General features: G+C 60.9%; 44 protein-coding genes, 1 other RNA gene and 1 pseudogene (2 of these 46 cut by a window edge). 28 read left to right on the top strand and 18 right to left on the bottom strand.

Annotated features, from left to right (window positions below):
• On the bottom strand, positions 1-577 hold the 5' portion of the coding sequence (locus I8E17_RS17805) for an ATP-binding protein (protein WP_113366725.1). It extends 776 nt beyond the left edge of the window; the window shows 577 of its 1353 coding nt (coding positions 1-577); it begins with the start codon at positions 575-577; its stop codon lies off the left edge, out of view.
• A gap of 3 nt (positions 578-580) precedes the next feature.
• Complete coding sequence (locus I8E17_RS17800; protein ID WP_069615320.1) at positions 581-1300, bottom strand: response regulator; 720 nt, start codon at positions 1298-1300, stop codon at positions 581-583.
• Positions 1301-1660: 360 nt separating this feature from the next.
• Between I8E17_RS17800 and I8E17_RS17795 the strand changes: the two genes are divergently transcribed.
• The 5 genes from I8E17_RS17795 (at position 1661) to I8E17_RS17775 (ending at position 7645) form a co-directional block, all read left to right on the top strand.
• Positions 1661-2461: a pseudouridine synthase gene (locus I8E17_RS17795; RefSeq protein WP_113366724.1), complete on the top strand. Its 801-nt coding sequence runs from the start codon at positions 1661-1663 to the stop codon at positions 2459-2461.
• 12 nt (positions 2462-2473) lie between these two features.
• Positions 2474-3157 (top strand): phosphoribosyltransferase, encoded by a 684-nt coding sequence (locus tag I8E17_RS17790; protein WP_113366723.1) that lies wholly within the window; start codon positions 2474-2476, stop codon positions 3155-3157.
• Positions 3158-3300: 143 nt separating this feature from the next.
• Positions 3301-4245 carry a phosphoribosylaminoimidazolesuccinocarboxamide synthase gene (locus tag I8E17_RS17785; protein WP_069615329.1) on the top strand — a complete coding sequence of 315 codons (945 nt, stop codon included), beginning with the start codon at positions 3301-3303 and terminating at the stop codon, positions 4243-4245.
• A gap of 349 nt (positions 4246-4594) precedes the next feature.
• Positions 4595-6064 carry an efflux transporter outer membrane subunit gene (locus I8E17_RS17780; protein WP_112724628.1) on the top strand — a complete coding sequence of 490 codons (1470 nt, stop codon included), beginning with the start codon at positions 4595-4597 and terminating at the stop codon, positions 6062-6064.
• Positions 6065-6772: 708 nt separating this feature from the next.
• Positions 6773-7645 (top strand): SH3 domain-containing protein, encoded by an 873-nt coding sequence (locus I8E17_RS17775; protein ID WP_113366722.1) that lies wholly within the window; start codon positions 6773-6775, stop codon positions 7643-7645.
• Between the two features lie 228 nt (positions 7646-7873).
• On the opposite strand, the gene I8E17_RS17770 is transcribed toward I8E17_RS17775, so the two are convergent.
• The 3 genes from I8E17_RS17770 to I8E17_RS17765 form a co-directional block, all read right to left on the bottom strand.
• Positions 7874-8116 (bottom strand): DUF982 domain-containing protein, encoded by a 243-nt coding sequence (locus tag I8E17_RS17770; RefSeq protein ID WP_095433530.1) that lies wholly within the window; start codon positions 8114-8116, stop codon positions 7874-7876.
• Positions 8117-8348: 232 nt separating this feature from the next.
• A complete protein-coding gene (locus I8E17_RS35285) occupies positions 8349-8471 on the bottom strand; it encodes a hypothetical protein (protein WP_257714005.1) in 123 nt (40 codons plus the stop codon).
• 86 nt (positions 8472-8557) lie between these two features.
• Positions 8558-8746 (bottom strand): hypothetical protein, encoded by a 189-nt coding sequence (locus I8E17_RS17765; RefSeq protein WP_069615327.1) that lies wholly within the window; start codon positions 8744-8746, stop codon positions 8558-8560.
• A gap of 338 nt (positions 8747-9084) precedes the next feature.
• On the opposite strand from I8E17_RS17765, the gene I8E17_RS17760 reads away from it, so the two are divergent.
• The 3 genes from I8E17_RS17760 to dnaJ all read left to right on the top strand — a co-directional run bounded on the left by I8E17_RS17760 (position 9085) and on the right by dnaJ (position 15051).
• Positions 9085-11502 (top strand): transglycosylase domain-containing protein, encoded by a 2418-nt coding sequence (locus I8E17_RS17760; RefSeq protein ID WP_113366721.1) that lies wholly within the window; start codon positions 9085-9087, stop codon positions 11500-11502.
• A gap of 397 nt (positions 11503-11899) precedes the next feature.
• Positions 11900-13819 carry a molecular chaperone DnaK gene (dnaK, locus tag I8E17_RS17755; RefSeq protein WP_113366720.1) on the top strand — a complete coding sequence of 640 codons (1920 nt, stop codon included), beginning with the start codon at positions 11900-11902 and terminating at the stop codon, positions 13817-13819.
• A gap of 86 nt (positions 13820-13905) precedes the next feature.
• Positions 13906-15051 (top strand): molecular chaperone DnaJ, encoded by a 1146-nt coding sequence (gene dnaJ, locus I8E17_RS17750; RefSeq protein WP_069615446.1) that lies wholly within the window; start codon positions 13906-13908, stop codon positions 15049-15051.
• 138 nt (positions 15052-15189) lie between these two features.
• Here dnaJ and I8E17_RS17745 read toward each other — a convergent pair whose 3' ends face one another.
• The gene (locus I8E17_RS17745) at positions 15190-15993 is read right to left on the bottom strand and encodes an APH(3'') family aminoglycoside O-phosphotransferase (protein WP_113366719.1); all 804 of its coding nucleotides are present in this window, start codon (positions 15991-15993) and stop codon (positions 15190-15192) included.
• 355 nt (positions 15994-16348) lie between these two features.
• Here I8E17_RS17745 and recF point away from each other — a divergent pair, with 355 nt between their 5' ends.
• Genes recF through I8E17_RS17730 form a run of 3 tightly spaced genes read left to right on the top strand, consistent with a single transcriptional unit; the run spans position 16349 to position 18759 of the window.
• A complete protein-coding gene (gene recF, locus I8E17_RS17740; RefSeq protein ID WP_113366718.1) occupies positions 16349-17476 on the top strand; it encodes a DNA replication/repair protein RecF in 1128 nt (375 codons plus the stop codon).
• Positions 17477-17512: 36 nt separating this feature from the next.
• Complete coding sequence (locus I8E17_RS17735) at positions 17513-18283, top strand: molybdopterin-synthase adenylyltransferase MoeB (protein ID WP_113366717.1); 771 nt, start codon at positions 17513-17515, stop codon at positions 18281-18283.
• 5 nt (positions 18284-18288) lie between these two features.
• Positions 18289-18759 (top strand): GNAT family N-acetyltransferase, encoded by a 471-nt coding sequence (locus I8E17_RS17730; protein ID WP_219511481.1) that lies wholly within the window; start codon positions 18289-18291, stop codon positions 18757-18759.
• Positions 18760-18786: 27 nt separating this feature from the next.
• Here the strand turns inward: I8E17_RS17730 and murA are convergent, their stop codons facing one another.
• Together murA and I8E17_RS17720 are read right to left on the bottom strand one after the other, a co-directional pair.
• Positions 18787-20100 carry a UDP-N-acetylglucosamine 1-carboxyvinyltransferase gene (gene murA, locus I8E17_RS17725; RefSeq protein ID WP_113366715.1) on the bottom strand — a complete coding sequence of 438 codons (1314 nt, stop codon included), beginning with the start codon at positions 20098-20100 and terminating at the stop codon, positions 18787-18789.
• Between the two features lie 142 nt (positions 20101-20242).
• Positions 20243-21244, bottom strand: coding sequence for a D-glycerate dehydrogenase (locus I8E17_RS17720; RefSeq protein ID WP_069613617.1), 1002 nt, complete (start codon positions 21242-21244; stop codon positions 20243-20245).
• A 192-nt stretch (positions 21245-21436) separates the two neighbouring features.
• Between I8E17_RS17720 and I8E17_RS17715 the strand changes: the two genes are divergently transcribed.
• The 3 genes and pseudogenes from I8E17_RS17715 to I8E17_RS17705 form a co-directional block, all read left to right on the top strand.
• On the top strand, positions 21437-21976 hold the full coding sequence (locus tag I8E17_RS17715; RefSeq protein ID WP_113330920.1) for an SH3 domain-containing protein: 540 nt from the start codon (positions 21437-21439) through the stop codon (positions 21974-21976).
• A 94-nt stretch (positions 21977-22070) separates the two neighbouring features.
• On the top strand, positions 22071-22673 hold the full coding sequence (locus I8E17_RS17710) for a cadmium resistance transporter (protein WP_229002128.1): 603 nt from the start codon (positions 22071-22073) through the stop codon (positions 22671-22673).
• Positions 22674-22987: 314 nt separating this feature from the next.
• Positions 22988-23893, top strand: a pseudogene (locus I8E17_RS17705) (IS110 family transposase); the annotation flags it as partial.
• A gap of 105 nt (positions 23894-23998) precedes the next feature.
• Here the strand turns inward: I8E17_RS17705 and I8E17_RS17700 are convergent.
• Positions 23999-24991 (bottom strand): adenosine kinase, encoded by a 993-nt coding sequence (locus I8E17_RS17700; protein ID WP_113366714.1) that lies wholly within the window; start codon positions 24989-24991, stop codon positions 23999-24001.
• Between the two features lie 397 nt (positions 24992-25388).
• Here I8E17_RS17700 and I8E17_RS17695 point away from each other — a divergent pair, with 397 nt between their 5' ends.
• Both I8E17_RS17695 and I8E17_RS17690 read left to right on the top strand, forming a co-directional pair.
• Entirely contained in the window at positions 25389-26333 is a 945-nt protein-coding gene (locus I8E17_RS17695) for an AEC family transporter (protein WP_069613614.1), read from the top strand.
• A gap of 121 nt (positions 26334-26454) precedes the next feature.
• On the top strand, positions 26455-27612 hold the full coding sequence (locus I8E17_RS17690; RefSeq protein ID WP_113366713.1) for a patatin-like phospholipase family protein: 1158 nt from the start codon (positions 26455-26457) through the stop codon (positions 27610-27612).
• Positions 27613-27674: 62 nt separating this feature from the next.
• On the opposite strand, the gene I8E17_RS17685 is transcribed toward I8E17_RS17690, so the two are convergent.
• Positions 27675-28253 carry a cytochrome c family protein gene (locus I8E17_RS17685; protein WP_069613612.1) on the bottom strand — a complete coding sequence of 193 codons (579 nt, stop codon included), beginning with the start codon at positions 28251-28253 and terminating at the stop codon, positions 27675-27677.
• A 151-nt stretch (positions 28254-28404) separates the two neighbouring features.
• Between I8E17_RS17685 and I8E17_RS17680 the strand changes: the two genes are divergently transcribed.
• Both I8E17_RS17680 and I8E17_RS17675 read left to right on the top strand, forming a co-directional pair.
• A complete protein-coding gene (locus tag I8E17_RS17680; protein WP_113366712.1) occupies positions 28405-29160 on the top strand; it encodes a 3-deoxy-manno-octulosonate cytidylyltransferase in 756 nt (251 codons plus the stop codon).
• Between the two features lie 24 nt (positions 29161-29184).
• Positions 29185-30039, top strand: coding sequence for a prephenate dehydratase (locus I8E17_RS17675; protein ID WP_069613610.1), 855 nt, complete (start codon positions 29185-29187; stop codon positions 30037-30039).
• 10 nt (positions 30040-30049) lie between these two features.
• On the opposite strand, the gene I8E17_RS17670 is transcribed toward I8E17_RS17675, so the two are convergent.
• The 6 genes from I8E17_RS17670 to I8E17_RS17645 form a co-directional block, all read right to left on the bottom strand.
• Positions 30050-30445, bottom strand: a complete 396-nt coding sequence (locus I8E17_RS17670; RefSeq protein WP_113366711.1) for a VOC family protein — start codon at positions 30443-30445, stop codon at positions 30050-30052.
• Between the two features lie 306 nt (positions 30446-30751).
• A complete protein-coding gene (locus I8E17_RS17665; RefSeq protein ID WP_069613607.1) occupies positions 30752-31120 on the bottom strand; it encodes a VOC family protein in 369 nt (122 codons plus the stop codon).
• A 320-nt stretch (positions 31121-31440) separates the two neighbouring features.
• Entirely contained in the window at positions 31441-31668 is a 228-nt protein-coding gene (locus I8E17_RS17660) for a hypothetical protein (RefSeq protein ID WP_229002043.1), read from the bottom strand.
• 185 nt (positions 31669-31853) lie between these two features.
• The gene (locus tag I8E17_RS17655; RefSeq protein ID WP_069613605.1) at positions 31854-32540 is read right to left on the bottom strand and encodes a YafY family protein; all 687 of its coding nucleotides are present in this window, start codon (positions 32538-32540) and stop codon (positions 31854-31856) included.
• Between the two features lie 12 nt (positions 32541-32552).
• The gene (nudC, locus tag I8E17_RS17650) at positions 32553-33512 is read right to left on the bottom strand and encodes an NAD(+) diphosphatase (RefSeq protein WP_113366710.1); all 960 of its coding nucleotides are present in this window, start codon (positions 33510-33512) and stop codon (positions 32553-32555) included.
• Positions 33509-33919, bottom strand: a complete 411-nt coding sequence (locus tag I8E17_RS17645; protein ID WP_083258209.1) for an HIT family protein — start codon at positions 33917-33919, stop codon at positions 33509-33511. The genes nudC and I8E17_RS17645 overlap by 4 nt, the downstream gene beginning before the upstream one ends.
• Before the next feature lie 91 nt (positions 33920-34010).
• Between I8E17_RS17645 and ffs the strand changes: the two genes are divergently transcribed.
• The 3 genes from ffs (at position 34011) to I8E17_RS17630 (ending at position 36477) form a co-directional block, all read left to right on the top strand.
• Positions 34011-34107, top strand: an RNA gene (gene ffs, locus I8E17_RS17640) — signal recognition particle sRNA small type.
• Positions 34108-34172: 65 nt separating this feature from the next.
• Positions 34173-36047, top strand: a complete 1875-nt coding sequence (locus I8E17_RS17635; protein WP_113366709.1) for a DNA polymerase III subunit gamma/tau — start codon at positions 34173-34175, stop codon at positions 36045-36047.
• A 106-nt stretch (positions 36048-36153) separates the two neighbouring features.
• Entirely contained in the window at positions 36154-36477 is a 324-nt protein-coding gene (locus I8E17_RS17630) for a YbaB/EbfC family nucleoid-associated protein (protein ID WP_037155519.1), read from the top strand.
• Between the two features lie 16 nt (positions 36478-36493).
• Here I8E17_RS17630 and I8E17_RS17625 read toward each other — a convergent pair whose 3' ends face one another.
• Positions 36494-36970, bottom strand: a complete 477-nt coding sequence (locus tag I8E17_RS17625) for an Lrp/AsnC family transcriptional regulator (RefSeq protein WP_113366708.1) — start codon at positions 36968-36970, stop codon at positions 36494-36496.
• 113 nt (positions 36971-37083) lie between these two features.
• On the opposite strand from I8E17_RS17625, the gene I8E17_RS17620 reads away from it, so the two are divergent.
• Both I8E17_RS17620 and I8E17_RS17615 read left to right on the top strand, forming a co-directional pair.
• Positions 37084-37620, top strand: coding sequence for an alpha/beta hydrolase (locus I8E17_RS17620; protein WP_113366707.1), 537 nt, complete (start codon positions 37084-37086; stop codon positions 37618-37620).
• A gap of 95 nt (positions 37621-37715) precedes the next feature.
• The gene (locus I8E17_RS17615) at positions 37716-38327 is read left to right on the top strand and encodes a LysE family translocator (RefSeq protein WP_113366706.1); all 612 of its coding nucleotides are present in this window, start codon (positions 37716-37718) and stop codon (positions 38325-38327) included.
• A gap of 2 nt (positions 38328-38329) precedes the next feature.
• On the opposite strand, the gene I8E17_RS17610 is transcribed toward I8E17_RS17615, so the two are convergent.
• On the bottom strand, positions 38330-38953 hold the full coding sequence (locus I8E17_RS17610; protein WP_113366705.1) for an MOSC domain-containing protein: 624 nt from the start codon (positions 38951-38953) through the stop codon (positions 38330-38332).
• Between the two features lie 57 nt (positions 38954-39010).
• Between I8E17_RS17610 and recR the strand changes: the two genes are divergently transcribed.
• The 5 genes from recR to I8E17_RS17585 form a co-directional block, all read left to right on the top strand.
• Positions 39011-39616, top strand: a complete 606-nt coding sequence (recR, locus tag I8E17_RS17605; protein WP_069613597.1) for a recombination mediator RecR — start codon at positions 39011-39013, stop codon at positions 39614-39616.
• A gap of 226 nt (positions 39617-39842) precedes the next feature.
• A complete protein-coding gene (locus I8E17_RS17600; protein WP_113366728.1) occupies positions 39843-41084 on the top strand; it encodes a lytic murein transglycosylase in 1242 nt (413 codons plus the stop codon).
• Positions 41085-41242: 158 nt separating this feature from the next.
• Positions 41243-41842, top strand: a complete 600-nt coding sequence (gene rimP / locus I8E17_RS17595) for a ribosome maturation factor RimP (RefSeq protein ID WP_113366704.1) — start codon at positions 41243-41245, stop codon at positions 41840-41842.
• Positions 41843-41911: 69 nt separating this feature from the next.
• Positions 41912-43522 carry a transcription termination factor NusA gene (gene nusA / locus I8E17_RS17590; RefSeq protein WP_069613595.1) on the top strand — a complete coding sequence of 537 codons (1611 nt, stop codon included), beginning with the start codon at positions 41912-41914 and terminating at the stop codon, positions 43520-43522.
• Positions 43519-44150: the 5' portion of an RNA-binding protein gene (locus tag I8E17_RS17585; protein WP_069613594.1), read on the top strand. It continues 61 nt past the right edge of the window; only the first 632 of its 693 coding nucleotides appear in the window; its start codon is at positions 43519-43521; its stop codon lies off the right edge, out of view. The genes nusA and I8E17_RS17585 overlap by 4 nt, the downstream gene beginning before the upstream one ends.

Genomic DNA, 44150 nt, shown 5'->3' with positions numbered 1-44150 from the left:
GGCGCGTCAGGGGCCGGGTTTCGCGCGCCACCGCGGCAATGGCGATGACTGCGACCAGCATCCCGAGAATGCCCGAGATAAGGCCGATGGGAATTCCGCGCAATCGCACGGTCGGGGTCTCGGGAAGATTGAAGACCGCAATCTTGCCGCCGGCGACGCCGATCGACACTTCCATGATCCGATCCGGCGCACCGACCGAGAACCAGCCCTGCGGTCTTTCCGACAGCGAGCGCATGTTGAAGTAGCGGTTGCCGAAGGCGATGTTGGCGAATTCACGCGCCAGCTTGCCGGTGAGGGTCAGATCCGAAGTCTCGCTCTTCTCACCGGCTGCCGGCGCATCGGCGAGCCGTATCGCCAAACCATTGGCATGCAGCGCACGCACGGCGATCGGCTGCGCCTCAAGCGGAACGGCATCGAGAAGACGGACCGCCGTCTTGACCTGCATGGCCGGCGACAGCTCCGGATTGAACGGCGTATCCGGCTTGAGCTGCGCGGCAACGAAAGCCGCAAGCTGGATGATGAACAATGCCACGGCGACGATCATGATGATGCGGGCGACGAGACCGAGTTTCAGCATGGCTCATACATCTTTCACGTCCATTGTGAGGAGATAGCCGGCGTTGCGCACGGTGGTGATGATATGGGCGCCATCGGGCAGGCAATGGCCGAGCTTGGTGCGCAAGCGGGAGACCGTGACATCGATGGTGCGATCGAAAGGATCGGCACCGCGGCCGCGCGTCCAGTCGAGCAATTGCTCACGCGACAGCACACGGCGCGGCCTTTCTAGGAAGCAAACAAGCAGATCGAATTCGGCCGTCGTCAAATGCACGACGCGCTCACCCTCCATCTCGATCACCCGGCCATCAAGGTCTACCGTCAACCCCGCAAAGCTCTTTCTCCTCGATGGACGGCTGATATCTTCCGGCCGCTCCGGGCCGGAACGGCGAAGGATGGCGCGGATGCGCGCCAGGAGCTCGCGCGGATTGAAGGGCTTGCCGAGATAATCGTCGGCCCCCATTTCGAGCCCGAGGATACGGTCTATATCTTCCGTTTTCGCCGTCAGCATGAGGATCGGCACCTTACTGCGGGCGCGGATACGACGGCATGCCGACAGGCCGTCTTCGCCGGGCAGCATCAGATCGAGGATAATCAGATCAGGAAAGCCCTTGGACAAAAGGCGATCCATGGCAGCGGCGCTGTCGGCCGCCTGCACGGAGAAACCCTCACGGCTCAGGAACTCTTCCAGGAGCGCCCTAATCTCGCGGTCGTCCTCGACCAGAAGCAGCGATGCGGAAACCATGGCTCTTCCATGCGGGGCGAGAGGCGGTCTTGGCAACAGGGAAACGGCCGGCGTTACAAACTGTAACAAATTTCCCTTCTTTTGAAAAATCCCAGCAAAAGAAGCAGTGCAGTTTCTCTGCAACCGCGATCCCTCCGGAGCGAATGGCGGCAGCCATGTTGCCGTCTACCCGACCCCATCGCCCGCTCCGGTCCGCGACAGGGCTTGCATCCATGAAATGCGAGCCCTGTCTGCCTTTCAGACCGGCCTTTCGATCGTGCCTCGACAATGCGATTTGCGTCCGGTTCGTTGCCATGCGAAAGGTTGTGCTACACCGGCTGCCATGCCGGGCCACGGCAACAAGCACATGAGGCAAGACGGGTGAGCCAACGGCAATCACCGCAGAGATCCGGCAGGGCGGCGAAAGGCAGGCCGGAGCCAGAGGGCAAGCGCGTGACCTTGCCGCGGGCGCTTTCCAAGCTTGGCTATTGCTCCCGCACCCAGGCAGAGGCGCTGATCGCGGCCGGCCGCGTGAGCGTGGACGGGCGCAAAGTGTCAGATCCCGCCATCTGGGTCGATCTCGAACATTCGAAATTCGCGGTCGACGGCACGGAAATCGCTGCGGAGAAAAAGCTCTATTTCATGCTGAACAAGCCGCGCGGGCTGGTGACCACCCGCGACGACCCCGAGGGACGTCCGACGGTCTATGATTGCCTGAAGGAGATCGATGCCCGCCACCTGGCTCCGGTCGGGCGACTGGACAAGGCGAGCGAGGGGTTGCTGCTCTTTACCAATGATACGGTGCTGGCGCAGGCCCTGCTCGATCCGGTCAGCCATGTCGGCAAGACCTATCATGTGCAGGTCGACCGGATCATGGATCACGAGCAGCTTTCGCGCATGGAACGCGGCATCATCGACGATGGCGAACTGCTGACCGCCAGTTCCGCCCGCCTCCTGCGCAGCGGCGATCGCAATGGCTGGATCGAGGTGGAGCTGAAGGAGGGCCGCAACCGTCAGATACGGCGCATGCTCGAGGCGCTCGGCATCGAATGCCTGCGGCTGGTGCGCGTCGCCTTCGGCGATATCGCGCTCGGCGATCTGCCGAAGGGGGCCGCGCGAGCCCTGACCGAAGCAGAGATCCTCGCGTTGCACCGGCGCGCAGGAATGAAGATCAACAGATAGAGGCAGGCTGCCATGCAACCCCATGATTTCTGGCAGGAGCTGCATGCGCCTGGCACTCTCGATCCCATGGAGGAGCGCGCGGATTTTCATGTCGCCGAATTGCCGGACGGGCGTCAGCTGCGTCTGCCGATCCGGGTGCTTGCCGATGGCGAACATGCACTGGCATCGCTGATCGTCAATCAGGCAAGCTTCACCGTGCTGGAAGCTCTGGCGGAGGCGCTTGCGGAGCGGATCGCAGCTTATGATATCGATGTCGTCGCCGGCCTGCCGACCCTCGGCCTGACACTGGCCGCAGCAGTTGCCCGCGCACTCGGCCATGCGCGCTACGTGCCGCTCGGGACATCGCGCAAGTTCTGGTATCGCGACGAACTGTCGGTCGCGCTTTCCTCCATCACCACGCCGAACCAGGAAAAGCGTCTTTATATAGATCCGCGCATGTTGCCATTGCTGCAAGGCAAGCGCGTGGCACTCATTGACGACGTCATCTCCAGCGGCGCGTCGATCGTTTCCGGGCTTGCCCTCCTTGCGTCCTGCAATATCGAGCCTGTCGTGATCGGCGCGGCCATGCTGCAATCCGATCGCTGGCTGGATCGCGTCGATCTGAGCGGCGAGCGATGGAGCGAGAGGATCGTCGGCGTGTTTTCGACACCCATCCTCGAGCAGGGTGAAAACGGTTGCTGGCGCCGGCCGGGCTGACACTTTTCGCGCCCGCGACCCGACGAATGAAGCCGTTTCCATATTATTATATGTGAAAACCGTTCCGATTCCGGCTGCAATGCGCTAAGGGTCCGCTCAAGAAGCATCCGCCGTGCGGATGCACGAGCCTGTTGGTGGACGCGTTGCGAATTCTCTCCGAAGCCCATTTCCCCGAATTGCCCAACTACTATCGCGGCAAGGTGCGCGAGAATTATGATCTGCCCGATGGCAGCCGCATCATCATCAGCACCGATCGATTGAGCGCCTTCGACCGCATCCTTACCTGCATCCCCTACAAGGGTCAGGTGCTGACGCAAACGGCGCGCTACTGGTTCGAACAGACACGCGATATCTGCCCGAACCATGTCATCGACTATCCGGACCCGAACGTCGTTGTCGGAAAGCGGCTGAATATCCTGCCCGTCGAGGTCGTCGTTCGCGGCTATCTCGCCGGCACCACGGGCACCTCGGTTCTGACGCTTTATAAAAAGGGTCAGCGCGAGATGTATGGCATCACGCTTCCGGATGGCATGCGCGACAACCAGATCCTGCCCGAGCCGATCATCACGCCGACGAGCAAGGAATTCGACGGCGGCCACGATGAGCCGCTGACGCCGACCCAGATTGTCGAGCACGGGCTTCTGACAAAAGAGCAATGGCAGACGCTGACACATTATGCTTTTGCCCTGTTCGCACGCGGGCAGGACATCGCCCGCAAGCGCGGGCTGATCCTCGTCGATACCAAATATGAATTCGGAACCGACGACAACGGCACCATCATCCTTGCCGACGAGATCCATACGCCCGACAGCAGCCGCTACTGGCTGGCCGACAGCTATGAGGACAGATTCGAAAAGGGGGCGCGCCCGGAAAGCTTCGACAAGGATTTCGTCCGCGCCTGGGTCACGGAGCGTTGCGATCCTTACAAGGACGAGATTCCGGAGATTCCGAGCGACCTCATCGAACAGACGTCTAAAGTCTATATCCGCGCCTATGAAGCAATCACGGGCATGTCTTTCGTGCCTGATGATCGCGGCGCGACACCCCTTGACCGGGTTCGCGCAAGCCTCGCCCGCTACTTCCCGTAAGGACAGTCCGAACGGACTTTAGACTGGAGCGATTCTGCGAAGCAACTCCCTAGAGTTGCGGCGTGCGCTGATTTTTGTCTACACTGCAGCCCTGAGTGGTGTGCAAAAGGGTATGTTTTTTGCAACACCTTAGATTTTTTTTAACGGCGCACTGATATTTCGGCCGATCCCACATATGTTCGCAGCCGAGAATTCGTAAAAGCCACTGTGCTATTGCAAAACTCATTGCTAGATTGACGCCGACCGCTTCGGGTCATTGTTTGTGTTGCGTAAGACTGAAGCGCCAGCATATGGGGTCACGCCGATCCCGAAAAAAACTGATCAGTAAATTGAATTGTGGGACAATGTGATGGTTTCCATTCGTACTGCCGCCCCCGCCCTGCTGCTTGTTTTGGCAGGCTGCGTCAGCGGCCCAGACCATAAGCCACCGGAAATGCCTCTACCGGCCAAATTCTCGGAGGGCGGTACGAAGGCGAACGGCGATATCGCCGGCTCGCAATGGTGGACCGCTTTCGGCGACTCCAAGCTGAATGCCTTCGCCGCACAGGGACTTGCCCAGAACCTTACCATCCAGCAAGCACTGGAACGCATCAACCAGGCGGAAGCTGCCGTCGTCACCGCAGGTGCGGGCGGCCTCCCGAGCCTCACAGTGTCAGGCGACAACACGACCAGCGGCCAGAAGGGTGGCTCGAGAGTATCAAGCTCAGCTGGACGGCGGAACACGACGACGGGCACTGCTTCGGCTTCCTGGCTGCTCGACCTCTGGGGTCAGTATCGCCGTGCAACGGAAAGCGCCAACGCTTCGCTCGACGCCGCCTACTCGACCGTCGACGTCCAGCGCCTGACCTATCTGCAGGATCTCGCCAACAGCTACGTCAATGCGCGCTATTATCAGAGGCTCATCTCGATCGCGCAGGAAAACCTGAAATCGCGGCGCGACACGCTTTCGCTGACCAAGTTCCAGCTCGAAGCCGGTGCGGCTTCCCGCCTTGACGTGGTTCAGGCCGAGGGCCTCGTCAACCAGACGCTGGCCCTGGTACCTGGTTATGAAATCAGCTATCGCCAGCAGGTGCACCACATTGCGACGCTGCTCAACGTTCCCTCATCGACGATCATCGCTCAGATGCAGGGCAGCGGCAGACAGCCGGTGTTCCGCGGCAGCGTTCGCACCGGCGTTCCAGCTGACCTTATCCGCAACCGACCCGATATTCGCGTGGCAGAGCGCACCCTCGCAGCCTCGACGGCCCAGATCGGCGTTGCCGAAGCCAAGCTCTTTCCGTCGATCACGCTCAGCGGCTCGATTTCGCCGACATATATCCACACCTCGGCTGCAAGCGGCGGTCTGACCACCTGGTCCTTCGGCCCGTCGCTGAACCTGCCGATCTTCGATGGCGGCGCCCTGCGCGCTGGCGTCAAGAGCGCCGAATCGACCAGCCGCGAAAACTATCTCGCATGGCAACAAACGGTGCGAGAAGCTGTCGAACAGGTTGAAAACGCGCTATCCGCAGTTGCGCGTGACGCACAGACGGTTGCCGCGCTGCAGGCTCAGGTCAAGTCCTATCAGGAAGCCCTGCAGCTCTCGACGGCAAGCTATAAGGACGGTGCATCCTCGCTGCTCGACGTTCTCGACGCACAGCGCAACGTGACCGCCGCCCAGCAGAGCCTGGCGCAAGCCATTCAGCAGAGCGCCCTCGACTACATCTCGCTGAACGTCGCGATCGGCGCAGGCTATGTGCCGGCCGGCAAGGCGACCATTGCCGCAGGGCCGACCAGAGCCAAGGCTGAGGCCATCAAGGTTGCGGCCAAGAAGGCGATCTAAGCGTATCGCCCAGGCTGTACCAAGCCTTGCCGCTTGAACTTGAAAACCGCCGCAGTATCTGCGGCGGTTTTCTTTTGAGCGCAAGGAAATGGCGAAAATGAAAATGGCGCGCTCCGCTTTCGTCGGAAGCACGCCATCGCCAAAAACAAAAAAGGCCGGAATGATCCGGCCTTTCGCCATCCGCCTTCGCATCAGTGCCAGTACATCCGTGGTCAAAGACAATGGCGGAACTGCAGCCAGATTGATCATGAAAGGTCAACGAAGAGTTAACGCTGCTTCCATAATATCGACGGACCAAACGGCTCGCTTTCCAGCGCGCCAGCGCCCATCGGCTGCATGACTGGATCGTATATCGGCGTCCAAGGTGTCAATTTCAAGGCCGCTTCTTAGTTTCTTCGAGAAAACACTTGAGGCAGCCGACGCTGCCACGTCGGTAACACCGAGGAAGGCAAGTGAGCCTCGTCAAAAGACTCGCAGCTTTTCAGTTTCGAACTGATGCCGTTCAAGCTGCATTCATGCAATTACTTCTACAACACATGTAAAGATTGAAGAGGCACCATGGAATCCTATCAGATTCCGTGCAGCGCCAGGCCTTTATCTTGTCGAAATTGAAAAGTCTTACCGAAGAGCGCCGGGGTAGGCGCACGACAGCGGAACAGGCACCAGCCGGCGATTTCGCGGCATGGGTGCGCAAAGGGAGAGTAATCTATGAGGTTCAAGATTCTTGCGGCGGGCATTCTGGCGGCGCTCGTGGCGCTGCCAGCCATCGCGGAAGCGGCAGAAGGCTTTGCCACCGCGAACGTCAACATGCGGTCCGGTCCGAGTACCGCCTATCCGGCAGTGACGATGATCCCCGTCGGTGTGCCGCTTCAGATCAACGGCTGCCTTAACGATACGCCATGGTGCGATGTTTCCTTCTATGGCGGCCGGGGGTGGGTTGCGGGTCGTTATATCCAGGCAACCTATCAGTCACGCCGCATCTATGTCGGTCCGCAATATTACCGCCCGCTTGGCATCCCGACGGTGGTCTTCAACTTCGACGACTACTGGGGTCGCTATTATCGCGGCCGCGACTTCTATCGTGACCGCGACCGCTGGCGGCGCGGCCCGGGCTGGGTCGATCGCCACCCCGACAGCGGTTGGGATCGCAATCCTCCAGGCTGGGATAACGGGCCGGACCGCAATTGGGACCGTCGCCCGGATCGCAATCGCGATTGGGATCGCGGATCGGACTGGAATGACAGACCGGACCGCAACTGGGATCGCCGGCCCGACCGTGATCGCGACTGGGACAGGCAACGCGACGGCAATCGCGACTGGGGCAGACAGCGCCCGGACAACAACCAGGATTGGGGTAACCGGCCGGATCGCCAGCGCGACAACAATCGCCCTGACAATAACCGCCCGCGTCCGGAACCGCAGCAGGCTCAACCGCAACCGCAACCACAGCCGCAGCGGCCGCCTCAGGCGAACTCGCGACCAAATGCAGGCGAGCCGGGGCCCTATAGCCCTGACCACAGGGATCCATGCCCCGCGTCGGAGCCTAATTGCCGGATGTCCGTGAGAGGCTCGAACCGCTGACGGCCAGCCCCGCGACCGCCTGGAAAACCAAAAGGCCGGCCACTTTGAAAGTCGCCGGCCTTTTGATGAGATTGCACCGCCTCCGAGGAGAACGCGCTCACCATCATGCGGGAGCTGCATTCAAGAGATGCTTTCGTGGAAGAAACGCGCTCAAAACTCTCGACTTCTGCCGCGCTTCCGGCGGTTCGCAAGATTTGGGCGGTTGATCCGCGGTGGTAGCGGCATGCTTCAATGCATCTTGAGATGCGCTTCCCGCGTCGCCGAGATGAACATTTCCCGTGCCTCTTCAGCGGACTTGCGGCCGTCGATGGCAGCCCGGCAAAGGCTTCGTGCCGCCACGTAGAGCGGACCGCGCCGGTCAGGCCAGAGATTGGCCATGCAATTGAGGGCCTCGGACGGGCCTGTCACGACCTGGAACGTACCCTGAGCAAAACCGATCTCAATTGGATTGCTCCATTTGATGTGTCGCATGAACACTCCTCCTCACGCGCTACCAATTGCTTGGAACCGCCCTGCAAGACGGCCACATGCCAATACTATAACCTTGATCAGCCCGTTCGAAAATATTGAAGATTGCGTGCGCCGCGCGAAGTATCGACGCATTTGGATCGCAGCCTCGCTCCGTATGGAGGCAAGCGAGGCATTGTCCTGAGATTTCAGGAGAACGAACATGGTTGCAGATAACGGAAGCCGCACGGGCGATCTATTTTTCACGGGCAATCCGCCTCGCCTCATCCGGGGAAAAACCGGCGCGGCGTGCAAGCCGTTCGAGGCCGAATATCCGGTCGATCTGGTCGACCAGCCACAATTCGAAACGTTTCCACATCGGCATAGCCTCCTCTACTGCGAGTCGCTCGGTCGCAGCAGCCCACGAAACATCACGCCGGCCCGCCAAATCCTTTCAGCGACCCATCAACGGAATTGGGGCGGCCTTTGCGCGTTTGAGAGCAATTCCTGCTTTGTTGCGAAGTCGCCAAACAGCTTTTTCAGCCGGGCTTCCTCCTCCTTGCAAATCCGATGACGCCGGACGAAATCCTCGACACTCCAGACCTCGCGCAACTTGCTCTCTTCAACTTCCTCTATCTTCAGCAATGAACTCATGGGTTCGCCCTCTATCGTTTTTATGATGAGATAATGCTCAGGATAGCGAAAAGTTCCCTGCACACGCCTGGCAGGCGGCGGCCGAAGGCAGCGACAAGCGGATCGGAATGTTCTTAATCCCTCCTTAAATCGCCGCATTTACAGTTCAGGCGGGACTTGATGTCTTCACGAGCGGTGCGTGGACGAATAGCGGGTTGCTCCGCCTTGGAAGCCAATGAGGGTTTTCGAGGTCGCGCGCCGACCAGGCGACGGATCAAGCTTAAAGATTTCTACCGCTCCCGTAATCAGCCTGATAGAAGACATGGAATACAAGGGCACCGAGGTACGACCGGCCGGCAATGGCAGATAAGAAGAAATCACGCCAGAGGATAGAACCATCCTTTTCCAGCGGCCGGGAACGCATCGAGGACGGATTCAATGCCGGGGAGCGCATCGTCGGCAACAGGCGCTCGGCCAAGAAATATTCGTCTTCTTCCAAAACATACTATGAAGAGCCGGAACCCGACGAAGACGAGGGTGAAGACGACGAGGATGAACCCGTGGTCGAAAAGCCTCGCCGGACCCGTGCCAGCAGCCGCCGCAAACCGGCACGCCGTGCGCGGCCGCGGCGCGGCTTCTTCGGCTTCATCCGTTCGACGATCTACTGGGGCCTCGTGCTTTGCCTCTGGGCCGGCATCGGCCTTGCCGGTCTCGTCGCCTATTATGGCTCGCGCATGCCGAGCGCCAGCACGTGGTCGATCCCTGAGCGGCCGCCCAACGTCAAGATCAACGATCTCGACGGCAGCCTGATCGCCAATCGTGGCACGACCGGCGGTGAAGCGGTCGCGCTCGGCGACATGTCCCCCTATATCCCGGAAGCCATCATCGCCATCGAGGATCGGCGCTTCTATTCGCATTTCGGCTTCGACCCGATCGGCCTTGCCCGCGCCGTCGTGACCAATGTGGTAACCGGGCACGCCGTGCAGGGCGGTTCGACGCTGACGCAGCAGCTTGCCAAGAACCTGTTCCTCTCGCCGGACCGCACGCTGGAACGCAAGGTGCAGGAAGTGCTGCTGGCTCTGTGGCTGGAGCACAAGTACACCAAGGATCAGATCCTGGCGATGTACCTGAACCGCGTCTATTTCGGCTCCAACGCCTATGGCGTCGAGGCTGCCTCGCGGCGCTACTTCAACAAATCGGCCAAGGACGTCAATCTGGGCGAAGCCGCCATGCTCGCCGGTCTGGTCAAGGCGCCCTCGCGGCTATCGCCGGCCCGCGATCCGGCCGCCGCCGAGGCCCGCGCGCAGCTCGTGCTGCAGGCGATGCACGACCAGGGCTTCATCAGCGAATCCGATATCAAGACGGCGATGGCGCAGCCGCCGACCCGATCGAAGAGCTATTGGAGCGGTGCCGAGAATTACGTCGCCGACATGGTCATGGACCAGTTGCCGAAGCTGATCGGCGGCGACGTCAAGGAAGACCTGGTCGTCGACACGACGCTCGACATGTCGCTGGAGGAAAAGGCCGAGAAGGCGCTGAGCGACGTGCTCGAAAAAGAAGGCAAGAAGCTGAACGCCTCGCAGGCCTCGCTCGTCTCCGTCGATGCGACGGGTGCGATCCGCGCGCTCGTCGGTGGCCGCGACTATGCGCAGAGCCAGTTCAACCGTGCCGTGACGGCCAAGCGCCAGCCCGGCTCCGCCTTCAAGCCCTTCGTCTATACCGCGGCGCTTGAGATGGGCCTGACGCCGAATTCGATCCGCAACGACATGCCGGTCAAGATCGGCAACTGGGCGCCTGAGAATTACGAGCAGCGCTACAGCGGTCCGGTGACGCTTGCCACCGCCATTGCGAAATCGCTGAACACGGTTGCCGCCCAGCTCGTGGCCGAGGTCGGGCCGGATCAGGTTATCAAGGTCGCCCGCAGGCTCGGCATCGAATCGGATCTGCAGGCCAATGCCTCGATCGCGCTCGGCACCTCCGAAGTGTCGCTGCTGGAGCTCACCTCCGCCTACGCAACCTTCATGAACGGCGGCTACAAGGTGGCTCCGCATGTCATCACCAAGGTGACGACCGCCTCCGGCAAGGTGCTCTACCAGGCTAATACGGACAATCCGGAGCGCGTCTTGAACCCGGATATCGTCACCAACATGAATGCCATGATGGCCGGCGTCATCGCCAATGGCACCGGCAAGGCGGCGCGCATTCCCGGCTGGCAGGCGGCCGGCAAGTCGGGCACGACGCAATCCTTCCGCGACGCGCTCTTCGTCGGCTTCACCAGCCATCTGACCACGGGCGTCTGGTTCGGCAATGACGACGGCAAGTCGATGCGCAAGGTGACTGGCGGCGGGCTGCCGGCGAAAGCGTGGAAGGAATTCATGGTCGCCGCCCACAAGGGCATCACGCCGACGCCGATCTTCGGCGGCGGCCAGATCATCGACAACGGCCTGCCGATGGCGCAGACGGCGCCGAACGGCGACCAGCCGACCACCATCGGCAACATCATCTCCGGCGTCGCCGACGGTGGACAGCCCGTGCAGCAGCCGACCTTGCAGCAAAGGCCATCGCAACAGCCGATCCAGCCGCAGGTTGTCAACCAGACCGCAAACGACGAACCGCTGGACCTGCCGCCGGCAAATCTTGCCGACGACAGCAACCCTTACAGCTCCAATCCCTATGATAGCGATATACCGCCCGCCGATGTCGGCGAAAGCGGCGCTCCTGTCTCCACCACACGGCCGCACCGCTCGTCTCTGCTCGACGTCATTCTCGGGCGATAAAATCGCAATTTTGCGCCTACAGCGCCGCGCGTCATATATCGCGCGCAAAGGCCGCCGCAGCCCTTCAGATCTGCTGCATAATTTTTTTCGTAAATCGATCCCGATTTAAGGAATCATGCAGCAGACGCTTGCATGGCCGCGGGAAGGCTGCTCTGATGCGCGGTCGCGCCAAATCCGCTGATCCCCTGCGCATATGGGAGCACCTGGAATTTGGGCGACAAACCATTTGTTTTGCTGGATTTCAGGCCATTTCCTGCCTTGCAGTCAGTAAAACCGCTACTTATATACGCGGCATCACCGCAGTCATGGCTGCGCAATCCTCAAGACCATCCCGTAAGGGGCTGTCAATGGAATGCCTGACAGGGGTTCCGATAGCTTGCTTCAAGGAGAGAATGACATGGCAAAAGTAATTGGTATCGACCTTGGAACGACAAATTCCTGCGTCGCCGTCATGGACGGTAAGGACGCAAAAGTGATCGAAAATGCCGAAGGCGCCCGGACTACCCCCTCCATGGTTGCCTTCACCGACGATGGTGAACGTCTCGTCGGCCAGCCTGCCAAGCGCCAGGCTGTCACCAACCCCACAAATACCCTCTTCGCTGTCAAGCGCCTCATCGGCCGCCGCTACGAAGATCCGACCGTCGAGAAGGACAAGCACCTTGTTCCCTTCAACATCGTTCGGGGCGACAATGGCGACGCCTGGGTCGAAGCCAACGGCAAGGGCTATTCGCCCGCACAGATTTCCGCAATGATCCTTCAGAAGATGAAGGAAACCGCCGAATCCTACCTCGGCGAAAAGGTCGACAAGGCCGTTATCACCGTTCCCGCATACTTTAACGACGCTCAGCGCCAGGCAACCAAGGATGCCGGCAAGATCGCCGGTCTTGAAGTCCTGCGCATCATCAACGAGCCGACCGCTGCAGCACTCGCCTATGGCCTCGACAAGAAGGACGGCAAGACCATCGCCGTTTACGACCTTGGCGGCGGCACCTTCGATATCTCCATCCTCGAAATCGGCGATGGCGTCTTCGAAGTGAAGTCGACCAACGGCGATACCTTCCTCGGCGGTGAAGACTTCGACATGCGTCTCGTCGAATACCTCGTTGCCGAGTTCAAGAAGGACAACGGCATTGATCTCAAGGGCGACAAGCTCGCTCTGCAGCGCCTCAAGGAAGCGGCCGAAAAGGCCAAGATCGAACTGTCTTCTTCGCAGCAGACCGAAATCAACCTGCCCTTCATTACGGCAGACGCGACCGGCCCGAAGCACCTGACGCTGAAGCTGACCCGCGCCAAGCTGGAAAGCCTAGTCGACGATCTCGTCCAGCGCACCATCGCTCCGTGCAAGGCAGCGCTCAAGGATGCCGGCGTTACCGCTGCCGAAATCGACGAAGTCGTTCTCGTCGGCGGCATGAGCCGCATGCCGAAGGTACAGGAAGTCGTCAAGCAGCTGTTCGGCAAGGAGCCGCACAAGGGCGTCAACCCGGATGAAGTCGTCGCACTCGGCGCCGCCATCCAGGCCGGCGTTCTGCAGGGCGACGTCAAGGACGTTCTGCTCCTCGACGTGACCCCGCTGTCTCTCGGCATCGAAACGCTGGGCGGCGTCTTTACCCGTCTGATCGAACGCAACACGACGATCCCGACGAAGAAGTCGCAGACCTTCTCGACCGCCGACGACAACCAGTCGGCCGTGACCATCCGCGTTTCGCAGGGCGAGCGCGAAATGGCCGCCGACAACAAGCTGCTCGGCCAGTTCGACCTCGTCGGCCTGCCGCCGGCACCGCGTGGCGTTCCGCAGATCGAAGTCACCTTCGATATCGACGCCAACGGCATTGTTCAGGTTTCGGCCAAGGACAAGGGCACTGGCAAGGAACAGCAGATCCGCATCCAGGCTTCCGGCGGTCTTTCCGACGCCGACATCGAAAAGATGGTCAAGGATGCCGAAGCTCACGCCGCTGAAGACAAGAAGCGCCGCGAAGGTGTCGAAGCCAAGAACCAGGCTGAAAGCCTGATCCACTCCAGCGAGAAGTCGCTGAAGGATTACGGCGACAAGGTCACCGAAGCAGATCGCACCGCGATCTCCGATGCGATTGCAGCGCTGAAGACGGCGACCGAAGCTTCCGAGCCGGATGCCGAAGACATCAAGGCCAAGACCCAGACGCTCATGGAAGTTTCCATGAAGCTCGGCCAGGCGATCTATGAGTCGCAGCAGGCGGAAGCCGGTGCCGGTGATGCCTCGGCAGCAGGCGGCAAGGACGATGTCGTCGATGCCGACTACGAGGAAATCAAGGACGAAGACGACCGCAAGCGGTCTGCATAAGCGAGAATCGAAAGATTCTCGAGGAAACTTAGCTCCGGCTGCCTTCGGGCAGCCGGAAATCCATTTCCGGGGTTCTAATCCTTAATATGGCAAAAGCGGATTTTTACGAGACGTTGGGCGTCTCCAAGACGGCGGACGAGAAAGAGCTGAAGAGCGCCTTTCGCAAGCTGGCAATGCAATATCATCCGGACAAGAACCCGGACGACAGCAATGCCGAGCGGAAGTTCAAGGAAATCAACGAAGCCTACGAAACGCTCAAGGACCCGCAGAAGCGCGCAGCCTATGACCGGTACGGCCATGCTGCTTTCGAGCATGGCGGCATGGGCGGCGGTGGCGGCTTCGGAGCCGGTTTCGGCGGTGGCGGCTTCTCCGATATTTTCGAGGATATTTTCGGCGAGATGATGGGTGGGGGCCGCTCGCGCGGGCGTTCATCCGGCGGTCGCGAGCGCGGCGCCGATCTTCGCTACAATATGGAAATCTCGCTCGAGGAAGCCTTCAGCGGCAAGACGGCACAGATTCGCGTGCCGACCTCGATTACCTGCGACGTCTGTTCCGGCTCGGGCGCCAAGCCCGGCACGCAGCCGAAGACCTGCGGCACCTGCCAAGGCTCCGGCCGCGTCCGCGCCGCCCAGGGCTTCTTCTCCGTCGAGCGCACCTGCCCGACCTGTCATGGCCGCGGCCAGATCATTCCCGACCCTTGCACGAAATGTCATGGCCAGGGCCGCGTGACCGAGGAGCGTTCGCTCTCCGTCAATATTCCGTCGGGCATCGAAGACGGCACGCGCATCCGCCTGCAGGGTGAAGGCGAAGCCGGCCTGCGCGGCGGCCCCTCGGGCGACCTCTACATCTTCCTCTCCGTCAAGCCGCATGAATTCTTCCAGCGGGATGGCGCCGATCTCTATTGTGCGGTGCCGATATCGATGACGACGGCGGCGCTTGGTGGCACCTTCGATGTCGCGACGCTCGACGGCACGAAATCGCGCGTCACCGTTCCCGAAGGCACGCAGGTCGGCAAGCAGTTCCGGCTGAAGGGCAAGGGCATGCCGGTGCTGCGCTCCAGCCAGGTCGGCGATCTCTATATCCAGATCCAGATCGAAACGCCGCAGAAGCTGACCAAGCGCCAGCGCGAGCTGCTGCAGGAATTCGAACAGATCTCCTCGAAGGACAACAATCCCGAATCGACCGGCTTCTTCGCCCGCATGAAGGATTTCTTCGATACGTTCAGCGACTGATTCGCGGATCAAAATGTTTCACATGAATCCGGTCGATGATTCGGCCGGATTTTTTTATTTAAGGGGCGAATCGCCCTCGCGATTCGAGAGGGCCCGCAGGCCTCTCACCATGAGTGCTGGTTTTCGGCAGTCGACGACTCAGCCCCAGGTCAGCGGATCGAGCCGGAGATAGAAGGCGAGACGCTCGCGATCCGGCTCTGCGATTTCCAAGGTTTCGAATAGGATCGAAAAGGCTCGCTCTCGTTGTTCGGGCGTCATCCAGCTCTCCTCGGCATTAGCAATCATCAGCGAGAGATCGACATAGCGATCGGCCTTGCCGACGCGGCCGAGATCAATCAGCCCGGCACATTGCAAGCTATGCGGATCGACCACGAAATTGGGCATGCAGGCATCGCCATGACAGAGTACCCTATCGACGACCTCCTGATGGAGCCGAAGTGGCAGGTCGCGCTCGACGCGATCAAGCAGTTCGCGGGCCGACCTATCCTGATCCTCCGGCAGCAGGAAATCCGGGTTTACGGCATCTCGCGAAACCACATCCTCTGCCTTTGCAAACATCAGCGACAGGCTGCGATCAAAGGGGCATCGATCCGCCGGCAGCTCATGAAGAGATTTCAACTGCCGCGCCATTGATGGCCAGACCTTCAACAGCGCATCTCCATCCAGCTCGGCTGCCGGGACGCCGGGAATAGCAGTCATGATCAGGTATGGGCCTTCCTCCGCCTCCCACCAATCAATGACCCCAGGCACGGCAATGCCCTTGCCTTGTAGCCAAAGCAGCCGGTCGCGCTCGCCGGCAGGATCGGCCGACCGGGCTGACGACGCGATTTTCGCATAAGCAAGGCCATCTTCGCGCCGATAGACGAGATCACCTGATTCGCCGGCCTTCACGCCTGTCCAACCAACGTGCGTATGCGCGAACAATGCCCTTGCAAATTCCAATTGATGCCCCTTCACTCAAAACTTCTCCGAGCATGGCGATATAGGTAGTGCCGTGCGCTAATGCCAATATCGGCGGGAATCCAAGCAGATCTCTTCAAAAGACAAGGATGCCGAATAGCGGGCGAATCACCCGCCCTCGTGGTTCGAGACGGGCCCCTTGGGCCTCCTCACCAGAGGGCTCATCCCTCGCTTTGCCGCAGCTTCCCTCAGCCTACGGGCTCACTCCACCCTCATCCTTGTCGAAGGACGAAGGTGGCCCGTGACGGCGCTTACATTTCGAACCATCGGCAAAAACCTTGCACTCCTGCGAGGTTCGGCATACCCCTCGGCCATCGATTTCGAATCTTAAAGACCAATGCCGAACAAGGTTTCCATCTCGCGCCTGAAGCTCACCGACTTCCGCAACTATGCGGCGGCGGCGCTGAAGCTTGACGAGCGGCATGTAGTGCTGACCGGCGACAATGGCGCGGGCAAGACCAATCTCATGGAGGCGGTCTCTCTGCTATCGCCCGGCCGTGGCCTGCGCCGCGCCGCCTATACCGATATCACCCGGGTCAATGCGGCGGGCGGATTTTCGATCTTCACCGAGCTCGAGGGCATGGACGGCAGCGTCGAAATCGGCACCGGCATCGATACCGTGGACGAATCGACCGCCCGCAGGCTGCGAATCAACGGCACGCCGGCCAAGACGGTCGACGAACTGACCGATCATCTGCGCGTTCTCTGGCTGACGCCGGCCATGGATGGCCTGTTTACCGGCGGCTCCTCGGAGCGTCGCCGCTTCCTAGACCGGCTGGTCTTGTCGCTCGATCCCGCCCATGGCCGCCGCGCCAGCGATTTCGAGCGCGCCATGCGCAGCCGCAACAAGCTGCTCTCCGAAAGCCGGTTCGATCCATCCTGGCTTACCGGCATCGAGGAGCAGATGGCGAGCCTCGGCATAGCCATGGCGATAGCTAGACAGGAAATGCTCGGCCTCCTCTCGCGGCTGATCGGCGAGACGCGCGAGACGACGCCGTTCCCCTCGGCAGCCCTTGAGCTTTCCGGCTTTCTCGACGGACAATTCGACCGCCCGGCCGTCGATCTCGAAGACACCTATGCCGACATGCTGCGCGAGGGGCGTTACCGCGATGCGGCCGCCGGGCGCACGCTGGACGGGCCGCATCGGGCTGATCTTCTGGTGAGGCATCGTGAAAAGGACATGGAAGCGGAGCGCTGCTCGACCGGTGAACAGAAGGCGCTGCTTGTCGGCCTCATCCTTGCCCATGTGCGCTTGGTAGGCAATTTGACGGGCTATGCGCCGATCCTACTGCTCGATGAGATCGCCGCGCATCTCGACGAGGGCCGGCGTGCTGCGCTTTTCGATCTCATCGACGGGCTCGGCGGCCAGGCGTTCATGACCGGCACGGACAAATCCATGTTCTCGGCCCTTGGCGAGCGGGCGCAATTCTTTACTGTGGCGCATGGCGGCATTACGAAATCCTAGCGCCTCCTCGGCGACGATTGTGCTAAACTTGCGCCCATGGATCCTTTGAGCTCAGACGAAATCGCCCGCTATCACCGTCATATCCTTCTGCCGGAGGTCGGCGGCGCCGGTCAGCAAAAATTGAAAGCGGCGCGCGTGCTTGTCATCGGCGCCGGCGGTCTTGGGGCGCCGGTGCTGCAATATCTTGCTGCCGCCGGTGTGGGCACGCTTGGGATTGCCGATGACGATCGCGTTTCGCTGTCCAATTTGCAGCGGCAGGTGATTCACGACACGGGCACGATCGGAGAAATGAAGACGCAGAGCGCGGCCGACGCGATCGCGCGGCTGAACCCCCATGTACGCGTCATCCGATTTGAGGAGCGGTTCAGCCTCGATACGGCCGCGCGGCACCTCGCCGGCTTCGATTTCGTCATCGACGGCTCCGACAATTTCGATACGCGCTATGCGGCTGCCGATGCGACCGAGGCAGCGCATTTGCCACTCGTGACCGGCGCTGTCGGGCGCTTCGATGGATCCGTCACCACGTTGAAGCCTTACGAGAGCGATGCGGACGGTAACCTCAATCCGCGCTATCGCGATCTCTTCCCGGCGCCACCGCCGGAGGGCCTGATTCCGAGCTGCGCCGAGGCCGGCATTATCGGCGCCCTGACCGGCGTCATCGGCACGCTGATGGCGATGGAGGCGATCAAGCTCATCACAGGCGTCGGCGAGCCGCTGATCGGCCGCCTGCTGCTCTATGATGGGCTTTCCTCGCGCTTCGAAACCGTGCGCTATCGCCGCAAACGTGCCCGGGTCGCCGCCGAATGAGCGAAATCACACTTCAGCGCCTCGATGACGGTTTCGACCGTTGGGATGCGTTGCTGGATCTGATCCTGATGTCCTTTGCCTATATGAACGGACGAATCGATCCGCCCTCCTCGGCGTTGGCGCTGTCATCCGAAACGCTGAAAGCGAAGGCACTTAGCGAGATCGCTTATGCGGCACTCGATGGCGAGCAGTTGGTCGGTTGCATTTTCTGCCGGCCGGAGGCAGAGAGCCTTTATGTCGGCAAGCTCGCCGTGCTGCCGGCGGCACAGGGTAAAGGTATCGGCAAGCGACTGCTGGGCGTGGCCGAGACAACGGCCCGAGAGCTCGGCCTCAAGGCGCTGCGGCTGGAAACACGGATCGAGCTCACCGACAATCACGCCACCTTCGCCGCATGGGGCTTTCAGAAGACGGCCGAAAATCGCCACGCCGGTTTCGATCGGACGACATCGATCGAGATGTGCAAGGCAATTGCCTAGCGCATCCTCAGCCGGTGGATGGAGCCGTCACGCCTCGCGCGGCGGGATGCGGGTGATGCGCGCACCCAGGGCGTTCAACCGCTCCTCGATGCGCTCGTAACCGCGCTCGATCTGCTGGGCATTGTTGATAACGCTCGTGCCCTCGGCGCACATCGCCGCGATCAACATGGCCATGCCGGCACGAATATCAGGGCTTTCGAGCTGGGCGGCGCGCAGCTTGGAGGGGCCGGCAACGATGGCGCGATGCGGGTCACACAGCACGATGCGGGCGCCCATGGCAATCAGCTTGTCGACGAAGAACATGCGGCTTTCGAACATTTTCTCGAACATCAGCACGACGCCATCGCATTGCGTGGCGGTGACGATGGCGATCGACATGGTATCGGCCGGAAAGGCCGGCCAGGGCTGGTCTTCGATCTTCGGAATGTGACCGCCGAAATCGGGCTGGATCTTCATCTCCTGACCGGAGCGGATGATGAGATCATCGCCATCGATCTGGCAGCGGATGCCGAGGCGCTCGAAGGTCATCAGCGTGGAGCGTAGATGCTCGACCCCTGCACGGCGAATGGTGATTTCCGAACCGGTGACGGCGGCAAGGCCGATCAGCGAGCCCACCTCATTGTGATCGGGACCGATGCGATGCGAAGCGCCACTCAGCCGCTGGCCGCCGTGAATGGTCATCATATTGGTGCCGACACCCTCGATTCGGGCGCCCATGGCAATCAGGAAGCGGGCGAGATCCTGAACATGCGGCTCAGAGGCGCAATTGCGCAGGATGGTCGTCCCCTCGGCGAAAACGGCGGCGCAAAGGGCATTTTCCGTCGCCGTCACGGAGGGCTCGTCGAGGAAGACATCGGCGCCGCGCAGTCCTTCCGTGCGGAAGCTGTAGACGCTGTTGACCTCGATCTTTGCGCCGAGCTGTTCCAGCGCCAGGAAATGCGTATCGACACGCCGGCGGCCGATGACGTCGCCGCCAGGCGGCGGCAGGGTGATCTCGCCACAACGCGCCAACATCGGTCCGGCAAGCAGGATGGAGGCACGGATGCGGGCGCAGAGATCGGGATCGAGATTGGCGGGGCGCAGCTCGCGCGCCTCGATTTCGAGCTCGTTCCTTCCCAGCCAACGCACTTTTGCACCGACCGACTGGATCAGCTCCACCAGCGCCTCGACATCACGGATACGCGGCACATTGCTGAGCTCGACACGTTGATCGGTCAGAAGCGATGCGGCGATGATCGGCAATGCAGCATTCTTGTTGCCACTCGGTTCGATCTCTCCCGACAGCTTGAAGCCGCCCTCGACCACATATTGCACCCGCTCATGCGGCAGCGCCCGCGCCATGATTTCCGCCCTTCCTGATTTATGTTTGTGGTCACCTCTGGGCCGGCTTTGTGACATGCACATGACCGGCGAGAGGGAAGTGAGATCAAATTTGCAGCCGGGTATTCAGCCGCATTCCGGCGGGCGAATTAGCATACTTCAGTCACCGAAACGGCAGAACGCGATTGGGCGGGCGATGGCCGTCGATGAAGGTGCGGATGTTGATGATGACCTTGTCGCCCATGTCGATGCGGCCTTCGAGTGTGGCCGAACTCATATGCGGCAGGATCACCACCTTGCCCTCATTGGCGAGCTTCACCAGCTTCGGATTGACGGCGGGTTCGTTCTCGAACACGTCAAGGCCGGCGCCGGCAATCTTGCCCTCGCGCAGGATCTTGATCAGCGCCGTCTCGTCGATGACGTCGCCGCGCGCCGTGTTGACGATGTAGCTCGTCGGCTGCAGCAGCGCCAGGCGGCGGGCCGAGATGAGGTGATAGGTAGCCGGCGTCGATGGGCAATTGACGGAGACGATATCGACGCGGGCGAGCATCTGGTCGAGGCTGTCCCAATAGGTCGCCTCCAACTCGTCTTCGGTCGCCGGATTGACCCGCTTGCGGTTGTGATAATGGATCGACAGGCCGAATGCCTTGGCGCGGCGGGCAACGGCCGTGCCGATTCGCCCCATGCCGACAATGCCGATGCGCTTGCCGTGAATGCGGCGGCCAAGCATCCAGGTAGGCGACCATCCGGCCCATTCACCGGGGCTGTCGGTCAGCACGCGCGCACCTTCCGCCAGCCGCCGCGGCACGGCGAGGATGAGCGCCATGGTCATGTCGGCGGTGTCTTCGGTCAGCACATTCGGCGTATTTGTCACGGTGATGCCGCGGCGCGCTGCAGCCTCGACATCGATATGGTCCGTGCCGTTGGAGAAGCTGGCGATCAGCTTCATCTGCGAGCCGGCTTCTTCGATAATCTCGGCATCGATGCGGTCGGTGACTGTCGGCACGAGCACGTCGACAGAGCGGACGGCTTCAATCAATTCGTCCTTCGTGCGCGGGCGATCATCGATGTTGAGTTCGGCATCGAAGAGCTCGCGCATGCGCGTCTCCACCGCGTCAGGCAGTTTGCGCGTGACATAGACCTTCGGTTTTTTCTTCGTCGTCATGGCGAGCGGCGATGCCTTGTTCAGATGTTCTTAACCAAGAAGCAGGATAATTTTCCCGTTCCGGGCATTTCTACCAGACCCGCAGGCGAAGACAAACAAAACTCGCTGACGCGATCCGAGGATTTGCCGCTCACCGGAGCGAAAGGTCGCCGGAATGGCGCGCCTTTGTCATGACGAACGAACGGAAATCCCATGCGTGGCAACGTCTTGAAGTCCTGCGCCATTTTCGCAATCGGCCTGATGATGGCCGCGGTGTCGGCCGATCTTGCCGCCGCCCAGGCCGCCAAGGGGCCGAGCGGTTTGCCGCTGCCGCGCTTCGTCACGCTGAAATCGAAGCGGGTCAATCTGCGCATCGGCCCGAGTGCGGATTACGCCGTATCATGGCTCTATCTCAAACAGGGTCTGCCGGTCGAAATCATCCAGGAATATGATAATTGGCGGCGCGTGCGCGATGCCGACGGCACCGAAGGCTGGGTCAACCAGTCGCTGCTGTCGGGCCAGCGCTCGGCCATCGCTGCTCCCTGGATGAAGGGCAAGGGCAAGGCCGTCTTCGTCAACATGCGCCGCGAATCCCAGCCATCCGCCGCCGTCATCGCCAAGCTTCAGCCCGGCGTAATGATGAGCGTCAAGGAATGCACGGGTGACTGGTGCCTCGTCACCGCCGACGGTACCGAGGGATGGGTGGCGCAATCCGAGATCTGGGGCGCTTACCCCGGCGAAGCCTTCAAGTAACGACCGTTCGCTTGGCGCCGAACGCAGCCACGCGACTTTCGCTACGCAATGCTGTATCCGGGATCGGATAGGGAGACCGGCGATCTTGGGTTACGTGCTAGGCGTTTTCGGCGTTGCCATCGTCATGTTCGCATCGACGAACATAGACGACATATTCGTCCTTCTCGGCTTTTTTGCCGATCGGAAATTCCGCCTGAGACAGATCGTCATTGGCCAATATCTCGGCATTGGCGCCCTCTATGGCTTCAGCGCCCTCGCCTCGTTTCTGGTTTTCATCGTTCCCGCTACCTATATCGGCCTGCTCGGCCTTGCGCCGATCTATTTTGGCCTCAGGCGACTGTGGGAACTCTGGAACGGCATCGAGACCGGCGAAGATCCGGAAGATCATGCGAAAGTTTCGGCGGGACATGGAAACATTGTGGCGGTTGCGCTGGTGACGATCGCCAATGGCGGCGACAATATCAGCATCTATACGCCGATCTTCGCGACACGTTCCGCCTATGAGATCCTCGCCATCGGCTGCATATTCGCGGTGCTTACGGCCATCTGGCTTGGCGCCGCGCACTCGCTCGTCAATCATCCGACCTTGGGTGCACCGATCCGTCGCCACGGCCACAGGATCGTGCCGTTCGTCCTGATCGCTCTCGGCATCCTCATCTTCTACGAGGCCGGGACCGCAACGCTCTTCTGGCACTAAAGCACGTCGCGATCTTTCAGATTCGCTTCCTGTGCTTTAGGTCCTTGATCTCGCGCATGTCGTTCTCGCGAGACCGTTACACACTTTTGCGCGACGTGCTTGTCTTATGACTGTGCCTGCTTCTTGTGAGAAAAAGAAGCGCCGGAGAGGACGGCCATCCTCTTCCGGCGATGGGGGATGGATCGGAGACACGCAGGCCGCCATTCTGATGAATGCCGGGCCGAACTAAAGTTTGATCGCCCCCATCTTTTCCAATCGTCCTGAACGGATACCCGAGCTCTAGGCTTGGATGACAAGCATGGGAGACGGAAAACATGACTGAGATTACCATCGGTGCCGATATCTCGAAAGATCATATCGATCTGTACCGACTACCAGATGGCGACAGGCTGCGCGTGAGCAACGACGGCAAGGGATTTGCCGCCATCCTTGGCTGGATCGGCAACACGCCTGTCGCGCGTGTGGTCTATGAGCCGACCGGTGCCTATCACAGGGCATTCGAACGCTTCATGCTCACCCGTAGCCTGCCAGTTTCCAAGGTCAATCCGCGTCAGGCGCGACGGTTTGCCGAGGCGATTGGAAAACTGGCCAAGACAGACCGTGCGGATGCCGAGATGCTCGCGCAATTCGGCATGCTGCTGAACCCGCGCCTCCTGTCGCCGGATGCCGCTTCTTTCAGTGAGCTCAAGGAGTTGCATGCTGCACGTCTGGCGCTGGTGAAGGATAGGGCGGCTGCTAAGAACCGAGGCAAGAACATCACCCAGCCGCTGCTCAAACGGCAGAACACCGCCCGCCTGAAGCAGATCGAAGCGCAACTCGCCCAAGTAGAGCAGGCCATCACCGACCACATCGCAATCGACGAGAGCCTCAAGGCGCGCTTTGATATCCTGGTTTCCATCCCCGGTCTGTCGAAGATCACAGCCTTTACCCTTCTCATCGAAATGCCGGAACTGGGGAAACTCGATGAGAAGGCAGCCGGCAAGCTTGCGGGCCTCGCGCCAAGCGACAGGCAGTCCGGAGTGTGGACCGGCCGCGCCTTCATCGTTGGTGGCCGCGCCATCGTCCGGCAGGCTCTTTACATGCCGGCCCTTGTCGCCACTCGCTTCAATCCTGATCTCCAGGCCAAATACGACACGCTCAGAAAAGCTGGGAAACCGCCCAAAGTCGCCATCACCGCTATCATGCGAAAGCTCGTTGTCCTTGCAAACGCACTCCTGCGCACCCGCTTGATTGAAACGGATACTTTAGGCAGCCGTGCCAAACGTAAAAGCCGCCCGGCGCTCGGCAGCGGGCGGCTTTTACGATCATGCGCGGATGGATTTCCGTCAAAGCAGGCCGAATTCCTTCGCGGCCTCCGAGAGTGACCGCATCGGCCGCGGGCCGATCTGTTCGATGACAATCGCAGCGGCGAGATTGCCGAGCTTGGCGCAATCTTCCAGGCTGCGGCCCTGCGTATAGCCGAACAGGAAGCCGGCGGCGAAAAGATCGCCGGCGCCGGTCGTGTCGACTCGTTCCTCGATCGGATGGGCGTCGACGACATAGCGTTCGCTGCCGCGCACGATGACGGCGCCGTCCTTGCCTGTCGTCACGGCGGCGATCTTGCAATCGGCTGCAATGAGCTTCAGCGCCTTCTCGAAATCGTCGGTCTCGTAGAGCGAGAGGGCTTCGTCGCGATTGGCGAAGACGATATCGACGGTGCCGGAGCGCATGAGATCGAGAAACTCGTCACGGTAGCGACCGACGCAGAAGCTGTCGGAGAGCGTCATCGACATTTCCCGGCCATTGGCATGAGCGATACGGGCGCATTCGCGGATAGCGTCCTTGGCGCGCGGCGGATCCCAGAGATAGCCTTCGAAATAGGTCACCTTGGCGTCTGCGACGACCTGTTCCTCGACGTCTTCCGGGCCGAGTTCGACGCAAGCGCCGAGATAGGTATTCATGGAGCGCTCGCCATCCTCGGTGACGAAGATCATCGAGCGGGCAGTCGGCGGGAACGTGCCTTTCGCCTTGGTCTCGTAATGCACGCCTTGGGCGCGGATATCGTGGGCGAAAATCTCTCCGAGCTGATCCTCTGCGACCTTGCCGAAATAAGCTGCCCTGCCGCCGAAATTCGCAACACCCGCAGCCGTATTGCCGGCGCTGCCGCCGGAGGCTTCAAGAGCCGGGCCCATGCGTGAATAGAGAAGTTCGGCGCGTTCGGCGTCGATGAGGTTCATCGCGGCTTTGGTGATCTTGTTGTCGATCAGGAACTGATCGTCGCAACGGGCGATAATGTCGACGATGGCATTGCCAACGGTCAGTACGTCGAAACGAGTCATCTATTGGAGGATCCCGGTATTGGTGATAGCCGGTATCCGGTAATATCGGTTTTTCCGAAGTTTGGAAGAAAAATCAGCGCCGAGGCGGCCAACTTAATTCCAATCAGTCATTTGCCTGTCACTTTCTATCTTTAAATGCTTATCAAGCGGCTGGGATGGGAAGCTCGAAAGACTTCCGAGCCAGTCTGGGAAGGAATGATGCCTTCCGCCTCACCGGTACGCGAGCCGACCACGGATGAACTGGCGGCATGTGTACCGGGGGGACTTTCCAGCGAGGCCGGACACACAAGCGGGCAATGTCCGCTTTTTTGTTTTTGTGGGTTCTCACAGGTCGGTGAACTGCTACAACTCCTGGATCACCCTCCAGAGTCACACTTTTTTCACGACCTCGCCCGGCATGTCCGAAATCCTCACCGATGTTCTTCCGGTCTTCCTGCTCATTCTTGTTGGCTGGGTGATCGTTCGCACCGGCCTGTTGAAGGCCGAGGTCGGCGAGGCGATGAGCGAGTTTGTCTTCAAGGTCGCCGTGCCGCTCCTGCTGTTCCAGACCATAGCGGAGGCGGATTTTCGCGGCGCATCGCCTTTTCGGCTCTGGATCGCCTATTTCTCCGGCGTCGCCGTGACGTGGACCGCCGGCCATATTGTCGCGACCCGGTTCTTCGGGCGGGACGCTCGCATAGGCGTGCTTGCCGGCGTTTCCTCGGCCTTCGCCAACACGATCTTCATCGGCCTGCCGCTGGTCGGGCGCACCGTCGGGCCTGATGGCGTCATGGCGATGTCGATCCTGATTGCCGTGCACCTGCCGACCATGATGATCGCCGGCACGCTGCTGATGGAACAGGCCGAGCGCAAGGAAAATGCCGGCGCCGGCCGCAGCACCCCCGAGCTGCTGCGGCAAGTCGGCAGCAATCTCGTCCGCAATCCGCTCGTTATCGGCCTTTTCTGCGGCCTCGTCGTTCATCTGACTAGACTTCCCATTCCCGCGACGCTCGGAACCGCTATCGACAGCATTGCCAATATCGCCGGCCCGGCGGCGCTGATCTCGCTCGGCATGGCGCTACGTCAATACGGAATGTCAGGCAATCTCGGCATCACCAGCGTGATCGCCTCCTTCAAGCTGTTCCTTCTGCCAGCCTGCGTGCTGGCAGCCGGCCACCTCATTGGCCTTAGCGCGGAATGGCGCGCCGCGCTCGTGCTGACTGCCGCCGTTCCTACAGGTGTGAACGCCTGGCTGATTGCCAATCGCTTCGGGGTCGGTCACAGTCTCGCCGCCTCGACGATTACCTTGACGACAGCGCTCGGGGCGTTCTCGGTGTCGCTTTGGGCCTATCTGCTCGGATAGCCGAGGCTCGACCCAGCAGACAACAATGGCATCTCTCCGCTTTCGGAGAGGCAGGCAGGAAAATGGTCATATATTTTGCGCATCCCGACCTTCCCACCCGGAGCGCAGCAAAGGATGGCACATGAATATTGCAGCTCCAGTCACCAATCCCGCGTCAGCCTATTCGCGGAAGGTCTTTGTGCTTCAGGGCGGCGGCGCGCTCGGCTCCTATCAAGCGGGCGCCTTCCAGGCGCTCAGAGAACAGAATATCGAACCCGACTGGATCGCCGGCATCTCGATCGGCGCGATCAACGCCTCGATCATGGCCGGCAACGTGCCCGGCGAACGGCTCAAGGCGCTGAGCTCCTTTTGGAACAAGGTGACCGTGCATCTTCCCGTCGATCTGCTGATGGAAGATCGGCGAGAGACCAATCCCTTCTATCGCTCGGTTAGCAGTTGGTGGGTTTCGACCTTCGGGGTGCCCGGCTTCTTCTCCCCCTGGCAGATTCCAACCTGGTTCCAGACGCGCGGTTCGGCGGGCGCAACCAGCATCTACGATACCGAGCAATTGCGCCAAACGCTGCTTGATCACGTCGATTTCGACCGAATCAACCATGGTCCGGTGCGCTTAAGCCTCGGCGCCGTCAATGTGCGCACCGGCAATTTTGCCTTCTTCGACAACAGGGAGATCAAAATCGGGCCTGAGCACGTGATGGCGAGCGGCGCCTTGCCGCCGGGTTTTCCAGCGGTCAAGATCGGCAACGAGCATTACTGGGACGGTGGCCTCGTCTCAAACACGCCGCTCAGCTACGTGCTGCGCAATGGTGCCGATATCGATACGGTCGTCTTTCAGGTCGATCTCTTCAGCGCCGTCGGCCCGCTGCCGCAGGATCTCGAGGAAGTCGAGGAGCGGCGTAAGGACATCACCTATTCGAGCCGCACCCGGCTCAACACCGATCTCTTTCTGGAACGCCATCGCCTACGGCGCGCAATATCCGAGCTCTATGCCCGCCTTCCCGAAGAGGCCAAGGCCGATCCGGAGATCAAGAAGCTGGAGCAGCATTGCTCCGACTACGGCGTCACGATCATTCACCTGATCTACCGCAACAAGCAATTTCGCGCGCATTCGAAGGATTACGAGTTTTCTGCGCTATCGATGCACGAGCATTGGGAGGCCGGCCTGCGCGATGCCCGCAAGGCGCTGGCCGCGGAAGACTGGCGCATGCCGCCGAGCGCCGAGGACGGATTGAAAGTCTTCGACCTCGATCAGCGGACGCGATCCCGTCGGCACACGATCTGAAAGATGCAACGAAAAAAACCCGCCCTAACGGCCGGGTTTTTCAATTGATCTTCCGCTTTGTCTCAGTTCGTCGCGGCCGGTGCGTTCGGATCCGGCAGCGGCACCTGGGTGTCGGCGAGCGTGCGCAGATAGGCGATCACGTTGGCGCGATCCTCTTCCTTCGGCAGGCCGGCAAAGCCCATCGCCGTTCCGGGGACGAATTTCTTCGGAGCGGCCAGGAAGTGATAGAGGTGGTCATAGGTCCACTTTTCCGAACCGCCCTTGGAGAAGTCCTTCATGCCAGCCGAATAGGCAAAGCCCTCGTGCTCGGCGACCGGGCGGTCGACAATACCCCAGAGATCCGGGCCAACCTTGTTTGGCCCTCCCTTCTCTCCGGAATGACAGGCCTGACACTTCTTGAAGATCGTCTCGCCGACCTTGGCATCAGCCTTCTGCAACAGCTGAGCGATCGGCGTTTCCGCCTTGGCAGCCGCACCCTTGTCTCCGCCTGCAGCCGGTTCCTCGGTTGCGACGATGGCGAAACCGGGCTTTTCCGGTGCCTCCGAATGGAAAATAAATCCTGACGCGAGCGACACGGACTTCAACACGAACAGCGTGGCCAGAAGCGCCCCGACTCCCATGTTCACGTAGGATGAATTCATCTGCTATGCTCCCCTCGCCGCCGGCATCCTCCGCCGGCCCATCTTGAATTCGCGCGAAACCTATGTCTTTTGGCTGTTTCTTGCAACTCTGTAAACGGTCTCCACCATGAGACGTTTTGACACTTTTCCCTTGGGAATAGAAGGCCCAACAATGACTGATCCGAATTTAGACAAGACGCTGGTCCTCATTCCCGCCCGCATGGCCTCCACGCGCCTGCCGGGCAAGCCGCTGGCTGACATTTGCGGCCTGCCCATGATCGTACAGGTTGCCAGGCGCGCGCGCGAGGCGGCGATCGGTCGCATCGTCGTCGCCGTCGACCATGAGGAAACCTATGCCGCAGTCGCCAATGCCGGCTTCGAAGTGATCATGACGCGCACCGACCATCAATCCGGCTCGGACCGCATCTACGAAGCCCTGCAGGCCGTCGATCCTGAAGGTCGCGCGGAGATCATCGTCAATGTACAGGGCGACCTGCCGACCATCGATCCCGAGACCATCCGCGCCTCACTGCGCCCGCTTGAAAATCCGGCCGTCGACATCGCAACACTGACGGTCGAAATCAAGGACGAGGAAGAAAAGACCGCGCCGAGCGTCGTCAAGGTCGTCGGCTCACCGATCTCGGACAGCCGTCTGCACGCGCTCTATTTTACCCGCACGACCGCACCGTATGGCAAAGGGCCTCTCTATCACCATATCGGCCTCTACGCCTACCGCCGCGCCGCCCTCGCGAAATTCGTGAGCCTCGGCCCATCGACGTTGGAGCGGCGCGAATCACTGGAACAGCTGAGGGCGCTGGAGGCCGGCATGCGCATCGATGTCGAGATCGTTGACACGATACCGCTCGGTGTCGATACTCCCGCCGACCTCGAAAAGGCCAGACGTATCCTCTCCGCCGCCTCTCTCTGACGGCGTTCCCCCAAGGGCAGTCCCATGATCAGCAAGACCAACAAGATCTCCTTCCAGGGCGACTACGGCGCCAATTCCGACATGGCCAGCCGCGACATGTTCCCGACCATGGAGCCACTGCCCTGCCAAACCTTCGAGGACGCCTTTGCCGCCATCGATAATGGCGAAGCCGATCTCGGCATGATTCCGATCGAAAACACGATTGCCGGCCGTGTCGCCGATATCCATCATCTGCTGCCGGAATCGCGCCTGCATATCGTCGGCGAATATTTCATGCCGATCCGTTTCCAGTTGATGGTTCTACCGGGCGTGAAGAAGGAAGAGATCCGCACGGTGCACAGCCACATCCATGCACTCGGCCAATGCCGCAACATCGTGCGCCAGAACGGCTGGAAGCCTGTCATTGCCGGCGATACGGCGGGAGCTGCCAAGCTGGTGCAGGAAACCGGCGATCGCAGCATGGCGGCACTGGCGCCCCGGCTTGCGGCCGATCTCTACGGGCTGGAAATCATCGCCGAGAACGTCGAAGACACCGAAAACAACATGACACGCTTCGTCATCCTGTCGCGCGACGAGGACTGGGCCGAGCGCAGCGCGCCGGACGAAAAAATCGTCACCACCTTCGTCTTCAACGTCCGCAACATTCCGGCCGCGCTCTACAAGGCACTCGGCGGCTTCGCCACCAACGGCATCAACATGACGAAGCTCGAAAGCTATCAGCTCGGCGGCCGTTTTGTGGCGACGCAGTTCTATGCCGACATCGAGGGTCATCCTTCCGATCCACATGTGCGCCGGGCGCTGGAAGAACTGCGCTTCTTCTCCGAAAAAGTCCGCATCCTCGGCGTCTACAAGGGTCATCCGATGCGGGGCGACCTTTAAGAAGAGATTATCATAAAGCCTTGGTGACGACCTCGATTCGATGCCCGTCGGGATCGATGACGAAAGCTGCAAAGTAGCTCGGGCCATAATGAGGCCGAAGACCCGGCGGGCCATTGTCCCTTCCGCCGTGCGCGAGCGCGGCTTCGTGAAAAAGAGCGACGGCCTTGCGGCTTGCCGCGGCGAAGGCGAGGTGGAAGCCCGCGCCTGGCGCACGAGCATCGCCAGCGCGCAATTTGATGGCGAACTTGTCGCCCCCACCCGCGGGACCATATCCAATGGCCTGATCGGGATCGCCGGGGGTCAGGTCTTCCCAGACCCTGACATAGCCGAGCGGCGCGAAAGCCGCGTCGTAGAATGCAGCGGCTTTCTCGATATCTGCGACACCGAACGAAATATGATGGAGCAATTGGTTCTCCTGTGGCTTTGGGTGCATCGATCAGTGTCTTTTGCAAATGCTGGAAGTCAACACCAGCGAAGGACGGAAGGCTCCGCAAGCTGCCGTTATGAAATAGTCTTTGCCTATCATCTCAAGCCTTCCGGCCTCCTGAGCTTGCCGAAGGGCGACCACCTTCTCCCCGCCTGCGCGGAGAAGGTGATAGACGCACCTACAGCCTACTCTCGTCGTCGGACTTAGCGAGGGAACAGAGGTCGTCCCCTCTCCCCGCGAGCGGGGAGAGGGCTAGGATGAGGGGCAAGCCAGACAATCGGCAATCTACTTATCCGGCTCACAAACGCGCAGGCGATGGCCGTCCGGGTCGAGCACGACAAAGGTTGGGCCGAAATCCATCGTCGTCAGCTCCTGCGCGATCGGCAGGCCGCGTGCCTTCCAATCCCTATAGTGCTGCTCGACGGCGCCGGCGCCTTCGACCATGAAGCCCAGTTCGCCGCGATTGCCGATGGCGGAGGGCTGGGGTTCGACGCTGCTTCGGCGCCAGAGGCCGAGACTTAGGCCGTTGTCGAGCGCGAAAGCCACGAAGTTCGGCGACGCGAATGCCGGCTCACGGCCGAAGAGATCGCGGTAGAACGGCGTGCTTTCGCTGGGGTCCTTGACATAGAAGATGATGAGGTTGGGGCTGGTCATCTGAATAGTCCTCTTGTTTTGATGGATTTAAGGGCATGCGGCTGTAGCCCGGCGGATGGAGCTCAGCCCGCCGAGGATGGCTTTGTCTGTCATGATGAGTGCGTGCGAAGCCGCGTTTCCGAAACCTGCTGCAGCCTTCGGATTAGTGTCTTGCGCTTGAATTTCCGATTTTATCGATGTCGTTATCGCAAAGTCACGGCGAACTTCGCGCGGGACGCTCCGGGGCGGTTCAGTCTTTCGCGGAATCTATGAACCGCCCTACCTCTTTATTTCCCGCAATTCCTGACGGAAAACTGCCACGCAGTTTTCCCGGAGCTGCTCTAATGCATCCGCTCTTCCTCACGGTAAGGTGCGCGGCCATCGAGAAAACCGAGATCCCGCATCACGGAATTCGGCGCTTCCTCGATATCGAGACGATTCCAGCGGCGGGTGAAATAGCCAAGCGCGACCTCAGAGAGACGAGTCGGCCATGACTGATGCTTGCCTTTAAGCGCCTCGACGCCGCCGCGATTCACATGTTGCGAAATGATGGAAACGTTGCCTGCCATGATCGGTCCTCCTTCCTGATTGGATGGACCCATCATAGCCGCATCTACTGACAGTTTCTGGCAGTAGCATCACACTGAAGCGGGTCGCGATCTTTCAGATTCGCCTCCTGCGCTTAGGTCTTTGATTTTACGCATGTCGTTGTCGCAAAAACGCTGCACACTTTTGCGCGACATGCTTTGGCGGATCAATTGTGGACCATGCCTTCACGGGCATGCCATTCCCTGGCGAGCGCGACACGCCGGCGCGGATAGCGCGCCTCCAGCACCGCAAAATCGACGATGCGGTCGGCGCGGAAATGGCGGAAATCCTGACGCAGCTCGCACCAGGCCATGATGATGCGGGCATTGTCGAAATAGCCGAGCGCGAAGGGCCAGATACGCCGGGTGGAAATGGCGCCGTTCACATCGCCATAGGTCAGCTGCACCATGCGCTCCGTGCGGATCGCCTTGCGCATGAGGGAAAGATCGGCCTTGTCTTCGGTGACACGCCGCGTGGCAACGACCACTGCCGCCTGGTCGACCTCATCGCGAAGGTCGGCGGGCAGCACGGCGGCGATCTTGGCAAGCGCGTCGGCGCCGGCTGCCGCCAAGCGCGAATCGGTAGCGCGCGCTACCCATCGCGATCCCAGCACCAGCGCCTCGATCTCATCCTGCGAAAACATCATCGGCGGCAGCATGAAGCCGGGCTTCAGGACATAGCCGATCCCCGGTTCGCCCTCGATCATCGCACCCTGCGACTGCAGGCTGGCAATGTCGCGATAGAGCGTGCGCAGGCTGACGCCGGTCTCCTCCGCCAGAACGGCACCGCTGACCGGACGACGATAGCGCCGCAGCGTCTGCAACAGCGTCAGCAAGCGTTCCGAGCGGGCCATGGCACAATAGTCCTAGCGCTTCCATTCCACCCAGTCGCGCATCAGGCGATGGGCGATGGCGCCCTTGGGCGGAGATGTGTTGCCGGAGGCCGAGACGCGGTCGAGCATGGCGAGCGTCTCTTCCGGAGTAAACCAGCGGCAATCGTCAAGCTCGGCTTCGTCCATGTGGATTTCCGTGGACTTCGCCTCGGCGTAGCAGCCGATCATGAGGGAATGCGGCATCGGCCAGGGCTGGGAGGCGTGATAGCGCACGCGGCCGATATGAATACCGGATTCTTCGAGTGTTTCGCGGCGCACTGCATTCTCGATGGTTTCGCCCGGCTCGACGAAGCCGGCGAGACAGGAATACATGCCTGGCGCGAAGTGATGGCTGCGGCCAAGCAGGCAGCGATTCCGCTCCTCGTCGATCGTGAGCATGATGACGACCGGATCGGTACGCGGGAAGATCACATGTTCGCAGGCCGTGCAGACCCGCTTGTAGCCACCGATGCGGCTTTCCATGACCGAGCCACAGCGGCCGCAGAAGCGGTTGTCGCCATTCCAGCGAATGAGGCTCATGCCCTGCGCGGCTTCACCCAGGATTTCGCCTTCCAGCAGAAGATCGCGCCAGAGCGCGCGCATGTCAGCCGGCTTATACTGGCTAGCAAGCTCGTCAGGATTGACGCGCACGGGCACGGCAAGCCGAGGCTCGCCGGTCTTGCGGTAGCCGAGGAGAACGGCCTCGTCCCAATTCGGATCGAGATCCTTCAACTCATAGCGGGCAAACAGTGGGTCCAGCACCTGCCCATCATGCTTCAAGACAAGCCGGTCCTGGGCGAAAGCCAGGATATGCGTGCCTTCCTTGGCGAGCGCCTGCTGGATCGATTCCTCGTCGCGATGCTCGGCATCCCGGTTGAGCTGGTTTTCCGCAAAGGCGGTGAGACTGCTGGCTTCCGGATGGGGCGCATCCGAGGAAAAGATGGAATGGCTCATTGTGAAAGCGTTTCCCGCAACTTGGCTATGAGGCTGTTCATGTCTTCGTCCGAATAGGGTTCCGCCTTGCCGTAGCCCCAAACGGGGCCGGGCCAGTTGGCATCACCTTCGAACCGCGCGATGACATGAACATGCAGCTGACGGACGATATTTCCAAGTGCCCCGACATTGATTTTTGTTGCGCCCGTCACCGTCTTCAGGGCGCTTGCGACCTTATCCGTTTCGAAGGTCAGCAAGATCCGGTCGAGCGGAGTCAGCTCGAAGACCTCCGATTTGCCGGGCCGGCGCGGGATGAGCACGAGCCATGGCCAGCGGCGATCCTTCATCAGCCTGACGTCACAAAGGCCGGTTATGGTGACGGAAACGCTGTCATTCGCAAGACGATCGTCGAGCGTAAACTCCTTCAAGGGGGCATCCTCCATTGTTTTATCAAATGTTTAGCAGTTTTTTTTGACCTTGGCTTGCTTTTGATGACGATATTGCCGATATGTGCATCCGGGAGGTTGGTGGTGGACGAGCCACTCGCCAACCGGGTCAGGTCCGGAAGGAAGCAGCCCTAACGAGCCCGGCACGGGTCATCGTGCCAGCCTCCCACCACTCCGAAAGCAAGACCCGGCTTTCGCCGGGCGATGAGCTAGGCATCGGGCAATAAGCAGGGCGATGAGCGACACCGAGCGACAAGCAAAAGATGCCGCCTCGACCGGCACCGGCTACCGGGTGCTGGCCCGCAAATACAGACCCAAGGACTTCACGGACCTGATGGTCGGCCAGGAGCCGATGGTCCGTACGCTGACCAACGCGTTCGAGACCGGCCGCATCGCCCAAGCCTATATGCTGACCGGCGTGCGCGGTGTCGGCAAGACTACGACCGCCCGCATCCTCGCCCGCGCGCTCAACTACAAGACCGCTGACATCGATCGGCCCACGATCGACCTGCGTGAGCCCGGCGATCATTGCCAGGCGATCATGGAAGGCCGGCATGTCGACGTCATCGAGATGGACGCCGCTTCGCACACCGGTATCGACGATATAAGAGAGATCATAGAGCAGGTGCGGTACCGCCCGGTCTCGGCGCGCTACAAGGTCTACATCATCGATGAAGTGCACATGCTGTCGACGGCCGCCTTCAACGGGCTGTTGAAGACGCTCGAAGAGCCGCCCGAGCATGTGAAGTTCATCTTCGCCACCACCGAAATCCGCAAGGTTCCGATCACGGTTCTGTCGCGCTGCCAGCGCTTCGACTTGCGCCGTATCAGCGCCTCCGATCTCGTCGGGCTCTTTACCACCATTGCCGGCAAGGAAGGCATCGAGGCCGAGCCGGAAGCGCTCGCCATGATCGCACGTGCCGCCGAAGGTTCGGCGCGCGACGGTCTGTCGTTGCTCGATCAAGCGATCGCCCATGGCAGCGGCTTCGTTGCCGCCGATGCCGTGCGCGCCATGCTCGGCCTTGCCGACCGCGCCCGCATTGTCGATCTCTTCGGCCATGTCGTCAAAGGCGATGTTTCGGCAGCCCTTGCCGAATTCAACAGCCAGTACGAGGCCGGTGCCAATCCCGTCGTTATATTGACCGACCTTGCTGATTTCACCCATCTCGTGACCCGCCTCAAATATGTGCCCGACGCCGCCGACGATCCGTCGCTCAGCGAAGTCGAGCGCACGAAAGCGGCGGAATTCGCACAAGGCGTTGCGGTAACTGCACTTTCCCGCATCTGGCAGATGCTTCTCAAGGGCATTGCCGAAACGGAGAACGCCTCACGCACCGCCGGCGCTGCGGAAATGGTGCTGATCCGCCTTGCACACGCGGCTCATCTGCCGGCACCGGAGGACGCGGCGCGCAGGCTTGCCGAGTTTTCTGATGGTAATAGCAGCTCCCGCCCCTCTCCGTCTCCGAGCGGCGGCAGTGGCGGCGGAGCGGTGTCCTATCAGGGCAATGCCATGGCGCGTGCAGTGGAAACGCCAGCGCCAAGACCTGCGCCTTCCGCACCGGTCGCCATATTGCGCTCCGTTCCGAATACACAGCCGGTCGGGCAGCCTGTCGGGCGCATCGAACAGAAACCGGTTGAAGCGCCGAAGCCGCTCGTACCGGTCAATTCGATGGCCGATATCGCCGAACTTGCGAGCCAGAAGCGCGATCCGAAGATGAAGGCGCTGGTGCGTACCTTCGTGCGCCCTGTCAGGCTGGAGCCGGGCCGGCTCGATGTCAGCCTGGCACCGGGCGCTCCCGGCACGCTGCTGAATGAGCTTGCCGTCAAGCTGAAGGAATGGACCGGCATTCACTGGATCGTCAGCCTCAGCCGGGAGGAGGGCCAGCCGACGCTTGTCGAAGCAGAAGCGAACGCCCAGAAGCAGCGCGTCGCCGACGCACGGCAGGACCCCGATGTCGCGGCGATCCTGGCGCAATTTCCGGGCGCAAAGATCATCGACGTACGGGTGCGGGCGCCCGAGACGGACGAAGAGGACGAAGCGGCTGCTCCGCCGGCAATCGCCGAATCCGTCGATGGCGATATTCTACCCGGCGACGACATCGAATTCTAAGGTTAGGATGAATGCTGACGGAACCGCTTCGGCTTGAAGCGGTTGACGACCATGACGACATATCCTGCCGCTCAAACAGAGACTTGGAGAAGAAGGACCAAAGACGATGCGCGACATCATGGGCATGATGGGCAAAGTGAAGGAAATGCAGGCGAAGATGGAGAAGATGCAGTCGGAGATCGCCGACATCCGCGTCGAAGGCAAGGCCGGCGGCGGCCTCGTCACCGTCACCGTCAACGGCAAAGGCCTCATGGTCGGCCTCAAGATCGATCCATCGCTCTTCAAGGAAGACGATGTCGAAATCCTCGAAGACCTGATCGTCGCCGCCAACAAGGATGCTCAGGAAAAGGCTGAGGCGATCGCCGCGGAAAAGACCCGCGAGCTGACCGCCGGCCTGCCGATTCCGCCCGGTTTCAAGCTGCCGTTCTGAGGCTGGACTATGTCTTTCAGCGTGCGGCCGCCTTGCGAATGAGATCGCGGCCTATCGCCTTTGCAGGTTCGTTCCGCAGCACCAGCGATGTCGTAACCGCACCATGGCGGGCAATTGAATCGACGATGGTTTCAAGGTCTGATGGTGTCGGCACGAGAACCTTAAGCAGGAAGCAATCCTCGCCCGTCAATCTGAGTACCTCGATAATTTCGGGCATTTCCGAAAACTGCTTCAGATATGGCCGAATATGCTCATGCGTCGTGCGCAGGCGGATGACTGCCATCATGCCAAGCCCGACGGCAGCGGGATTGATGACGGCGCGATAAGCTGCAATCACGCCACGCTCCTCCAACCGCTTCAGCCGCTCCGATGCCGCCGGCTGCGACAGGCCGACACGGCGGCCGAGCTCCGATACCGAAATTCGCCCGTGCTGTTGCAGGATTTCGATGATCGATAGATCCGTCGGATCCAGTCCTCTTTCGAGAGTATCCATTGCTCACTTTCAATTCATCGTTTGGGACAAGTTTTATCCGATGGATTGCAATGTCAATCGGTATCCCGGCATGCCAGCTTTTCTCCGTGAAAGACCATGGAGAAAGGATAGAGATGAGCGACATCATCACGCTACCGGGGCTGGGCGGTTCGGGCGAAGGTCACTGGCAGACATTGTGGGAGCGGGACGATCCCGCCATGCGACGCTTTCAACCGTCGAGCTGGGACAGACCGATCCTTTCGGATTGGATTGCTGCGCTCGAGCGCGAAATCTCCCTTTCGCAAACGCCGCCGATCCTGATCGCGCACAGCCTTGCATGCCAACTGATCGCCCATTGGGCGCCCATCAAGAAAACTGCGATCCTTGGCGCGTTTCTGGTGGCAGCGCCTGATCCCAAGGGCGAAATCTATCTTGCCGAAGCCGGCAGCTTTGCCGATCCGCCACGGCAGCGACTGCCCTTTCCATCCCTGCTCGTCGCCAGCACCGACGATCCTTTCAGCTCCTTCGATCATGCGCGTCGCAGTGCCGAAAGCTGGGGCAGCGCCTTCGTCGATGCCGGGCCGCACGGGCATATCAATGCTGCATCCGGACTGGGCGACTGGGCGGAAGGCAAGGCAATCTTCGGGCGCTTTCGCGCCGAGCTTGGCTGAACGCAAACCTGGCGTTTGGAAAAGCCGCGCGGGAATGCTATCTCTGGCGCTCTTCTTCCAGATATCGTCCAGCCTGTCCTGTTGGAGGAAATGCGATGAGCCTATCGACGTTGCTTGTTTTTGCCGGCGCCTTGTTCATTGCGGCGGGATCGCCGGGACCGAACATCGCGGCACTCGTGGCGCGCGTGCTGACGAAGGGCGCGCGAAACGTGCTGCCCTTCCTCTCGGGCATGTGGCTTGGTGAGGCGATCTGGCTCACCTGCGCCGTTGCCGGCCTTGCGACCATTGCCGAAACCTTCCATTTGGCCTTCGTGGCGATCAAGTGGCTGGGCGTCGCCTATCTGCTCTACCTTGCCTGGAAGATGTGGTTTGCCTCCTCGGATGCGACGGGAGAGGAACTGCCGGACGAGCAATCGGCCATACGGCTCTTCCTCGCGGGCTTCACGGTTACCATGGGCAATCCTAAGATCATGGTATTTTATGTGGCGCTGCTGCCTTCGATCATCGATCTGCACGGTGTGACAATCTCCGGCTGGGCCGAGCTGGTTGCGACAATGTTTGCGGTGCTCGTCATTATCGACCTCTCCTGGGCGATGCTCGCCGCGAAGGCCAGAACTTTCCTCAAGAGCCGCCGCGCCGTACGCATCGCCAATCGCGCCAGCGCCGGCACCATGGCAGGCGCGGCCGTTGCGATTGCCATGCGGTGAGTTCAGACTGCTGCATCGCTTTCGATGAGTGCACGCAGCTTGTGATGGACGGGCGCCGCCAGATAGCGCGCCCGGTCCTCCGGCGACAATCGCCTGCCGAATGTCGCCATCATTTCCGGCATCGTCACCCTCTCGCCGGCATAGGGCAGGTAGGTGACCGGCATTTCAGCGCTCACTGTGCCGCTCGCAAGAACGCGGCAATAGATGCCGGGCCGCCCCGCCCGGATGTATCGCTTGACGAATTGCGGATCGCCCATCTTAGCCGCGAAGGTGGAGCAGGGAATGCGCGCCGAGGTCACCTCCATAACAAGATCGCCAGCTATGAATTGATCGCCGGCGGCGACCTGGCAATTGTCCAAACCTTCGATGACGAGGTTTTCGCCGAAGGTGCCGGGCTCCAGCGATCGTCCAAGCTCGGCTGCCCACCAGTCCAGCGCCAGCGAACCCTCGACATAAACAGCCTGATCACGGCCGCCATGATGCTTGCGATTGCAGATGGCATCGCCAAGCAGTCCCATTTCGTCGATCATGACGGCACCGCTGACTGCGTGCTTGTTGATGCCGGTCTTCGCCTTCTTGCCCGGCAGCGTTTCAGGGGCACCGCGGCACACGGCCAGGATTTTCATCGGTCAACCGTTCCTTCCGAGATTCCGTTCCTGAAACTTATGAGCTAAAAGCCTCCCATGGCAAAGCGAGTCACCGGCCCAGAAATCGAAAAACTCATCCAGCTCCTGGCGAAAGTACCAGGCCTTGGGCCGCGCTCTGCGCGCCGCGCGGCGCTGCATCTGATCAAGAAGAAGGACCAGCTGCTCGGCCCGCTGTCGCATGCGATGGGCGACGCCTACGACAAAGTGAAGATCTGTTCGCGCTGTGGCAATGTCGATACCGTCGACCCCTGCACCGTCTGCACCGACGATCGCCGCGACCAGTCCGTCATCATTGTCGTCGAGGACGTCTCCGATCTCTGGGCGCTGGAGCGATCAGGCGCGATGAACGCCGCCTACCATGTCCTCGGCGGCGTGCTATCGCCGCTCGACGGCGTCGGGCCTGACGATCTCAACATTCGCGGATTGATCGCCCGCGTCAGCGAAGGCGGCATTCGCGAGATCATCATCGCCGTCAATGCGACAGTCGAGGGGCAAACAACAGCGCACTATATAACCGACCAGCTTGATGGCCTCGAGGTCAAGATCACCCGTCTTGCCCATGGCGTGCCCGTTGGTGGCGAGCTCGATTATCTCGACGAAGGCACGCTTGCGGCGGCGCTGAGGGCGCGGACGGCGATTTGATTGCTGTAACAAAGGACTGCATATGAGGAGAGTGCATACCCCCCTCTGTCAGCTTTCGCTGACATCCCCCCCACAAGGGGGGAGATTGGTAGCTCGTAGCACCGTCTTCGACAAACAATTTGGTACTGCAATCGCAGAGACTTCGGACCTTCGGTATGGCGCAAAGCCCGCCGCCAACAATCTCCCCCCTTGTGGGGGAGATGTCCCGAAAGGGACAGAGGGGGGTATCTCGCGGCACGTTCTGCGACTGCTTCTCCTCCTCCTCAGCCTCCTTCCCCTGCCTGCGCTTGCCGCCTCGAAAGCCGATGTCGAAGCGCAGTTTCAGGCCTGGATTCAGAAGGATCTCTGGCCTGAGGCGCGAAAGGCCGGGATTTCGGAAAAAATCTTCCAGGCCGCCTTTGCCGGCGTGACGCTGAGCTGGGATCTGCCTGATCTCGAGCCGCCGGGTTTCCCGAGGCCGAAGCAACAGCCACAGACCCAGGCGGAATTCTCCTCGCCCGCCCCCTATTTCAACGAGGCGCGGCTGCAGAAGCTCGCCGCGACCGGGCGGAGCCTCGCCTCGCAATATGGGGCGGTGTTGCGGCGCATCGAAAAGACTTACGGCGTTCCGGGGCCGATCCTGCTTGCGATTTGGGGTCGAGAAACCGGCTTCGGTGCCGCCAAGCTGCCGAATTCGGCGATGCAGGTGCTGGCGACCAAGGCTTTCATGTCGACGCGCAAGGATATGTTCCGCACCGAAGTGATCGCGGCACTGCGCATCCTCGACCATGGCGATGTGACGCCGGATCAGTTCAAGGGCTCGTGGGCCGGCGCGCTCGGCCAGCCGCAGTTCATGCCGACCAACTATCTGAAATATGCCGTCGATTTCGATGGCGACGGCCATCGCAACATCTGGACCTCGGTGCCGGACACGCTGGCGTCCATAGCCAACTATATGGTTCAAAAGGGCTGGCAGCGTGGCCGCGGCTGGGGCTATGAGGTCATGATCCCGCAGAACGTCTCCTGCGCGCAGGAAGGGCCTGATCTCGCCAAGCCGATTTCGCAATGGGCCTCGCTTGGGATCAAGCCGGTTTCCGGGAAGTCCCTCCCGGCGGATGAAATGCGCGCCAGCGGCATGATGCTGGTGCCGGCCGGCCGCGACGGGCCGGAATTCATCGTTACGCCGAATTTCTACGTCATCAAGGAATACAATAATTCCGACCTCTACGGCCTCTATATCGGCAATCTCGCCGACCGTATCGCCTATGGTGGCGGCGCCTTCCAGGAAAAATGGGGCGATGTCGGCAAGATGCTGCGCTCGGATGTCGCCAATATGCAGAAGGTTCTGGAGCACAAGGGCTACGATGTCGGCGGCACGGACGGCCTGCCCGGCTACAAAACCCGGCGCTCGATCGGTCAATGGCAGGAAAAGAGCGGCATGAAGCCCACCTGCTATCCCGATAGCTCCATGCTCGGCGTGCTGAAATAGCTGCGGAAAAGGCTTTAGGCGCGAATGCCTTGCAATTTGCCGGAAAGAGGCTTATATCCGCATCAAATTCTTGATCGTGTGATGAAGAGTGGGCCGCAAGGACCCGCTCTTTTTTATTAGCGCGATCTCCCAATGCATGAACAATGCGGAGTGAATGCTTGTCGGACGTGACAAACGCAGACAATACCAATGAACCCCGGCTGATCGTCGAAACCGGCCTTGATCAGCGCGTCGCCGCGATCATCGAGCCCGTGCTTGTGGGCATGGGCTTCCGTCTGGTGCGCGTGCGTCTCCTCAATCTGAACGGCCTCACGCTGCAGATCATGACCGAGCGCAACGACGGCACCATGACCGTCGAGGACTGCGAAGAGGTCTCCATGGCCATTTCTCCGGTCCTGGATGTGGAAGATCCGATCGATAAGGCGTATCATCTCGAAGTGTCTTCGCCCGGCATCGATCGCCCGATGGTGCGAAAGTCGGATTTCCAGCGCTGGATCGGCCATATCGTCAAGTGCGAAACGTCGATCCTCGTCGATAACCGCAAGCGTTTCCGCGGCAAGATCGCCGCCGTCGACAATGACGGCTTCACGATCGAACGCGACCAGGTCGCCTATGGCGAGGAGCCCAAGGTGACCATTCCGTTCAGCACGCTGGCCGAGGCCAAGCTGATCCTGACGGACGATCTCATCCGCGACGCGCTGCGCGCCGACAAGCTGGCGAAAGCCGAGGCAGCGAACCAGAACGAAGCGGACGACTAGGAATAACCGATCAACGAACCGCCTGACGGAACGGGAAACCTGAAGGCAGGAAGACGGAGACTAAGAACAATGGCAGTCAGTGCGAACCGGCTAGAACTTCTGCAGATCGCAGATGCAGTGGCGCGCGAAAAGGTCATCGACCGCGAGATCGTGCTTGCCGCAATGGCGGATGCGATCCAGAAGGCCGCGCGCTCGCGTTACGGCACGGAATCGAATATCCGCGCCGACATCAATCCGAAGACGGGTGAAATCCGCCTCCAGCGTCTGCTCGAAGTGGTCGAGAAGGCTGAGGACTATTCCACGCAGATCCCGCTGGAACTGGCCCGCGACCGCAACCCGGACGCAGCCCTCGGCGATTTTATCGCCGATCCGCTGCCGCCGATGGATTTCGGCCGCATCGCCGCCCAGTCGGCCAAGCAGGTCATCGTGCAGAAGGTGCGCGAAGCCGAGCGTGACCGTCAGTTCGACGAATTCAAGGATCGCGTCGGCGAAATCGTCAACGGCACCGTCAAGCGCGTCGAATACGGCAACGTCATCGTCGACCTCGGCCGTGGCGAAGGCATCATCCGCCGCGACGAAATGATCCCGCGCGAAAACTTCCGCTACGGCGACCGCGTCCGCGCCTATGTCTACGACGTGCGCCGCGAGCAGCGCGGCCCGCAGATCTTCCTGTCGCGCACGCATCCGCAGTTCATGGTCAAGCTCTTCACCATGGAAGTGCCTGAGATCTACGACGGCATCATCCAGGTGAAGTCGGTCGCCCGCGATCCAGGCTCGCGCGCCAAGATCGCCGTCATCTCGAACGACTCGTCGATCGATCCGGTCGGCGCCTGCGTCGGTATGCGCGGTTCGCGCGTTCAAGCCGTCGTCGGCGAGCTGCAGGGCGAAAAGATCGACATCATTCCCTGGTCCAGCGAGCCGGCGAACTTCGTCGTCAACGCGCTGCAGCCGGCCGAAGTCGCCAAGGTCGTTCTCGACGAAGATGCGGAGCGCATCGAAGTCGTGGTGCCGGACGAGCAGCTTTCGCTCGCCATCGGCCGCCGCGGCCAGAATGTCCGCCTCGCTTCGCAGCTGACCGGTTGGGATATCGACATCATGACGGAAGCCGAGGAATCGGAACGCCGTCAGAAGGAATTCAACGAGCGTACGAACCTGTTCATGGACGCGCTCGACGTCGACGAAATGGTCGGCCAGGTTCTGGCCTCGGAAGGCTTTGCCGCCGTCGAGGAACTGGCTTACGTCGATCTCGACGAAATCTCCTCGATCGACGGCTTCGACGAAGACACCGCCCAGGAAATCCAGACGCGCGCCCGCGAATATCTCGAAAAGCTCGAAGCGGAGATGGACGAGAAGCGCAAGGCGCTCGGCGTTTCCGACGAGCTGCGTCAGATCAACGGCATGACGGCGCAGATGATGGTCGCCCTCGGCGAGGACGGCATCAAGACGATCGAGGACTTCGCCGGCTGCGCCGCCGACGACCTCGTCGGCTGGAGCGAACGCAAGAACGGCGAAACGAAGAAGTTTGAAGGCCTATTCTCCAAGCTCGAAGTCTCGCGCGTCGAAGCCGAACAGATGGTCGTGCAGGCCCGCCTGCTGGCCGGCTGGATCACCGAAGCGGATCTCGCCGCCGAAGCCGAAGAGGCATCGGAAGGTGAAGGCGAGGCCGAGCAGGAAGCATGATGAGCGCAGAGGGGCCGAAGGCCGCGCCCGAAGACGACGATCTTTCGGGTGACGGCGCAAATGGCCGTATGTGCATCGTAACACGCGAAAGCGGATCGCCGGATGAGCTGATCCGCTTCGTCGCCGCTCCGGACGGAACAGTCGTTCCGGATCTGAAGCGGCAGCTGCCGGGACGCGGATGCTGGGTCAAGATCGACCGGGCGCTCGTGGACAAGGCAGTGGCAAAAAAGTTGTTCTCCCGCGCCCTGAAGGCGGAGGTGACCGCGCCGAGCGATCTCGGCGCCACCGTCGACCGCCTTCTAGCAGCGCAACTGGCCGGGATGATGAACATGGCACGCAAGGCGGGCCAGTTCGTATCCGGCTCGTCGAAGGTGGATGGCGCCGTTCGCAACGGCTCGGCACTTGCCGTGTTCCATGCGATGAACGCCGCCGCCGATGGCGTGCGCAAGATCGATCAGGCAAGGAAGGCCTGGCATCTCGGCATGGAGACCGAAGCGGAAATACCGTCCTTCCGTGTCTTTACGGAGGCGGAAATGGACGAACTGATGGGCCAGAATGCTTTTATCCATGCCGCAGCGCTTGCAGGGCAGGCGGGTGAGGGTGTAGTGAAGCGCGCAAACCTGCTCGA

Source organism: Rhizobium sp. AB2/73, from assembly GCF_020871915.1.
GTDB lineage: Bacteria > Pseudomonadota > Alphaproteobacteria > Rhizobiales > Rhizobiaceae > Rhizobium > Rhizobium dioscoreae.
Note: the sequence above shows the minus strand (reverse complement) of the source record. Positions and strands in the feature narration are given on the sequence as shown.

Coding starts and splice junctions, on each gene's coding strand:
- nudC (WP_113366710.1), bottom strand. CDS start 33,512: ATGAGCCATTCCATCTTTTCCTCGGATGCGCCCCATCCGGAAGCCAGC.
- I8E17_RS17735 (WP_113366717.1), top strand. CDS start 17,513: ATGGATCCTTTGAGCTCAGACGAAATCGCCCGCTATCACCGTCATATC.
- nusA (WP_069613595.1), top strand. CDS start 41,912: ATGGCAGTCAGTGCGAACCGGCTAGAACTTCTGCAGATCGCAGATGCA.
- I8E17_RS17775 (WP_113366722.1), top strand. CDS start 6,773: ATGAGGTTCAAGATTCTTGCGGCGGGCATTCTGGCGGCGCTCGTGGCG.
- I8E17_RS17700 (WP_113366714.1), bottom strand. CDS start 24,991: ATGACTCGTTTCGACGTACTGACCGTTGGCAATGCCATCGTCGACATT.
- recF (WP_113366718.1), top strand. CDS start 16,349: ATGCCGAACAAGGTTTCCATCTCGCGCCTGAAGCTCACCGACTTCCGC.
- I8E17_RS17765 (WP_069615327.1), bottom strand. CDS start 8,746: ATGAGTTCATTGCTGAAGATAGAGGAAGTTGAAGAGAGCAAGTTGCGC.
- recR (WP_069613597.1), top strand. CDS start 39,011: ATGGCAAAGCGAGTCACCGGCCCAGAAATCGAAAAACTCATCCAGCTC.
- I8E17_RS17715 (WP_113330920.1), top strand. CDS start 21,437: ATGCGTGGCAACGTCTTGAAGTCCTGCGCCATTTTCGCAATCGGCCTG.
- I8E17_RS17685 (WP_069613612.1), bottom strand. CDS start 28,253: ATGAATTCATCCTACGTGAACATGGGAGTCGGGGCGCTTCTGGCCACG.
- murA (WP_113366715.1), bottom strand. CDS start 20,100: ATGGCGCGGGCGCTGCCGCATGAGCGGGTGCAATATGTGGTCGAGGGC.
- dnaJ (WP_069615446.1), top strand. CDS start 13,906: ATGGCAAAAGCGGATTTTTACGAGACGTTGGGCGTCTCCAAGACGGCG.
- dnaK (WP_113366720.1), top strand. CDS start 11,900: ATGGCAAAAGTAATTGGTATCGACCTTGGAACGACAAATTCCTGCGTC.
- I8E17_RS17665 (WP_069613607.1), bottom strand. CDS start 31,120: ATGACCAGCCCCAACCTCATCATCTTCTATGTCAAGGACCCCAGCGAA.
- I8E17_RS17800 (WP_069615320.1), bottom strand. CDS start 1,300: ATGGTTTCCGCATCGCTGCTTCTGGTCGAGGACGACCGCGAGATTAGG.
- I8E17_RS17660 (WP_229002043.1), bottom strand. CDS start 31,668: ATGGCAGGCAACGTTTCCATCATTTCGCAACATGTGAATCGCGGCGGC.
- I8E17_RS17675 (WP_069613610.1), top strand. CDS start 29,185: ATGATCAGCAAGACCAACAAGATCTCCTTCCAGGGCGACTACGGCGCC.
- I8E17_RS17770 (WP_095433530.1), bottom strand. CDS start 8,116: ATGCGACACATCAAATGGAGCAATCCAATTGAGATCGGTTTTGCTCAG.
- I8E17_RS17760 (WP_113366721.1), top strand. CDS start 9,085: ATGGCAGATAAGAAGAAATCACGCCAGAGGATAGAACCATCCTTTTCC.
- I8E17_RS17780 (WP_112724628.1), top strand. CDS start 4,595: ATGGTTTCCATTCGTACTGCCGCCCCCGCCCTGCTGCTTGTTTTGGCA.
- I8E17_RS17690 (WP_113366713.1), top strand. CDS start 26,455: ATGAATATTGCAGCTCCAGTCACCAATCCCGCGTCAGCCTATTCGCGG.
- I8E17_RS17720 (WP_069613617.1), bottom strand. CDS start 21,244: ATGACGACGAAGAAAAAACCGAAGGTCTATGTCACGCGCAAACTGCCT.
- I8E17_RS17630 (WP_037155519.1), top strand. CDS start 36,154: ATGCGCGACATCATGGGCATGATGGGCAAAGTGAAGGAAATGCAGGCG.
- I8E17_RS17790 (WP_113366723.1), top strand. CDS start 2,474: ATGCAACCCCATGATTTCTGGCAGGAGCTGCATGCGCCTGGCACTCTC.
- I8E17_RS35285 (WP_257714005.1), bottom strand. CDS start 8,471: ATGTGGAAACGTTTCGAATTGTGGCTGGTCGACCAGATCGACCGGATA.
- I8E17_RS17610 (WP_113366705.1), bottom strand. CDS start 38,953: ATGAAAATCCTGGCCGTGTGCCGCGGTGCCCCTGAAACGCTGCCGGGC.
- I8E17_RS17695 (WP_069613614.1), top strand. CDS start 25,389: ATGTCCGAAATCCTCACCGATGTTCTTCCGGTCTTCCTGCTCATTCTT.
- I8E17_RS17620 (WP_113366707.1), top strand. CDS start 37,084: ATGAGCGACATCATCACGCTACCGGGGCTGGGCGGTTCGGGCGAAGGT.
- I8E17_RS17655 (WP_069613605.1), bottom strand. CDS start 32,540: ATGGCCCGCTCGGAACGCTTGCTGACGCTGTTGCAGACGCTGCGGCGC.
- I8E17_RS17680 (WP_113366712.1), top strand. CDS start 28,405: ATGACTGATCCGAATTTAGACAAGACGCTGGTCCTCATTCCCGCCCGC.
- I8E17_RS17635 (WP_113366709.1), top strand. CDS start 34,173: ATGAGCGACACCGAGCGACAAGCAAAAGATGCCGCCTCGACCGGCACC.
- I8E17_RS17615 (WP_113366706.1), top strand. CDS start 37,716: ATGAGCCTATCGACGTTGCTTGTTTTTGCCGGCGCCTTGTTCATTGCG.
- I8E17_RS17625 (WP_113366708.1), bottom strand. CDS start 36,970: ATGGATACTCTCGAAAGAGGACTGGATCCGACGGATCTATCGATCATC.